Source organism: Vibrio sp. IB15 (assembly GCF_016406055.1).
In the GTDB taxonomy this organism is placed as follows: domain Bacteria; phylum Pseudomonadota; class Gammaproteobacteria; order Enterobacterales; family Vibrionaceae; genus Vibrio; species Vibrio chagasii.
On the sequence record NZ_JAEFCE010000037.1, the window covers coordinates 1 to 50141 of the forward strand.

56 protein-coding genes and 2 pseudogenes are annotated in these 50141 nt (G+C 45.0%); 19 read left to right on the plus strand and 39 right to left on the minus strand.

Annotated features, from left to right (window positions below; translation table 11 throughout):
- The 24 genes and pseudogenes from JC606_RS14250 to JC606_RS14360 form a co-directional block, all read right to left on the minus strand.
- Positions 1-241, minus strand: a pseudogene (locus JC606_RS14250) (hypothetical protein); the annotation flags it as partial.
- A gap of 13 nt (positions 242-254) precedes the next feature.
- Positions 255-791 carry a baseplate complex protein gene (locus JC606_RS14255; RefSeq protein WP_198778800.1) on the minus strand — a complete coding sequence of 179 codons (537 nt, stop codon included), beginning with the start codon at positions 789-791 and terminating at the stop codon, positions 255-257.
- Positions 792-797: 6 nt separating this feature from the next.
- Entirely contained in the window at positions 798-1106 is a 309-nt protein-coding gene (locus JC606_RS14260) for a hypothetical protein (protein WP_198778801.1), read from the minus strand.
- A gap of 10 nt (positions 1107-1116) precedes the next feature.
- Positions 1117-1917 carry a hypothetical protein gene (locus tag JC606_RS14265; RefSeq protein WP_198778802.1) on the minus strand — a complete coding sequence of 267 codons (801 nt, stop codon included), beginning with the start codon at positions 1915-1917 and terminating at the stop codon, positions 1117-1119.
- The gene (locus tag JC606_RS14270) at positions 1910-2716 is read right to left on the minus strand and encodes a phage tail-collar fiber domain-containing protein (RefSeq protein WP_198778803.1); all 807 of its coding nucleotides are present in this window, start codon (positions 2714-2716) and stop codon (positions 1910-1912) included. Before JC606_RS14270 ends, JC606_RS14265 begins: the two co-directional genes overlap by 8 nt.
- A 3-nt stretch (positions 2717-2719) precedes the next feature.
- Positions 2720-3220, minus strand: coding sequence for a phage tail protein (locus JC606_RS14275; protein WP_198778841.1), 501 nt, complete (start codon positions 3218-3220; stop codon positions 2720-2722).
- Between the two features lie 19 nt (positions 3221-3239).
- Positions 3240-4427 (minus strand): baseplate J/gp47 family protein, encoded by a 1188-nt coding sequence (locus JC606_RS14280; RefSeq protein WP_198778804.1) that lies wholly within the window; start codon positions 4425-4427, stop codon positions 3240-3242.
- Positions 4420-4752, minus strand: a complete 333-nt coding sequence (locus JC606_RS14285) for a DUF2590 family protein (protein WP_105023243.1) — start codon at positions 4750-4752, stop codon at positions 4420-4422. The genes JC606_RS14280 and JC606_RS14285 overlap by 8 nt, the downstream gene beginning before the upstream one ends.
- Positions 4752-5168, minus strand: coding sequence for a hypothetical protein (locus tag JC606_RS23680; RefSeq protein ID WP_233090363.1), 417 nt, complete (start codon positions 5166-5168; stop codon positions 4752-4754). Before JC606_RS23680 ends, JC606_RS14285 begins: the two co-directional genes overlap by 1 nt.
- 5 nt (positions 5169-5173) lie before the next feature.
- The gene (locus tag JC606_RS14290; RefSeq protein ID WP_233090365.1) at positions 5174-7093 is read right to left on the minus strand and encodes a phage tail tape measure protein; all 1920 of its coding nucleotides are present in this window, start codon (positions 7091-7093) and stop codon (positions 5174-5176) included.
- Positions 7094-7118: 25 nt separating this feature from the next.
- A complete protein-coding gene (locus JC606_RS14295; RefSeq protein WP_004742495.1) occupies positions 7119-7262 on the minus strand; it encodes a DUF6890 family protein in 144 nt (47 codons plus the stop codon).
- 41 nt (positions 7263-7303) lie between these two features.
- Positions 7304-7567 (minus strand): putative phage tail assembly chaperone, encoded by a 264-nt coding sequence (locus JC606_RS14300; RefSeq protein ID WP_198778805.1) that lies wholly within the window; start codon positions 7565-7567, stop codon positions 7304-7306.
- A complete protein-coding gene (locus JC606_RS14305; protein ID WP_198778806.1) occupies positions 7564-7800 on the minus strand; it encodes a hypothetical protein in 237 nt (78 codons plus the stop codon). The genes JC606_RS14300 and JC606_RS14305 overlap by 4 nt, the downstream gene beginning before the upstream one ends.
- 2 nt (positions 7801-7802) lie before the next feature.
- Positions 7803-8033 (minus strand): hypothetical protein, encoded by a 231-nt coding sequence (locus JC606_RS14310; protein ID WP_102271085.1) that lies wholly within the window; start codon positions 8031-8033, stop codon positions 7803-7805.
- Positions 8030-8542 carry a hypothetical protein gene (locus JC606_RS14315; RefSeq protein ID WP_198778807.1) on the minus strand — a complete coding sequence of 171 codons (513 nt, stop codon included), beginning with the start codon at positions 8540-8542 and terminating at the stop codon, positions 8030-8032. Before JC606_RS14315 ends, JC606_RS14310 begins: the two co-directional genes overlap by 4 nt.
- The gene (locus JC606_RS14320) at positions 8539-8757 is read right to left on the minus strand and encodes a TraR/DksA C4-type zinc finger protein (RefSeq protein ID WP_198778808.1); all 219 of its coding nucleotides are present in this window, start codon (positions 8755-8757) and stop codon (positions 8539-8541) included. The genes JC606_RS14315 and JC606_RS14320 overlap by 4 nt, the downstream gene beginning before the upstream one ends.
- 27 nt (positions 8758-8784) lie before the next feature.
- Positions 8785-9240, minus strand: a complete 456-nt coding sequence (locus tag JC606_RS14325) for a phage protein (protein ID WP_004742489.1) — start codon at positions 9238-9240, stop codon at positions 8785-8787.
- A 3-nt stretch (positions 9241-9243) separates the two neighbouring features.
- Positions 9244-10365 (minus strand): DUF2586 domain-containing protein, encoded by a 1122-nt coding sequence (locus JC606_RS14330; protein WP_198778809.1) that lies wholly within the window; start codon positions 10363-10365, stop codon positions 9244-9246.
- Positions 10366-10380: 15 nt separating this feature from the next.
- On the minus strand, positions 10381-11037 hold the full coding sequence (locus JC606_RS14335) for a virion morphogenesis protein (protein ID WP_198778810.1): 657 nt from the start codon (positions 11035-11037) through the stop codon (positions 10381-10383).
- Complete coding sequence (locus JC606_RS14340) at positions 11021-11512, minus strand: phage tail protein (RefSeq protein ID WP_198778811.1); 492 nt, start codon at positions 11510-11512, stop codon at positions 11021-11023. The genes JC606_RS14335 and JC606_RS14340 overlap by 17 nt, the downstream gene beginning before the upstream one ends.
- Complete coding sequence (locus JC606_RS14345) at positions 11509-11928, minus strand: head completion/stabilization protein (protein WP_198778812.1); 420 nt, start codon at positions 11926-11928, stop codon at positions 11509-11511. Before JC606_RS14345 ends, JC606_RS14340 begins: the two co-directional genes overlap by 4 nt.
- 118 nt (positions 11929-12046) lie before the next feature.
- The gene (gene gpM / locus JC606_RS14350) at positions 12047-12763 is read right to left on the minus strand and encodes a phage terminase small subunit (protein ID WP_198778813.1); all 717 of its coding nucleotides are present in this window, start codon (positions 12761-12763) and stop codon (positions 12047-12049) included.
- Positions 12764-12766: 3 nt separating this feature from the next.
- Positions 12767-13771 (minus strand): phage major capsid protein, P2 family, encoded by a 1005-nt coding sequence (locus JC606_RS14355; RefSeq protein ID WP_198778814.1) that lies wholly within the window; start codon positions 13769-13771, stop codon positions 12767-12769.
- The gene (locus tag JC606_RS14360) at positions 13771-14661 is read right to left on the minus strand and encodes a GPO family capsid scaffolding protein (protein WP_198778815.1); all 891 of its coding nucleotides are present in this window, start codon (positions 14659-14661) and stop codon (positions 13771-13773) included. Before JC606_RS14360 ends, JC606_RS14355 begins: the two co-directional genes overlap by 1 nt.
- A gap of 174 nt (positions 14662-14835) precedes the next feature.
- On the opposite strand from JC606_RS14360, the gene JC606_RS14365 reads away from it, so the two are divergent.
- The gene (locus tag JC606_RS14365) at positions 14836-16614 is read left to right on the plus strand and encodes a terminase large subunit domain-containing protein (RefSeq protein ID WP_198778816.1); all 1779 of its coding nucleotides are present in this window, start codon (positions 14836-14838) and stop codon (positions 16612-16614) included.
- A 4-nt stretch (positions 16615-16618) separates the two neighbouring features.
- Entirely contained in the window at positions 16619-17626 is a 1008-nt protein-coding gene (locus JC606_RS14370; protein WP_198778842.1) for a phage portal protein, read from the plus strand.
- Positions 17627-18231: 605 nt separating this feature from the next.
- Here JC606_RS14370 and JC606_RS14375 read toward each other — a convergent pair.
- Together JC606_RS14375 and JC606_RS14380 are read right to left on the minus strand one after the other, a co-directional pair.
- Positions 18232-18525 carry a hypothetical protein gene (locus JC606_RS14375; protein WP_198778817.1) on the minus strand — a complete coding sequence of 98 codons (294 nt, stop codon included), beginning with the start codon at positions 18523-18525 and terminating at the stop codon, positions 18232-18234.
- Between the two features lies 1 nt (position 18526).
- Entirely contained in the window at positions 18527-18862 is a 336-nt protein-coding gene (locus JC606_RS14380; RefSeq protein WP_198778818.1) for a hypothetical protein, read from the minus strand.
- A 486-nt stretch (positions 18863-19348) separates the two neighbouring features.
- Here JC606_RS14380 and JC606_RS14385 point away from each other — a divergent pair, with 486 nt between their 5' ends.
- On the plus strand, positions 19349-19600 hold the full coding sequence (locus JC606_RS14385; RefSeq protein ID WP_017633068.1) for an ogr/Delta-like zinc finger family protein: 252 nt from the start codon (positions 19349-19351) through the stop codon (positions 19598-19600).
- Here JC606_RS14385 and JC606_RS14390 read toward each other — a convergent pair.
- From JC606_RS14390 to JC606_RS14430, 9 genes are all read right to left on the minus strand, one after another.
- Entirely contained in the window at positions 19595-19813 is a 219-nt protein-coding gene (locus JC606_RS14390; protein WP_063523336.1) for a hypothetical protein, read from the minus strand. The genes JC606_RS14385 and JC606_RS14390 overlap by 6 nt on opposite strands.
- A 183-nt stretch (positions 19814-19996) precedes the next feature.
- Positions 19997-22696: a replication endonuclease gene (locus tag JC606_RS14395; protein ID WP_198778819.1), complete on the minus strand. Its 2700-nt coding sequence runs from the start codon at positions 22694-22696 to the stop codon at positions 19997-19999.
- Entirely contained in the window at positions 22696-22881 is a 186-nt protein-coding gene (locus JC606_RS14400) for a hypothetical protein (RefSeq protein ID WP_198778820.1), read from the minus strand. The genes JC606_RS14395 and JC606_RS14400 overlap by 1 nt, the downstream gene beginning before the upstream one ends.
- Positions 22878-23105, minus strand: a complete 228-nt coding sequence (locus JC606_RS14405) for a hypothetical protein (RefSeq protein ID WP_198778843.1) — start codon at positions 23103-23105, stop codon at positions 22878-22880. Before JC606_RS14405 ends, JC606_RS14400 begins: the two co-directional genes overlap by 4 nt.
- Positions 23105-23344 (minus strand): hypothetical protein, encoded by a 240-nt coding sequence (locus JC606_RS14410; RefSeq protein ID WP_198778821.1) that lies wholly within the window; start codon positions 23342-23344, stop codon positions 23105-23107. The genes JC606_RS14405 and JC606_RS14410 overlap by 1 nt, the downstream gene beginning before the upstream one ends.
- The gene (locus tag JC606_RS14415) at positions 23341-23751 is read right to left on the minus strand and encodes a hypothetical protein (protein ID WP_198778822.1); all 411 of its coding nucleotides are present in this window, start codon (positions 23749-23751) and stop codon (positions 23341-23343) included. The genes JC606_RS14410 and JC606_RS14415 overlap by 4 nt, the downstream gene beginning before the upstream one ends.
- Before the next feature lie 109 nt (positions 23752-23860).
- Positions 23861-24154 carry a hypothetical protein gene (locus tag JC606_RS14420; protein WP_198778823.1) on the minus strand — a complete coding sequence of 98 codons (294 nt, stop codon included), beginning with the start codon at positions 24152-24154 and terminating at the stop codon, positions 23861-23863.
- A gap of 11 nt (positions 24155-24165) precedes the next feature.
- A complete protein-coding gene (locus tag JC606_RS14425) occupies positions 24166-24708 on the minus strand; it encodes a phage regulatory CII family protein (protein WP_198778824.1) in 543 nt (180 codons plus the stop codon).
- Positions 24709-24816: 108 nt separating this feature from the next.
- Positions 24817-25029: a hypothetical protein gene (locus JC606_RS14430; RefSeq protein ID WP_198778825.1), complete on the minus strand. Its 213-nt coding sequence runs from the start codon at positions 25027-25029 to the stop codon at positions 24817-24819.
- Positions 25030-25179: 150 nt separating this feature from the next.
- Between JC606_RS14430 and JC606_RS14435 the strand changes: the two genes are divergently transcribed.
- From JC606_RS14435 to JC606_RS14450, 4 genes are all read left to right on the plus strand, one after another.
- Positions 25180-25842, plus strand: coding sequence for a phage repressor protein CI (locus tag JC606_RS14435; RefSeq protein ID WP_198778826.1), 663 nt, complete (start codon positions 25180-25182; stop codon positions 25840-25842).
- Positions 25843-26578: 736 nt separating this feature from the next.
- Entirely contained in the window at positions 26579-27646 is a 1068-nt protein-coding gene (locus JC606_RS14440) for an ABC-three component system protein (protein WP_198778827.1), read from the plus strand.
- Positions 27643-28089 carry an ABC-three component system middle component 2 gene (locus tag JC606_RS14445; protein ID WP_198778828.1) on the plus strand — a complete coding sequence of 149 codons (447 nt, stop codon included), beginning with the start codon at positions 27643-27645 and terminating at the stop codon, positions 28087-28089. The genes JC606_RS14440 and JC606_RS14445 overlap by 4 nt, the downstream gene beginning before the upstream one ends.
- Positions 28079-29908: an AAA family ATPase gene (locus JC606_RS14450; RefSeq protein ID WP_198778829.1), complete on the plus strand. Its 1830-nt coding sequence runs from the start codon at positions 28079-28081 to the stop codon at positions 29906-29908. Before JC606_RS14445 ends, JC606_RS14450 begins: the two co-directional genes overlap by 11 nt.
- Before the next feature lie 349 nt (positions 29909-30257).
- Here the strand turns inward: JC606_RS14450 and JC606_RS14455 are convergent, their stop codons facing one another.
- Positions 30258-31232, minus strand: coding sequence for a hypothetical protein (locus tag JC606_RS14455; protein WP_198778830.1), 975 nt, complete (start codon positions 31230-31232; stop codon positions 30258-30260).
- A 320-nt stretch (positions 31233-31552) separates the two neighbouring features.
- Here JC606_RS14455 and JC606_RS14460 point away from each other — a divergent pair, with 320 nt between their 5' ends.
- Positions 31553-32581, plus strand: a complete 1029-nt coding sequence (locus JC606_RS14460) for a phage integrase (RefSeq protein ID WP_198778831.1) — start codon at positions 31553-31555, stop codon at positions 32579-32581.
- Positions 32582-32703: 122 nt separating this feature from the next.
- Here JC606_RS14460 and JC606_RS14465 read toward each other — a convergent pair.
- Both JC606_RS14465 and JC606_RS14470 read right to left on the minus strand, forming a co-directional pair.
- Positions 32704-32796: pseudogene (locus JC606_RS14465) on the minus strand (AraC family transcriptional regulator); the annotation flags it as partial.
- A gap of 34 nt (positions 32797-32830) precedes the next feature.
- A complete protein-coding gene (locus JC606_RS14470) occupies positions 32831-33364 on the minus strand; it encodes a YbhB/YbcL family Raf kinase inhibitor-like protein (RefSeq protein ID WP_198778832.1) in 534 nt (177 codons plus the stop codon).
- Positions 33365-33639: 275 nt separating this feature from the next.
- Between JC606_RS14470 and JC606_RS14475 the strand changes: the two genes are divergently transcribed.
- The 4 genes from JC606_RS14475 (at position 33640) to JC606_RS14490 (ending at position 38923) form a co-directional block, all read left to right on the plus strand.
- Positions 33640-35049 carry an ATP-binding protein gene (locus JC606_RS14475; protein WP_198778844.1) on the plus strand — a complete coding sequence of 470 codons (1410 nt, stop codon included), beginning with the start codon at positions 33640-33642 and terminating at the stop codon, positions 35047-35049.
- Positions 35027-35677, plus strand: a complete 651-nt coding sequence (locus tag JC606_RS14480; protein WP_198778833.1) for a response regulator transcription factor — start codon at positions 35027-35029, stop codon at positions 35675-35677. The genes JC606_RS14475 and JC606_RS14480 overlap by 23 nt, the downstream gene beginning before the upstream one ends.
- Positions 35674-36492 (plus strand): DUF2861 family protein, encoded by an 819-nt coding sequence (locus JC606_RS14485; protein WP_137408215.1) that lies wholly within the window; start codon positions 35674-35676, stop codon positions 36490-36492. Before JC606_RS14480 ends, JC606_RS14485 begins: the two co-directional genes overlap by 4 nt.
- A 118-nt stretch (positions 36493-36610) precedes the next feature.
- Positions 36611-38923 carry a glycoside hydrolase gene (locus JC606_RS14490; RefSeq protein WP_198778834.1) on the plus strand — a complete coding sequence of 771 codons (2313 nt, stop codon included), beginning with the start codon at positions 36611-36613 and terminating at the stop codon, positions 38921-38923.
- 84 nt (positions 38924-39007) lie between these two features.
- On the opposite strand, the gene JC606_RS14495 is transcribed toward JC606_RS14490, so the two are convergent.
- Complete coding sequence (locus JC606_RS14495; RefSeq protein ID WP_198778835.1) at positions 39008-39910, minus strand: LysR family transcriptional regulator; 903 nt, start codon at positions 39908-39910, stop codon at positions 39008-39010.
- Positions 39911-40037: 127 nt separating this feature from the next.
- Between JC606_RS14495 and JC606_RS14500 the strand changes: the two genes are divergently transcribed.
- The 7 genes from JC606_RS14500 to JC606_RS14530 all read left to right on the plus strand — a co-directional run bounded on the left by JC606_RS14500 (position 40038) and on the right by JC606_RS14530 (position 50040).
- Positions 40038-41102: an HlyD family secretion protein gene (locus JC606_RS14500; protein WP_198778836.1), complete on the plus strand. Its 1065-nt coding sequence runs from the start codon at positions 40038-40040 to the stop codon at positions 41100-41102.
- Between the two features lie 3 nt (positions 41103-41105).
- Complete coding sequence (locus tag JC606_RS14505) at positions 41106-42656, plus strand: DHA2 family efflux MFS transporter permease subunit (protein ID WP_198778837.1); 1551 nt, start codon at positions 41106-41108, stop codon at positions 42654-42656.
- 268 nt (positions 42657-42924) lie between these two features.
- Positions 42925-44514 (plus strand): response regulator, encoded by a 1590-nt coding sequence (locus tag JC606_RS14510; RefSeq protein ID WP_198778838.1) that lies wholly within the window; start codon positions 42925-42927, stop codon positions 44512-44514.
- Complete coding sequence (locus JC606_RS14515; RefSeq protein ID WP_008216978.1) at positions 44508-44840, plus strand: Hpt domain-containing protein; 333 nt, start codon at positions 44508-44510, stop codon at positions 44838-44840. Before JC606_RS14510 ends, JC606_RS14515 begins: the two co-directional genes overlap by 7 nt.
- A 435-nt stretch (positions 44841-45275) precedes the next feature.
- A complete protein-coding gene (locus JC606_RS14520; RefSeq protein ID WP_198778839.1) occupies positions 45276-48485 on the plus strand; it encodes a response regulator in 3210 nt (1069 codons plus the stop codon).
- A gap of 9 nt (positions 48486-48494) precedes the next feature.
- Positions 48495-48971 carry a hypothetical protein gene (locus JC606_RS14525; RefSeq protein ID WP_198778840.1) on the plus strand — a complete coding sequence of 159 codons (477 nt, stop codon included), beginning with the start codon at positions 48495-48497 and terminating at the stop codon, positions 48969-48971.
- Position 48972: 1 nt separating this feature from the next.
- Positions 48973-50040, plus strand: a complete 1068-nt coding sequence (locus JC606_RS14530; protein WP_137408222.1) for a sulfate ABC transporter permease — start codon at positions 48973-48975, stop codon at positions 50038-50040.
- The last annotated feature ends 101 nt before the right edge of the window (positions 50041-50141 follow it).

Consider the following 50141-nt stretch of genomic DNA (forward strand, 5'->3'; position numbering starts at 1 on the left):
ACACGGTTGACCACCCTTTTTCAGAAGGTTGTACGCGCTCGATGTAACCAAGAAAAACGCGCGTTATGTCATCCCCCCATCCTAAATCAATCGCAATGAGCGTGTTGGGCTCTGGGTTTCCTTCTACCGACAGCTCACATCGCCCCGGCGTGTTGTGATTGAAAACGATGCGGTGACTTTTGACTTTGGTTTTCTCTTTGCCCACATACGCACGGCAAAGAAACTTATTGTTGATGGTCATGGTTAACCCTCGTTTACGCCAGTGCGTTATCCACGCTTTTTAGCACTTTCATCACGCCTGTCAGTTCCACTTGTGTATCGGGCGGCACGTCTTCGGTCTGTCCGGTTTCAACGCGCGTTTTTACCCCCTGCACCTTTTGCTGCGCGGCGGGCTTATCCGGTTGACGCTGCTCGACTCGCTCTGGCACCGAAAGGTGCTCGACCAGCTCGAACGACACGCTCCACTGGCGGTGAGCTTCTTGTTCATCGGCGCGCACGACGCCTTGGAATTTCACCTGGCGAATTTTCAACGCTTCAGCGGTTTGGTTACTAATACGGTAGATTTGGCGCGCATCGTTGTCTTGCGCTTCCGCCATGCTGAACAAGTGAGTTAATAGCTGGCTTTTGGTAAAAGGGATCACCCCTTTTACCGTGAGTATTTTACCCTTGCTGCCCATTTCCGCTTGGTCGGTCGCCGAAGTTTGGCCGGACATGTCTTGTCCAGCCAATTGCTGACGAACGCCAATGCGCAGGTTTTTTAATGGGAGCTGGGCACCATTAAGAATGAGCAACGTTATCTACTCCTCAGACGCATTATCACCGCTCGGTAGAGGGTAGCGCGCTTTTATCTCTTCTACTTTACGTTTCCAAAGCGCTTCAGACTCTGGGGTACCGTCAAATTGCCATTCCATAAACAATGGGTCTGACTCTCTTCGATACGCGGCTTTGCGTTTGCCCATCACCTCTTCAAGCAGTTGTTTCTCTTGCTCGGCAGAGAGACAAGCCATGGCCTCTTCTTCCGTGAGTCCAAGCTCCATTAAAATGAACGGTTCACTTGGCACGTTGATGAGCACTTCACCGGTGGGTAACGTTAATTCTGATATCATGACCTATCCCTTATGATTTGCGTTCAAACAAGTGTTGATTGGTGTGTTGATGCGCATTTCGGATCTCTGCATACCGCTCACCAAGAAAGGGATCATCTAATGCGTATGCCTTCGCCACCCACTTAATTTCCCCGCTTACTCCTGAGTAATGACCTATTTCAGCTTCGCCCACTTCTTTGCTGAAATGGATATCTGTGTTCCAATTCGTCATTACTGTATAAGTCAGACCGCCTCTCAGATAGCAACCACTGAATACGGGACAACCAACAATACCTCCAGATTTCACGCCCATATACATAGGTTTTGAGCCATCAACAGGGCGAGCAATGCAACTCATTCGAAACGCAACTTTTTTCACTGTCTCACGATACGTTTGAGAAATGCGCTTAATTTGAAGGTATTCAGCGTCACCACTCCAACCATAGCTGTTTCCTTCTATCTCGAGTAGGAGACCCGCAAGATGGGTAACCCCTTCTCCAAAGGGGCTCAAATGGCGGTCTCTCGAATACCCTCGGGTAATATCAATCTCCGCACCGCCATGTTCATTGGTTGGCATTACCCACCAAACGGGAAAAAAGTAGTCCGATGAAATGCCGGTCAGATCGATGATGTGTTTATATCGAGCCACCCCTTTCATTTTGTCGGCCGTGGCGGACTCCTTCCACGCGTCCAATTGCTTCACTTTAGCGGCCACCGTGGCGTTGACTTGGTCCATTTTCCCTTTCACATCATCCGACAATTGCTTGCTGGCTGCCGTCTGTTGCAGAGACGCCTCCACCGCTTGCTTTAGTAACACATCCACATTACTCATCCGTGCTCTCCATTTTTGTTAACGATTCTCGTAATTTCATTAGCTGATACTCTTGCTCTAGGGTTTGCTTTTGGGTCTGAATCAAAAACGTCGTCAACGTGACGTCCATTTCGATACGCTGCTGCTCGTAATGCTCATGGCACCTTTGCATTGACCCAAACAAGGTCAGGTGCTTTTCGTTGGTTTGCAAAAGGTCTTCTGAGAGCGTGTCCAATCGTTGATTCAAGAGATGGTTGCTCTCACTGAGCCTCCAATTTTCATGGCTTTGTTCAACCACCTCCTTTTGGGTCTCAATGAGTCCGACGGTGAGCTGAGCAAGTAAGGTGTCCATGTCATCCAGCTTGGCTTCGTAGTTAAACTGCCACGTCTCTGGGGTCACCGTGATTTGGGTGATGGCTTGAGCGCCCGAGAACTTCAGCAAGAAGTTACGCGTGAGGTTGTTCCCTTCTTCGCCCGTCAGTTCGTTATTCTTGCGCTTAGACTGCACCACCATGTGATTGGCCGACACCAACACCCCTTCTTCGCTGACTAGCCCAAGCCAGTTGAAGGCAAAGTTGCCCACGGTGTTGTCTAAAATCAGCGAGTACACCACCTCATTGTCATTCACGCAGGCACTGCGCGTCGGCGCACTTCGATAGACAATCTGACGACTTGATGGCAAAGATTGGTCGCGTCGTGGCGGCGTCTTCGGGTCGAGATTAGGCACATGGGCCAACACAAATTCGCGGATCACCAACGGTTGCTTGGCGTGTTGTTTTCGGGCGATCAGTTGCTCGCCTGCCAGGGTAATGACGGCCATAACTTATCCTATTGATGCACTGTAGGTTTCATGGGTGTGACTGAACTCAGCCACCGAAATATGCGGGTACGCCGCCGTGGTCACGTCAAAACTGTATCGACGGCAGGTTCTGCCATACTGACGAACCAAGGCGTCCATCAAACCAGGGACTTGATTCAAATCGTGGTCTCGCACTTTCACGCTGACCACATCCCAGGGGTAATAACCGAGCCGCTCTTCGATTTCGATATGGGGATAGCCCAACCTATCGAACATGGTTTCCCAGCCCACTTCTGAGCCGCCCCCAGTGGCAAACGCGTACGCAAAGTTCACTCGAATGCGGTAGATGTGCTCAGGCTCTTGGGGCAAACGTTCGATGTCTCGCTGCCAAGCCATCAAGTCCAATAATTCAATCGGGGCGACCATCGGATCTAACTGCCTCAGCGGCCACTCCAAGATGTCTTGAACGTGGGACCAATAACCCAGCAGCGCTTGGCCGAGCTTGTAGAGCTCGCCCTTACCCATCCAATGCTTGAGCGTAAAGTTAGGCCGTTTCAATGCGTATCTCCAACTGCTTCATCCTTGGTACTTCCATGCCATTGCTCAGGTCCGCATTGTCAAACTCAATCGACGCCAAGACAGGAAACTCACCGTGCAGCTCTTGCGCTAACTTCGAAAAACTAAAGCGCGAGGAAGGCTTGGTTTTGGTCGCCTGATAATCGGTGTTTTGCCTAAAGGCCGAGCCAATAAACAGCGCCATGTTCGCTTCCAATTGCGCGTTTTCTTCATCAGACAACAGGCGCGCCACCCAGGCTCGACACGTCACCGTGATGGTATTGCCTGGCATGGCGTACACCTTAAGATCATCGCCATGGCCATGATTGCCCTCTTGGTTGATGTGCGTGTTTAAATCCGCCAGCATTTGCGGTGATGGCTCACCCGAGTCCAACAAGATATAAGCGTTGGCCGAACCTGGACCTCGCGGCGCGTTGTGCTCGAAGTAAATGTTTTCGCTGTTGATGCCGGCACGCAACATCAGCAAGGAGCGATACGCCGCATCGATGTGCCATTTCGCCACGCCACTGAACTGATTTCGAATGCGCCCCCTCAGTTGGTCGTCGGTTTCTTCATCCGCGCCCGCGTTAATCAACCAATCGGCCGAATTCACCACGCGGCTAATACCTGGAACCGCCGACGTTAAGACATGAAAGTAGCCTTCGCCTAAGTTAAAGGCGGCGCCTTGATGCTCGGCCACCACTCTGCCAATGATTGAAGCGGCGTTTTCCGGTAACGTCGTGTCTTGGCTCAGTAGCACTCGATACACCGCGCCGTTAATCGGGTCGGTTTGTATCACTGTGCCCTTAGAAATCACAATCGCTGGCCCTTGCTGCGCGGCTCGGTGAATCACGACCTGTCCAACGGCTTTGGTGGCGGGTTTGCGCTTCACGTTGAACTGCCACGCCCACAGATCGAGCCATTTGTCTTTGGCTGTGGCCACGAACATGTTGGGCAACACGTACCCCACCAAAAAGCGGTTTACTAACCACACAGTCGGCCCAATCACCATGGTTTCAATCAAGCGCCAAAATGGCGAATATTGAGAGTCGTTAGCGATGGTGCTGCCTTGCTTCGCCGCTTCTTCTTTGAGCGTCGCTTTCCACTCTGACGCCTCAAGCGGTAACCCCGCTTTTTTCGCCAGCTCGGTAAAGTTGGGTTTGGGAATATCAGTCAACCTGCACCTCTGTTGTTACGCGGCCAAATTGCACCGTCTCTGCAAAAATATACAATTGCCCATCGCTCACTTCTTCGATGCGCACCGTCCCAGGCACCAAACGAACGTCTTCTTCCACTAACAACTCTAACTGTGTACGCGCATCGGCTTTTTTCGCGGGGCTGCGCTCAGCAATCAAGTGGATGGCTACGTTGCTTTCAATGATCGCGTGTTTGATGTCTTGAGCGATGACCGCTCGGTCTTGGATCAATACAGGGTTTCTACCTGCATCTAGTACCACGTCACCGTTTTCAATTAAGATGTCTTGATATACGTAATCAACCATTAGCCTGCCGCCATTTCTAATTCACTCGCCATGTCTTGTGGGCTGCTCATGTAAGTGGGGTAAATCGCCACACCGCCGTAATTGGTTGAACTCGTTTGATAATGGGCAATGCTCTTGGCCGCGCCACCTGGCTGGACTTGAGTGTGAGGCACTGCGCTTTGCACAGACTTGGATCTCACAGGCGTGGTGTCCTCCTCATCACCCAAACCAGGCAACCAATCAACCAGTCCTTTTAGGCTTTCCCAAATGCCCGCTAATTTATCGGTGAACCAACTGAACACGCTGCCAAAAATATTGCGCATCGCTTCGGCCATTTGGCCAATGAAGGCAAAGCCGCTGGTATCGCTAAAGCCGCTCATTACCCATTGCCATCCCGCCGATAGGAAGTTGAAAAGGGTTTGAAATGGCAATGTCACCAGCTCTACCGCACTAGAAATTTCGGTAAACCACCGTGTATCGCCATTTCCGCTGTAAACACGCGCCAACCCAATACTAGGCTCTCAAACCCGCCTCTCAACCACGACACCATTTGTCCAATGAAGGTAAAGCCACTGGTATCACTAAAGCCACTCATCACCCATTGCCAACTGGCAGCGATGGCTTTAAACACAAAGGTGAACCCATTCATGAGCAAACCCATCGAGCCAATAACACCCGCAATCACCCAGCCCACGCCTGTCGCCACGACGCCAACCACATCCAACACACCAAATAACACCGACCCCATCGCTGAAAAGCCAACTTTCACGGTTTCCCATAACACCTGAAAAACGCGAAGTAGAACGTCGCCTAGCATCTTGCCCAGTCCCATCACGATATTGAGCAAAGGCTTGAACGCATCAAACAACGTCGATACCGCCTGCATGGCCGCATCAGCGCTATACTCAATGGCCTGAAATACCGCGTTATCACCCAACGAGGCTTTCAAATCATCCCAGTAGTAGATCAGAGCACCCACAGCGGTTACTGCAGCTATCACCGCACTCACAATCAAGATGATAGGGTTGGCAGCAATGGCGATGTTCGCGGCGAGCATCGCAGCACGAAAAGCTCCTAAGCCTTGAGTGAGCAAGGCGCTCACTCCCGCGAACAACTTCATAGTAAGCAGGTAAGTGGCCATCACTTGTTTGCCCACTCCCATCATGAGCGTTAACGCGCCGCCTGCTGCCACAGCACCTAAAATTGCTATGGCTGCGAAGCCGATGTATTTAGACAGGTTCGGGAACATCTGCGTCCATTGAACGATTACGTTCGCGCCTTCAGCCATGTCGCCTACCACAGGTAAGATGGCTGGCAGAAGCACAGAGCCAAAAGCCGCACTAATGGCAAACACGCCTTGCTCTAACCGTTCCCATTGGTCGGTCATGGCGCCCGCCATTTGCTCAGCCACATCAAGCCCTTTAACTTTGCCGAGCTCGTTTATCGACGTGGCGAGCCCATCGGTGTTTTGCATCAATAGTTGGATCATCGCCGACGCTTCTTGCGTGCCAAACGCTTTGCTCAGCTCTGCGGCTTCGGCAACCGAGATGGTTTCCCCGTAGCGTCTCTTGATTTGGTTCAAGATATCGACCATCGGCAGCATTTGACCTTGGGCATTGGTGAACTGCATGTTCAAGGCGGCTTGCGCTTTGGCCGCGCCGGCTAAGAACGCGCGGTATTTTGTCCCCGCTTCACTGCCACTCATGGTGGACTGCAACGTACCTAAAATCGCCATCTGTTCGGTCATCCCAACCCCCACCGATGTGGCGGCGGCGCCTATTGAGGTGAACGCCGACGACATACCATCGCCCGTGGTTTTGAACATCTGCACCGCTTTGGCCGTTTGACCACCCAGCATATTGACCCAATCCGCCTTCCCTATTTCGTTGGCGGAATGTTGGAAAATGCCGTACATGGTGCCGACATAGTTGGTGATGGTTGCTGTGTCTGCTTTCGTTGCTGCGGCCAGCACCCCTGACGCGCGTGTAAACTCAGAAAGCTCATTGACACCTAAACCAGAAATCGCCGACTGAATATCATAAGAGGCGGCCACAAAATCGGCGGCCGACTTGCCATAGTCCACCGCAAACTCCAGGGCCGTGTCGCTGAGCTGCTTAAGCTGCTCATCCGCTACCCCGAGAGATTTCACCTCACCTAACGCCCTGTCCATTTCAATGGCGGGCATTAATGCTTGTTGCAGGGCAAAGCCCGCGCCCACCATGCCAGCGGCGCCCGACACCATGGTTTGCGTCCCTTGTTTGTAGGTATTGGTGACATCGGAGAGTTGGCGCTGAATGTGGCCCAGAGGTTTTGAGATCTGGTCAATCAATCCAACTTGAAATCTGAGGGCTTCTGGTAACATCAACAATTCTCTAATGGTTTGGTGGTTAACCGCTAAAGGCTTTGGCTACACCGCTAGCGGTGACGGCTTGCATGTTTTCCCAATGGTTCTTCTCTAGCCAAATCGCATAAGCCAGGTTCTGCTCAGTATCGGGCTCATTGGGTAGCCACTTGCGCCGCCACGCATACATCTTTTGCCTGTCACTGCTCTCAATAACAGCGACAAGCCCATCTATTTTTTTACCGAGATGGACAGCTTAGGGGCGTACTCTTTCAGCACCGCACCGTAAATCTGCGTTGCTGCTCCAGGGTTTTGCTGAGTAATGTCACGCAGCGCGGCTTTTGAGCCTTCGTCCACACAGCTCATCAGGAAGTTGTGAGCTGCGCTACTGGCATCACCTTGTAAGATGGTGTTTTGTGCGTCGTCGTACTCGGCTGGCGTTGGGTTGAACTCAAGGTCGGTCGTGCCAACGGTTAAAACAATGGATTTTGTCATGCTGCTTCTCGCTTCAATGATTCATAAATTCGAGTAAGTCCGGTTTCCAATTGACGCTCAAGGCGTTCAAAACCGTCCTTCACCTCTTCTTTGGTGGCGTAATTCTCCGCCACATGAGTTTTATAGTCGGCAAGCTCTTTCGAGAGGGAAAACAGCTTGCCAATCAATGCTCCGGTTAACATCACCAACAAGGTAGCCAAGGCAACCAGAGCCGATAGCCAAGTTGGATCCATCGCTATTCCTTCTGTGGGATTTCCTTCAAGCGTTTGCCTTGAAGAGAGGCGATTACATCGTCTACGGTCTCTTGAATCACGTCGTTGGTACTCAAGTCACGAAGCGCTTCAAGCCCCCACACCACAAGACGACTCGCAAAGCGTTCAAGAATGATTTTCCAACCGATTTGAAAGAACAGGCCTTTCAAAACTTCCAGTAAGGTTTTGCCGATGATCCCCGTTAAAAAGCTCATGATTGTTCTCCCATCATGGATAAATAAGCGTTAAGGTAATCCGCCTCTGTGGCTTTACCTGCCGACGTGTTCCAGTACTTTTTCGCGTAACGCGCTAAACCTTTAAGGTCATCCGCTTCTGGCAAGGCTTCTGGGAATCGGATCAGGTTCAAACGCGCCGTGGCCACCGCGAACTGAGGGGAAATCACCATATAGTCCGCATCCTGTTTTTCGACGGAATCGGCGGTCAGCGGCGCAAACATCGAAAGCGCGTCCAACAAGTGAGGCCGTGTTTTTCCTAGCCATTCAATCAACCAGGCAAAGGTGGCTGGCTCCATTTGAGTGAACCCTAATGCGGGACCACGCACCTGCTTGGCGTACGTCAATGCACCGGATTCATGGGCGACAATCATCAAAATCAGACGGATGGCGGCTGGCGTGTTCAGCTTGCCGTGCCCGCCAGTAACCATGTCTAAATGATCGAGTACCGGCTTAATCACATGCTCAACAAAGAGCGTTCCTAGTTTCATCGTTTCATCTTCTCCAAATCGCTTTGACAGTGAGTGCAGTACTGACATCCCACGATGTGTTGGCGGCGAGCTTCAGGGATGGGATCGCCGCACTCGCCACATTCCTGCGCGCTCTCCCGGTGGTTTTCTGGCTTAGCCCTTGCCAATTGGTTGGCCAATGCCACTTCTGTGAGTTGGGCTTCAATGTCACAGGCATGGTCGACAACATCAGACATCTCGTCTCCTATCGAATCAGAAAAGCATTACTGGACCAGGTCTGCGGTTTCATCAGGGCGCAGGTATGGCACGCCGTTGATTTTCACAAAGTCTGGGCTGGTCACTTCGAACGGCAGCTTGTGCACGAGCGCACTGCCTCCGTTGGTGTCGGCGTCGAGTAAATCCGAGATCTTGATACGACAGCCAAAGGCTTCGATTTTCAGTTCGTCTTTATCAATCTTGCCGTAGAACAAGGCATCAAAGTCCGGCATGCCACGCCAAGAGCCGGCGCCTCTCGCAGCCTTGCTCAACTGATTAAATTGCTGCGTGGTGAGCTCCATCTCGCCGCTGGCTTCGACATCGCCATCGACGTAACCATCCGGCACCCCTGAGGTTTTATTGACGGCGGAATTGTCGGTAATAGAGAGGCTGACTTTTTGCGCTTTGAGCTTGTAGTCGCCCATTGAAAAATGCATGTTCTTACCAGAAATTCGCATGCTCATGGATTAGGCCTCCGTGTCGGCTGGGTTAGAGAGATCGAGACCGATATTGACCACGATGTGTTTTGGGCAGTTGTGTGGGCGAACCATCAAGCCAATGTTGACTTTGGTTTTGCTCATCCACTGAATCGACACGTCCTCTTCACGCGGTGCCATGATTTCACCAGGGAACGGGATCCCCCCAATCTCGGTGGTCTTCGACATGTCACGCATGTCTTTGCTAAAGTAAGTGCGATTGAGCTCGATACTCGGTGGCGTCGAATTGAGAATGCGATCGGCAATGCGACGAATCGCTTTAATACGTACGCGGCGGTTCAACTTATGAACGGGGCGAACGTACTCTAAGAACTGATAGTCTCCGCCTTTGGTTTCCAGTGTGGTGGCATCGCTCCAGTACACCCCTTCCATATCGGCGTACCATTGCGGTAAGGAGTAACGCGCATTGGCCAAGGCCGAAATGGTGCTCATTTCCAGAGGTTTGCCGGCGCTATCGATAGGCATCTCGCCAAGGCCCAACACGCTGCCCGTGGCCACTCGCATCGGGCTATCAGCCACGGTCACCGCGCGATCACATAAGCGACCACCCAACACACCGATGTTATTGCCATTGAGCATCGGAACCGGTGTCACGAGGTTCGCGGAGACACCATTGATCAATGCCAATAGACTGGTTTCGTATTTAGCCCAGGTTTGCTTGCTCTTATCGATGCCAGGACACGCCGCCAAAAAGAACACCCAACGGCCCAGCTTGCTGGTGAGCTCAGTCGCTTTGCTTTGCATCGCTTGGAAGTCGGCTTTGCTGCTTACCACATCGACAACGCACACGCCTTCGAACGAATCGGTTCGATTGGCAATATCGACGGCCTCCTGCCACGTTTTACCTTCAGCGAGACCAAACACAGCACCTGTCCAATTCTGTTTTCCATTGAGCTGTGCGGCTTTCAGGTTAGCGCCCAGCAAGTCATCCGCGACGACATCATCAAGGTTGGTCATGTTGTTGACGCGGGTGACCTTACCTTGCAGTTCAGTTTTATCGGTGCGACCGATATACAGCAGGTGGCGTTCAATCTCTGGGATCCCGCCTTGTCCTAAATTAAGGTTGTTGACCTCGACCTTTCCGGTTGCCATTGGTTATGTCCTCGCTTATTTTCGCTTTCTGGCCTGCTCAAAAATGGTGATGAGTTGGCGGGTTACTTCGCGTTCTTTACTACCTAATATCTGGCGCTCGACTAAAGGGATATCCCAAGCGGTGACACTCGGCTGATTGCTCAGCTCTCGGATAATTTGCCCAGCTTGGCCATGGCTAACAGTGGCCATCAATAACTTGAGTGAGGGTTTCTTCCTTCCCTTGCCACTCTTTCGCGCGACCGTGTAACCCAGCTCCCTCAGTTTTCGCGCTTGCCCTTTACTGCAAGGCGCACTGTAGTTAGGTGTTCCCCACCGCTTTTGCATTTGGCGCTTGGTCATGGTTTGCTTTTGACCAAGGTGATGCCTGGCGGCAATTCTTGCGGTGAGCTTATTGCCCCAAGTTAAGTCGAGCGTGTCGGCGTTTCGTACATAAGGGGTTAATCCCTTGGCCATACGGCGCATCACTTTTCCGCGCTTATTCCGTTTCTTCGGTGCTAAGGCTTGGCCGTGAATGTCTTTTTGTTGCTGAATGCGTTTGCGTGTATTGGCTTTTTCCCAGCGCCCTAAGGTTTTCAATATCCATACACGCTTTCTGGGGGGAAGCGCTAACATGGCTAACCTTTCTTGCAGGTTGAGCACATCCCTTTTATTCGCACTAATCGTTGGTTTCATTCACCAACTCCGCTTCTTCTGCGGTGTAAATCTCCACGGCTTGAACTCGATATCGCATGCCTCGCCAGGTGATCATGCCGGCTTCATCTGGGACCAACTCAATGGGCTCCATCAACTCCAGTTCAATGCTCACATCGGCCGCTTCACTGCTGATCACATCGACCGAAAGCGTGGGGTCTTCAAGCTCTTGCTCGTTGCGATCTTCTTCATGGTCACTGAGCCAACAAGCAATCAGAGCCAGTAAGCAGCGAGGATCCAGTAATTGGTGAGGAAACTCCTCAACCGAAATCACCGCGTTATATTTCCAGTAACAGGCGATATACCCGCCGTTCCCACGGTCTTCACCGCTTGGCACTATCGAGCCGTTTTCTTGCCACGCGTCCATTTTGTTCTCAAGCACGTTGCTGTTGAGGTGGCTGACGATGTAAGTCGTTAAGTGCTCAAGCTTGGTTTGGTTGTAAACTGCGCTGCTCATATCACGCCAATCCCATTCGCACTGCGGCCAAGCAGTTGAGAGACATCTTTGTTACTTTGCGCGAGAAAACGTGCCGCCTGTTGCGGTTCATCTAATGCCGCGTTGTCTCCTTCTTTGCGCCTGTCTTGCGTGGCGAACTCGGGCAACAATTCCGAGTGCGCTCGACCGTACACCGCACGTTTGTACAAGGCGGTTTTAGCGACGTTCAGTGATGGCGGGACTCCCTCGACCAACAGGCTCACTAACTTCTCTTGAATATTGTTGGCCGCTATCGTGATGGCCACCGCCATAGAGTCGTTATCAAACGTATGCGGAATGCGGCGCAGTTGACGAAACTCATCGTTCGTTAAATCGGGCCAACCTTCACCGGGTATCACTTGGTTACTCGCCTTATCCACTTTTCCGCCAAAGCTCATCCTGTCTCCTTATTGGAATAAGTGCGCCTCTGGCCACTGAGTCGACGGAATAAGCCGGGTGATGAATCACTTGCTCTTCCTCGTCAGTCGAGGCGCGGTGGCGTAGGAGCCTGTTCAGTCAGAGGTTATCGCCACTCTCTAACGCTCGGATACGTTGGTCGATGTTATCGATCATGGTGCTTACCCCAATCGCGCTGTATTGCTCATGCGCGTTTTGAAGATGAGTTCGCGCTGTCTGTAGCGTGTCGATATCGCCCACCGACGCGGCGTGGGGTTTACCTTGCTCATTTCGAAGCAAGTGTAAGCCGGCGAACTTCAGCCATTTCGCCGTCGGCTTCTCGTTGATACGCCAAACTTGGGTGACCTTCTCGAAGACCTGAGAGAAATAAGGTTCGACGGACTGGCACTTGTCTGCCATTCGCTCTGACCAGGCCAAGACTTCATCGGCGCAGAAGGTTGCAAAATCACGCTTGAATCGCTCGGGCGTATCGAGCCCGCGTTCAATGGCGATGTCACACCACTTGATGGCAGTATCGAGATCTTCGATATCAAAGAGCCAAATCACCATTTGCGTAAACAGCGGGTTATCGAACTGCTCGTCACCGGCGAGGTAAGCTTCAATCGCATCGCGATATTTAGGCACCAACACTTCGCGTTTGTGATTCACCTTTTCGTCTTTACGATTGAAGGTTTTTAGTACCTTCAAATCGCTGTCGAGTTCGGCGAGCAGCAAGTGCAAACTGTTTGGGTGAGCAACAAACTGCGTTTCAGCTGTCGATTGCTTTTGTTGTTGTGCCAAGGCCTCTTGGCGCAACTTGGCTAATGGGCTGGCCATACATTACCCCTTCGCAGGTTCAACAACGGTCACATCTTCAATCGCGGCAAACTTGTGGTAGTTGCCGACGGCATAACCTTCCATACGAATATGGTTAGATTCGAAGCGAAGTCGATCCGTGTTGTTCTCTTGCTTACGCCACTGCGTGCCTGTTTGCGTCAAGATTTGCAGATTTTTTAGGTTGCTGACCCAAATTGCGTTCGCAGGGAAAAACGGGGGTGTATAAGCCTTCTTGCCCGCAATCGTCTTAGCAAGAGATTGAGCGGCTTTGTGCTCGGTAGGCGTGTCTGCCGACTCCAACAAACGATGCTGCTCAGCCGCCACCAGGTTAGAGCCAATAATCACGACCAAATCATCATCTTGGCGATGTTGCTCTGCTATGGTGGTGTTAATCAAATCTTGAACCAGTGAATCCAGATTTTTATACGAGCCGTCTGTTTTGCCCGTCGCATCCAGTTTTGCAGCCGGAAGTACTTGTACCGCTTTTTTCTCTTTGACGATGGCCAACCAACCTTTGTTGACGTCTTGGCCTAGAGGGTTATTCACCGGATCGGTCACTGTCGCAATACTCGTACCATTAAAACCGATACGCAGCATATCTAACGCAAAACGTTTAGCGATGGCGCTTTTCATCAAATTAAGCCACTGGCCCTTACTGCCAGAATTAATCCATTGGGTCATCAGCTCCCAAGGGATATGGCAACCTGAATCGGTTTTTACGAGCTCGTAAGTATTGCCTTCTTGATCGACATCCACACTGAAACGGCCGTCAGCACGACCGGTGGCAAGACCATCTAAACCCACATCAATGACCTGACCTTTGATTTGTTCGACCAAACCACTGTGGATCATGCCAAGAAAGGCATGGGAATGTTTCATCGCGTCACGCAGCTTGGTTTCCATCACCGGCGTGATGCTGAACATCTTAGAGCCTGCTGCCGCACCAGCCGCTTGAACCGTCACGTCACAGAACTCTTGAATACATTGAGTAGAAATGGCATTTAACATTAATACATGTCCTTAGCATTGAATTGATTAGCATCATCGCCGCCATGGCCTTCTTCACCAGGCTTTTGCCCTGGGACTTCTTGCTTAAGCTCGGCGAACTGGGTTTCTAGGCTCTTTACTTGCTCGGTGACGGGCGCGAGCTGCTTCTCCAATACACTGGAAAACTGCTCTAAAGAGAACGTTTGAACTTCGCCTTCAGGGACAGCTTCAGGTTCATTAGGCGTTTGCGTTTGCAGGTTAAACTCTTGCTTGAGTTCATCCTTTAACTCACCTTTCATGATGCCGAACTGCTCTTTCAGGGCAGCTTTGAGTTGTTCTTCGGTCACTTCTTCTTCCTCTGGTTCAGGTTCCGGTTGTGGCTCTGGCTGTTCGTCACCAGAATTGAAAAAGGCATTACACAGAGCAAAAAAGCGATCGGTTTTGGAATAGCACTCATCCAAATTGATGGCTTCCAGTTGGCTACAACTGAGCTCTGTGGTTTTACCGTCTTGTCGTGAAAACTGAAGTAATGACACACCAGACGATGCCGGGGAATCGGTCACGGCTAACCCCGTTAGGTAGCACTTTCCTTGCCCTTTATAATCTGGATTGGGTTCAATGGAGGTAAACAGCTTCTGCCCAAGCTTATTGGCTTCAAGTAAGTATTGGTTAGGTTCAAGCTTGGCAAACAAGCGCATTTTGCCATCCACTTCTTCAGCTTTAACTTCAAGCACTCTGCCCCAGTTACTGCCGTAACCGGCAAAGCGTTTATGCTCTGGCCAAATCAACGCGGTGTATTCACTCAGGGCATAGTTCTCGGCAATCTGCGTGAGCCATTCGCGGGTGATCTTACGACCATCTACCGTTGGCCCTTCGGTTGCTACAATTTTCCAATCACTGATTTTTGCCATTTGAGTGCGTACCTAATTTTCATTGGTCAGTTCGTGTTTTGAGTTTTCACAATACGCCTTTGAATCGGTGGTTTCAGCCACTTCGATTCCGACCAATTCGGATAGGAGCGATAACGGAAATCCTCCGAACTTTGCTATGCAATTTAAGGCGTGAACAGGGCTTATGATGGGCTCATGGCATATACATCCGAAACACGACATGCAGCCCGAGCCCTGTATTTAAAGGCTTGGACACCCAAAGAAATCGCTTCCGAATTAGGTTTGAACAGCACCCGAATTCTTTATCACTGGGCTGACAAATACGGATGGCGTGACATGCTGCGCGAGCAAACAATAGATGAGTCCATCGCGCGCAGAATTGAAACCTTACTCGAACTGGAGAACCCTTCTAAAAGCCAACTCGATATGCTTGATAGGCTCATCAAGCACCATGTTCAACTCAAAAAACACCACGCTCAAACTCAGCCCGTGGCTGAGAAACGCGCCACGAATGAAACGCAACCTGCAAAGAACACTCAAGGGAAAAAGGCGCGTTCGACTAAGAACGACGACAAGCAGAAAAAGAAGAGTAAAAAGAAAAACAACATCGCTGAGCTGACCAAAGAGAACTTCGCGACCTGGCATGAATCGCTCTTTGAATATCAGCACACGATGCGTAACAACCTGCACCAGCGTACACGCAACATTCTTAAATCACGCCAGATTGGCGCGACCTACTATTTCAGTGGTGAAGCGTTAGAAGATGCGATTTTGACCGGCGATAACCAGATATTTTTGTCGGCGTCTCGCGCCCAGGCCGAAGTATTCAGAAGTTACATCATCGCGGTTGCTCAAGCGTTCTTAGGCATCGAATTGACCGGCAACCCGATCATTCTCTCTAATGGCGCAGAGCTACGCTTTCTCTCGACCAACTCCAAAACCGCGCAAAGTTATCATGGCCACGTTTATGTGGATGAATACTTTTGGATCCCTAAGTTCGATGAACTCAACAAACTCGCGTCCGCCATGGCGACCCACAAGAACTGGCGCAAAACCTACTTCTCCACCCCTTCGGCTAAAACCCACCAGGCTTACACCTTTTGGACGGGTGACCAATGGCGCCAAGGTCGAGACACCCGCGCCAATATTGAGTTTCCGACCTTTGACGACTATCGAGACGGTGGAAGACTCTGCCCAGACAAGCAATGGCGTTACGTGGTCACGATTGAGGATGCCGCTGCTGGCGGTTGTGAACTATTTGATATCGATGAACTGCGCGACGAATACAGCAAAGACGATTTCGATAATCTGTTTATGTGTATCTTCGTCGATGGCGCCAGCTCGGTCTTTAAGTTCTCAGCACTTGAGAAAGCCATGGTCGACATTAGCCGGTGGCAAGACTTCAAGCCCAATGACAACGATCCCTTCAACCGGCGTGAGGTGTGGTTAGGTTACGATCCAAGCCGAACCCGAGACAACGCCTGTTTAGTTGTGGTGGCCCCGCCTATTGTGGCCATTGAAAAGTTCCGAGTCTTGGAAAAGCACTATTGGCGCGGGTTGAACTTTCAGTACCAGGCTCAGCAAGTCTCAAAAGTGTTTGAGCGTTACAACGTCAGCTATTTGGGCATCGATACCACAGGCATTGGTGCGGGTGTCTATGACTTGCTCAGCAAAAAACACCCGCGAGAAACCGTGGCCATTCAATACAGCAACGAAAGTAAAAACCGATTGGTGATGAAGATGATTGATGTGGTCGAAGCCAATCGCATTCAATTTGATGCTGAGCACAAAGACATTGCTATGGCCTTCATGGCCATTAAGCGAGCGACCACCAACAGCGGTAACAACATGACCTTCAAAGCCGAACGCAGCGAGTTAACTGGCCACGCCGATGCATTTTGGGCTATTTCACACGCTTGCATTAATGAGCCGCTCGACCACTCAGAAAAACGCAAATCAACTTGGCAGATGTAACTCTATGACTGAACAGAAAACAGAAACAATCACAAATGATGAAAGCTTGATGTTTAGCTTTGGTGAGCCTGAGATCATGAATCGTGATTTTACCAACTACGATTACAGCGAGCTGTATTACAACGACGATGGCGACTATTGGGAGCCGCCACTTGATAGAATGGGCTTAAACAAACTCACGCGAGCCAACGCCTATCACGGCTCTATCTTAATGGCTCGCCGTAATATGATTTCAGGTCGTTACATCCAAGGTGGAATGCAGAAGCAACAAATGCAATCGGCCGTGCATGACTTCTTAGAGTTTGGTGACACTGCCCTGCTTAAGCTGCGTAACTATTTAGGAAAAGTCGTAGGCCTTTGGCCAATCCCCACTATGTATTTACGAAAACGTAAGAATGGTAATTTTGCTTTCTTAGAGCGTGGCGACAAACAGAAGAGTTACAAGAAAGAAGACATCATTTTCATCAAGCAATACGACCCCGTCCAGCAGGTTTACGGTGGGCCCGATTATCTGGGGTGTGTCCAATCCGCACTACTTAGCCAGGACTCCACCACCTTTCGCCGCCGGTACTATAAGAACGGTTTGCACATGGGTTTTATCTTCTACGCCACCGACCCAAATCTGAGCAAAGAAGATGAAGACGACCTAAAAGAAAAGATGGCTTCTAGCCGTGGCGTGGGTAACTTCCGCTCGATGTTTATCAATATCCCGAACGGCAATGAGCGAGGCATACAGCTCATACCCGTTGGCGATATCGCCACCAAAGATGAATACGAAAAAATTAAGAACGTCACTGCTCAAGAAGTGATAACAGGTCACCGCTTCCCTGTAGAACTGGCCGCCATCATTCCAAATGGTGGGACCCGTGGTGATCCCATTAAATTCGATTACGTCTACTGCAAGAATGAAGTCATTCCGGCTTGTGAGATGTTCATGGATGCCGTTAATGGTGATCCGGAAGTGCCGGAAAGTCTGCATTTAACCTTTAACCTGGACAACATTGCCACGTAGACACAGTGACATTTTTTGCAATTTTGTTTTTCGTTGCAATTCACGCTCAGCCCTTGTCTCACAAGGGCAGAGGCGATACGAAACTGATCATCGAAAAAACACAAATGATCATCAAAAACTTGACCTAAAATACAGAAATCAATACATTTCAATCACTTAAAAACACAAAACAGATCAACACTGATCGTCAAAATTTCAATTTATTGCAATTTTTTGCACTCTTCGCAATTTTGTTAGGCGCCCTGTAAGCCATTCTCAGCCCTTCAATTATCCCCCATCCCCCGTTATTCCTAAAGGGCTCGCGGCTTATTAGCTTTCTATTACGGTCGCAGAATTTCGCTGAAATAGAATTGCGAAAAAATTAGATCAAAAACGTCGCAGGTGGGGAGGAGGAGTGCATTTTCCGTGGGTTAGGTGAGCTTTAGGTCGAGCTTAGTGACAGGCGTAAAAAAGCCACCGTAATCGGTGGCTATAAGGTACAAAGCACACTCACTAGTTATTTAGCTCAACGATAGAACGTCAAACTAGATCGAAAGTATCTTTTGGAAAACCAGGACAAACTAGATTCGACAGTAGCTTTTCTACCATCCTTTTTTATGTCGTTTTTACTTACAGTAAGTTGACTCAGCTGAAAATTCAACGGTATGGCCGACAATATATCGATTAGCAATATAACTATTCACTTGCCTTGTACACCACTGTACAGCATCACCTCTGCTTTCATAACCGTTACCACCTGCATTCCAACATTGTTTTAGGTCATGATCACGATCACTAGCTAGTAGGGCAGAAGAGCTCGTTATTTTACACGATGAATAAGTAGATTTAGATGAACCATCATCATTACTACCACATGCAGACAAAGAAAAGATAGCCGTTAAAATAAATAGACTTCTCATATTATTCTCCTTGCGTATATTGGTTGTAAAATGATTCAGTGAACACTACACGAGATGAGCAAGGTATCTCAAAGAATTCGTGGTCATTGTTCTTAATTTGAAGCTCAAGGTTGCTGTAACCTAAACACTCAAACTGAACACCAGATACAGGGGGTAAATTGACAGTTTCACCATAAAGGTCAATCTCAATTTTTTCATGCGAAAGATTATGGATTGATAACGTCGATAGCTCGGTTTTATAAACTTCGACATTTTCTACTGGTGAGTGATATTCATTTGCAACTACTGCTGAAGATAACAGCCCTAAAATTAAGACTGATTTACTACTGATTTTCATTATAAGTCCTGTTGAAAGTGAGACTAAAGGTGCAAACCTAGTAGATACTAACTACCCCGCCGTTCGCTATTATATAGTTGGTGTAACCATGAGCCCCAAATTACGGGTGTTAAATTTCTCAACGTTATAGGGGTAGGTCAACTTTGTTAAAGCAAATCAAGTTAGGAAGTAATCAAGGTTAATGGCACACTCTTTCTTGTAAGTGCTAAAAGTTATTTAACAGAAAGCCACCTTCCATTCATAAAGAAAATGATTCTCATTATAATTTTAACGAATGTGAATATATCTTATTTTCATTCCCATTTGTATGTCTGCGGCAAATATGAACACTTACACACTTCACAAAAGTGCACATAACTTATATTCAATAAAAGTCGAAAATTTGGAATAGACACACTTTGCACCCTCAAAAATGGTAGAACTGTATAAATCCTCACCATAATTTAGTACCATGAGCTTATCATTTCGATAGGTTCATGGTGTCATATGAGAGTAATTTGCCAGGAGTGTGGTGAGAAAGCCCGCATACAAAAATCCAACCGAATTTCAGCGAGTTATAGTGATTTGTACTGCAGTTGTAGTGACCCCGAATGCGGCCACACATTTGTAATGAATCTAAGCTTTAGCCGCACTCTTAGTCCGTCTGCTAAGACGACTTCTCAGATAGCTTTTAACCTAGTCAAAGCCCTACCGCCAGAGCAGCGGCAAGAGCTTCAAAATCAGCTTTCAATGCTATAACGAAAACTTCGGTGTCTCTGCCTCTGCGGCCATCCTAATTATCGATTGGATGGCCTTTATTTTATCTGCGTCTAACTCGCCTTTATTGTCGGCGATCAAAAGCCCCATTAAGTACACACCAACTTGCGCACTATCAGCACGGGCTTCACTCATGGAAATACCGTCAATAATGACGTCAAGCGAGCGCTGAAACAGCATTTTCTTGTAAGGCATATCTACTCTCCTAGCAATGACACTCAGAATATTACTGTATATACATACAGTGGTAAACATGTGTTTTTAGTTATTGATTCACGTATTTGATAATTTGGTTTGGTTAGAGCCTTCATAAAGCCGCATTTTTAATGGCTTCCTCACCAATTTTCCTACCCCAATACAACATGATGAATCTAGCGTTCACACTAAAGGCCAATCGTCAGACTCAATGATTTCTAGGTACTCACTCCACGATTTATTTGGACGTTTACTTACAGTGATGTCAGGTAGATTTGGCTGTTGGTATTCGTAGTCTTTGTCTTCTCCAGTCAAAGGTTCTGGCGGTTTAACCTTAACTTCTGTTAGCCAGGACAAATCTGGTTTGGGTTGGTGCTCTTCAACAAGCTGGGCTGGACGCAACGTTCCGCATGGCAAATGCTCCGCAGGGCGGATTCTTATACTCGTTTCATCATCAATTCGAATTGAGCTGCCTTGTTGCAGCGCGATTAAGGCTGAACTATCAATATTTGGCGGTAAACCACCACCTAGAGAGTAAGGTTCTAATAATCGTTTAAGCTGATCGCTGACCTGTACTTTCTGCGATTGCGTACAGTTATTGACAGAACTCCGAGAGGAATCAGAGATTCCAGAAAGAGCAAGATCAAAAGCCCCCGCTTCAGCCTCATCGCTCTTTTCAGTTTTTGTTACTATCTGCCAAGTCTTAAGACGAGTCTTAACCACCTCACCTGCAGCAATAAAACCCTCAATCTTTCGAACGTCTTCGCCATGCGGGGAAGCAAATGGCAGCACCTCATAAGAGTTCGTGATCAATAAATCCTCACGCTTAACGAACGGGCCACCCTGCCCCATGATGTAGCCTTGCCAGTTGCCATGGTCGGCCGCTTTCATTGTTCCTGCGACATTCGCTTGGTCAGTATCAGCCCTCGCCTCATAGTTATCAGCAATCACAGACACTAACTCTGCATTAGTCATGACATGGACCGGTTTAAACGGACCAACTAAACGGTACATAGACATAAGGTAAATAGAAGCCAGGTCTTCACGTTCTTGCTTGAAAACGTATTCCATAAAGGCTTTCTTATTTTGGCTAGCTAGACGGCGCAGTTCACGATAAGTAGTAACCGGCGCCCCACCAAAGAATTGAAATTGACGAATACCCCAACGGCTCTTCCAGGCGTTGACGTTTTTTGCCATAGCTTGCACAGATTGCCCCGTCTCTTTCGAGACCTCTTCACCCATAGCATAGCCATCAATATTTTTAGAAATATACTTAGCGATGTAGCCTGTTGCTGTGCCTTTTTCTGGGTCGATGTACCCAAAGTCACAACGAGGCTGATAATTGAATGGGCCTTGAATAGATTGCTTATTCACTGCTCGCTTTTCGTTGCGATCGAAGAACGGGTAAAGCTCTTCTTTGTCTTCATCAACCGCATAGCGGATAAAGACGTCACGCACCTTGGACACATGCTCAGGCTTAACCCAGATGAGCAAATGCCAGTGCGGAGTACCATCATGATGTGGCTCAGCAACGCGAATACCAAACCAACGAATCTCATCACGGCCTAATTTGGCACGAATGCGCTGCCAAACCTTATTCAAATAGGTTTGTGCTTCACGTGGGCTCGCTCCGTTCCAATGTGGAATGAAGCCGCCTTTCTTATAGCTATTATGATATTTCGATGGTGTTGTCAGCGTTAAGAACAAACCTTGTAGGCCAAGTTCGTTGCCAATATCTTCACAGCCACGACAACGAACCATTAACTCATGACGACGAATAGCAGGGTTCGACATACTCTTTAAGACCATGTCCTCCATTTCAACTTCTTCGCCTGTCGTTTCTTCTTGAAGTAAGTGACCTTGAATAAAATCCCAGCTCTTCTTTTGCTGAACTTGATGCTCTTGAATGCAGTCCCATGAAGCATAAGGTGATGCTTTTGCCGACACTTGCCCCATCGCGATGGCTAAGTGCTCACGCATAATCTTACGAATGCGCTTTAAACGTCTAAACCACCACTTTTCACAGCTCAACTTAGAGATAAACGACATGATGTTTTCAGGCGTAATCTTCTTGTCTTCGCTTGGTGTTTTGAACCCAAAGCTTCGCACCAAAGAAACGCACTGCTTGTAAACCATTAATGCGGCGATGTTCTCACCGTTCTCGGTTTCACATTCAATTGATTGAGTTATTATCGTTTGGTATCGAATCAAAATAGACACAATTCTAAATGCCATATCTCGTAGTTCATCTTCAACCAGCTCAGCAATGATTTTGGATCGTACAGGCTTACAGCTTTTTTCGAGTTGCTCGAAGTCGAAAGTGGCTTGCTGATTCGAATCTTCAAAGTTCTTTTGCTTAGGGCAGCTCTCATCGTCGACAGCATCACTCAACAAAGCAACCTTAGAAGTAGTAGGAAGTTGTTTGTATTGTTCTAACACCAACAGAACGCGTTTATGTGCGGGTACCATTTTTTCACGAATAAAAGTGTTCGCGGCAAAGCGCCCTTGCTTCTTAAATATCGAAACATAGCGATTTGCGAAATACTTAGTGAGGTAATGTGGAAGGTCAGAAAAGTGTTCAGATAGCCATTCTCCATCGGCAGGGTTTACTTCATATAGCTTACGTTCAACAACTGAAAGGTTTTCAGGCTCACGCTCGAGTGCAGGACGAGTAGACAAAACCATATCACTCGCGATTGGCGTCACCGCTTGATCACCGCCTACCCACTCAAGGAAGGCTTCACGAGAGCGCTCTTGTTGTTGCTCATTAAACTCAATGCTGCTTGTATCTACATCCTGATACCATGCAATTAAGCGCTCGCCAGAAGTTTGAACCTTCTTTGGTGAGCGCTTATTTTTCTTAGAGGCATAGGATGATGCCATCAGCCTTCATCCAAAAAGTCTGCGGGGTTACGAGTGATCTTCAACTGAACTTGAATTGACTCATCAACACAAAGCAAAGTGCCTAGCAGTACTTCATTATCTGGATGCTCACCTTCGAGCATTTCGACTAATAAAGTCTCTATGTAATCAGGGGCTTCGGCCGCGATTTTTTGTGCTTCGCTCATATCGCTGTTAGCTCCTGGTTAGTCACCACCAAAAACCCACTCTTACCCTCTCCTTTCGAGATCACCCCTTTGTGTAAGTGTGAACATTCAAGTGTTAGGCAGGCTTGGCTGACCGCGTCATCCATCGAATCAAAATCGCCAACCTGAACATTGGCGACTTCTTGTGTGTCTTCGTGACGGACAACGCCACCACTTGGGCATAAGAGAACGGCTGAATACTCCATCATTCATCCCCTTTCATTGCTTTTAAGTAGTTCTTTGCTTCATTAGAGAAAAAACGAGAATCTTGAATTTGTCTTTCTAAATCAGCCGTTGTTAAACCTGCAGCACGAGTGCTTTCAATACCCGCTTCCATACAATCTGCCGCCTCAACCAAACGGTCCATTAGGTGCTCAAGAAGAATGAGGGCTTCTTTTGGCACTGGTGCAATGTAATGACTATCTTTTCTGTCTACTGAACTCATGCTCTTTCCCCCACGGCTTCTAAACAAAACTGCTCAAACTGATACAACCCCTCATCATCAAAATGACCGAGGTCGCGTAAGCTCAACATTTCGAGGAAAAGGTGGCGGTTACTCATATCTAAGTTCGCCCAGTGATGCAGCTGTGAAACTTGCTCGATCGAGCCATTGCGATACCAGCTAGGAAATGAATACCCAAAGAACACACGAGCACGGTCGCCTTTCATCGCTTGTTTAATGTCAGCCAATACCTCTTCTTGTGGGCGATGAATCGCAATTGGCTCTTGCTTCTTTGCGATAGCGTCAAGTTGGATCAGAACTCGGTGTTGTTGCTCTTCATTGCTCGAGTTCATGCGCTCAATGATTTGCTCAAGTGACTGGTTAAATAAATGTGTTTCAATACTACCCATCATCAATTCCTCAAATTTTGGATGTAAAAAACCCTCCCCCTTTAAATCAAAGAGGGATAAGGGCTGCAGGCAAAATGCCTAGTGGCTAGGTTGGTTTGGGATTACTGCGTTATGACCAGCGTGAGAGTACATGCTGCGCGCTGGCATCAATGCGGTTGATTTCACGTGAAAGGCGCATTTGTTCAGCGCGACAATCAGTCTTTGAATACAGAGCTTGTAACTCTGCACGCTTTGAGCGAAGCGGCTTTAACTGGCGTTCGCCAAGTTCTTGTCTAGTACGCTGTAAAAAAGTTAGGCCACGTTCCTTCTGCTCTTTATTCAAAGACCAACAAGGTAAATCAGGGCATGGGTTTTCTAATGGTGGTACATCTACGATTGAAGGTTCTACTGTTGCAACTGACATACAAAATTCCTCTAACTTAAGCCGGGGATTGGTGCACCGTTAGCGATAAAGTCGACACCCATACTTAAAAATGGGGTTACGCCCGTAGTGCGGTTTTCAAGGTCGGTGATTAAATGGACAAGGTTTGAAATACTGTTTTGTGCCGTTTTAATCAGCTTCTGCTTATGAGTTCGGGTGAGTCGTCTTGTGCCGCCGAGGTCTATTGCCTGTTGGGCCAAGTCACCTGAGTAAACAGAATTAGCGAGCGCTCTTGCCGCTAATGTTTGCTCTTCATTTCCTTCCTTATTGAACCCTACTGTCACAACGCCAAGGTCAAGTAAAAGACTGTTAATCAAAGTGTGGTTACCACTTACTTTGGTGATCAACAAAAGCTCTACTGGGCTAAGTACGTGAGGTTGCTCTGGATTTAATTTATTGCGCAACATGGTTGGACTCATACCCACTTCGTTGGCAATGATCGTCATATTCTCAGAAGCTCTAAACGCATGACACACTTCATCAAATGCCTTTTGTTTGCGCTCACGTAATACGCACATAGCGACATGTTCATCCATAATTAACAATCTCTGTAAGAAAGGGATAGACAAATGACAACGTCATCAATACATAAAACGTCAGAAGGTGAAGTATTTGAGCCGTTGTCCAGAAGGAAGAACACAGGTTTAGCCAAGCAACTCTTTAGCTTCACGAGCTGCTAGCTCATGCATGGCAACCATATTTACAAACGCTCTTCCCTTAGATCGATCTTTTTTCTTAACAACGATTTTTCCTTGTGCAACATAGTCTTTGATGGTGCCAACGGGTAAACCAGAGACACGAGAGTATTCTTCGTAAGTCACGAATGGGGCGAGTATGACTGGGCTGAATGTCGACATAATGCTATCCTTCTCGTTAGTTCAAACACATACAGGTTCATTTTGCTTTGGTCGGCGGGTGAACCTGAGTACGAGATAATAATAGATCGCCACGTGAGCACTTGTAAATGCCCACTTGACGATTTTTAGGATAAATAGGGTATTTATTTGATGTCACGCGATACCATCCCACCATTCGACTACCTGAAAGGTTCTGATTTTACACATAATCTCAAGGACTTAACTGGCTGCAAAGACTTCATGGAATTATCTAAGCTCGTGGGCGTTCCTAAGTCAACTTTCAGCACTTGGAATACTCATGAACGGACTTCACATGAGCTAATGGTTCGTTTGAGCATTTCTCTTGGTATACCCCTAGAAAATTTAGCCCTTAAAGAATCAGATCGTCAAACGAATAGTTTCAGAGTGAGGAATGAAATTAACGTATCAGAAACTTCTCCTCTATTAACATCAGATACTTCGAACCCGCAACATGGTACTGTGATTTTAAAAAGCGCCTGTTTGTCTGATGGAAGGTTAATTGATACTGGTGAAGTCCCTTACGCTTTACGACGCATGAACAAATACGGTTTAGATAACTCTTCAGTTGTTGAAATAGAAACAAACGAGGCTCTGTACCTCGTAAATCAAGATATCAAGAGCGCTGTCTCTGGAAAGTATTTAGTAGATATCGACGGGCATTTGTCTATCAATCACGTCCAGCGGTTACCAGGTAAAAAACTAGCTGTCGCATTCGGTGACACTACGATGGAAGTGGCGGAAGAGGATATCAAAATTGTCGGACGAGTCGCAGTAGTACTAGAAACAATATAAAGTTAATGCTTTGTATGAGACATCACTCGAATCAAGGCATGCAGTGGATTTCATTCGTGCGGATCATGCATGTGGAGAAAGGTGCGAGTAAAACTTTTGATGGCTAATTGAGGAGAAGTGAGCCTCTCGACTTACTTCCTCTCATAAAACCGAAGCGTCAGTCCAACACGACAAATGGAAGTAGAATAACTTACGTTGGCTTCAATCAACTATTTGATATCAAAGCTAATGTGGCCTGCCTCTCTTCGCTAGTAACAGATCCGTTTCCAACTTTACTGTCATTACTAACGTATTTATTGAGGTTCTTTCTTTAATTGAAAGTCCATCCACCCCAAGAATCTGTTTACTATATAACGAAAACCTTGGTTCATGCCTTAGTTAAATTGTAAATTCTGTGCCTTCTGCTGACCTCTTACCAATCTATGGCTAGCGTCACTTCTAGCCAAATCTCGCTGACAATTAATCAGGCCTCCTAATTTAAGATGTCACCCTTTCCCAAAGCTATACCTGTGTAAGGTCGTATGAAACCCTCTATTCATAACACTTGTCGTGCAAACCACCGCAAAGTGACCAAGACGTGCATTTACGTTAGTGAATCCATTGGGTTGGTATGGTAGTAACAGAGGTACTAAGTTTTATCTCCTTTAATTAGTATATGCAACCGTATACTATGTGATAGTATACTAAAAAATAAGTTACTAATTAAACTGATAAATTTTTAAAATGAGGTTTGGTTGTGGAAGTCCACGAAGTTGAAATAAAGGATGTTGATTTAAGCGATCTCCAGTTGACCGCAGTAAACTTTCAAACCGGCACCCCTGTCTCACCACTCGATCGCATGAGAATTATGGATGACGGAACTTGGGAAGATTTCACTTTAGAATTAGTGAGTCACTGGAAAACAGAATATGACAAGGTTCTTCGTTGTGGTGGCGGAGGAGATTTAGGTCGTGACGTAATAGCTTATAGCGGTGATGAATGGGAAAACTTCCAGTGTAAGCACTATGGAAGAAAACTAAGCGTTGCAGACGCAATACTAGAAATCGGTAAAGTTCTTTTTTATAGCCATCGAGGTGACTATTCGTGGCCAAAGAAATTCTATTTTGTTTCTCCAGAAGGTAACAGCAATGACTTAATGAAAATGTTGCGATCTCCGGAAAATATTAAGAAAGAATTACTGGAAAGATGGGATAAAACCTGTAGTAAAAAGATCACAAAAACACAAGAAGTGCCATTAGAGGGTGATTTTAGGGACTATGTAATTAAAGCAAATTTTAAAATCTTTGATGACATTCCCCCTATGCTTTTGTTGCAGTTGCACTCCAAGACACGATTTTATGATTTTAGGTTTGGGCACACAACTAGAGAGAGACCTAGAGCTCCTAGAGCTCCGGCGACTGTTGAAGCCCATGAAAGACTTTACTTAGACGAATTACTTAACGCGTTTTCTGATGTATCTGGTAAACAAGTTAACCTATCAAATGTGGCAGATGATTTTGAGCATAGTTCAGAGTTAAGGAGCGCCAGAAATAACTATTTTTCGGCTGATGCTTTAGACAAGTTTTCGCGAGATTGGTTACCAGATGGATTTGAAGATCTTAAAGAAGAGTGTTACGAAGCTATATCGCCAACATTTAGGCAGACTCATAATAATGGCTACGAAAAATACTTAAAGACGTCAGAGGCTGCCGTTAATATTAGCTATACGTCTCATCCATTAGTTCACTATATAAAAACTCAAGATAAAAAAGGATTGTGTCATCACTTGGTAAACGAACAAATGATTCGATGGGTAAAAAGATGAAAAGTGCCACAATGATATATAACACGCCGATTGAAGTAGGCACTAGAATAGCAATGATATTAAATTGTCTGGAAGGAAATAGTTTAGACCTAGATAGTTTGGCGTTTCTGGACTTTGTGCTTATATATTCGGAAGAATTTGAAGGTCCGAATAACTTACATCCAACTGTTCCGAATTACTTGGCTGAACTTCCACATAAAAGAGCAACGCTACACAAATCACTAGACTTATTTACTAGTCGAGGACTAATCGATAAAGTATACAACAACAATGGCATAACATATCAAGCTAACAAACTAACTCATGAGTTTGTTTCTTGTTTAAAATCAGACTATTACAGATTGGCTTGGTCGAACTTAATTTGGATAGAAGATAATTTTGTTGAATTGAAGCTTAAGTATAACAGAAACATTAACCTCGTTAGGGGCAGCGATGAATATTAATAAAATTGAACTATTGGGCGTAGATAAACCAACTGCATTCTTAGATTTTTCGAAAGGTCTTAACGTAATCGTAGGACCCTCCAATACAGGTAAGTCATATGTAATCCAGTGTTTAAAGTATGCTTTAGGTGCAAAGAATAAACCTAAAAATATAAAACAATCCAAGGGATATACAGATGTAAAGCTAACACTCGAAAATCAAGGTCATTTAACTATAATAACTCGTAATCTAACAGATGGAAAAAAAGTTATTATTGAAGAAATTGACAAAGAAGGAATAAGCACAACAGAAGAATTAAAAATTCAACATGCAAAGGGTTTTAGCAATCTATCCAACTATATGTTAAAAAAGTTTGAGCTTAACGACAAGTTGTTACTCAAAGGTAAAGAAAAATTAACGAAATCATCTATGAGCTTGCGAGTTTTAGAGCAAGTTTTAATCATGGATGAAGCAAGGATAGTTGGTGAGCATTCTCCCCTTGGTAGTGGGGACAAAGGTGATAATACACTTGAAGCTTCTTTTTTGAGAACGTTACTGACAAACTTAGATGATAAAGAAATAGAAACACTGATTCCAAAAATTAAAGAGTTCAAAGAAAACAGTGCGAAAATTAATGAATTACAAGGGATAGTAGATTCTGTTTACTCGTATGAAACGGATGTTTTGATAAGCCAAAAAGATGAGTTATCACAAGGACTCGTGAGCTTAGAAAAAAAGTACTCCCTAATAAATGACATGGTTACAAGTCATTTTACTTCGAGCAAAACACTAATTGAATTAAGAGAAAAAGTTTTAAAGGATATTGACCTCGTATCAAGCCAGATTAGGGAAGATAAGGTCCTTAAATCTCGTTTTGAACTCTTAGCTAAAAAATATTCATCTGATAAAGATAGGTTGATTGCAATTAGTGAATCTACAGCGCAATTTCAAAACTATAGTTACATATCATGTCCGACATGTGAGCAAAGTATATCTGAAGACAAAGAGATTGACACAGAGAAAATGCTGTCAGTGTTAGATAGTACATTCGCTGAGATTAATAAAATCGACTCTAAAATAGAAGAGCTAAAAAGTGCAGTTTTAGATCTCGAAGATAATATAATAAGTAACGAAGAAAACCTAAAAGAGTTGAATATTGAAATAGAGAGTATCGACAGTAAAACAAAAAATTGCATTTCAAAATTTGATATTTCCGATTTCAATAAAACACATTTAGAAATTATCGAAAATCAAAGGGAGCTATATAGTGTTGAACATAAGATTAACGAGAAATCTAGAATTACTGATCAGATACAATCGCTAACACTCAAAAATAAAGATTTAGATGTTAAGTACTCTCAGCCTGAGTATTCCGATGACCAAATCGCATTCTCAAAAATAGTCGAGACCATCCTCAACCGTTGGGGTTTTCCTGACTACAAACCTACTACATACGATAAAGCTACACGAGACTTGGTTATTGGTGGCAGCCCAAGAATGGATTTTGGTAAAGGTTACCGTGCGTTAAGCTGTTCTGCTTATATCATTGGGTTGATGGAAATCATGGCGGAACGTCATCCGCAATTTGTAGTATTGGACTCTCCGATAACAACATTTAAAGAAGCTGACAGGGAAGCAGGCGATGAAATAAGCCCTGAAGATGAGGTATCTGAAGATGTCATTTTCTCGTTTTATAGTGACCTATGTGATTCATATTTAGATAAGCAAATAATTGTCTTTGAGAATAAAGAACCAGATACCTCATTGATCAAAAATATGAAATATACAAAATTTACAAGAAATAAGAATTATGGGCGTTATGGTTTTTTTCAAGTTTGATTATCAAGAGAAACCAAGAGTTAATTGCTAAATGCTAAAACTCCGTTGAACTTCCCTTCCCCCGAGGTAGACAGTTGAAATCAATACAAGGCACCAACATTAGTTAATACTTCAAGAGTCTAAAAGTTCTTTAAGAGTGCTACTTTGGAACATGCCTTGGGTTACATACGTGCTAGCGGTGAACATGCTGGCACGCCTTCTTGAAATGATTAACCTCAGCTCCCTCATCAGAATCAGTTCCGTATGCTCTTCCACTCTCTATAGTCAAGTACATAATGCACATATAAAGATATAAAGCCTTCTTCAAAACTCTTTCTTTAGCAATGACTGCTCACACATTATCTTACTGTTATAAGTACTTTATTTCACGAAATCCTGAGTAAACATACCTTTGAGAGAAATACACACTACTTCGATTAAATCCACGAAGTGCATCAAAGTCGTCAAAATCATGGTGAAAACGCTTATATTCTTTAAACTCAGTTAGCAGATCTTTGTCATTTATTTGTAGATTTTTAAATTTAGTTAAAATATCAAAAATAGTTATAAATTTTAGAATAAAAAATGAATTTGAACTTAAATTGAAAGAAATTAATGTGTAATTACCCATGGAATTGTCAATATATCCCCTATCTGAGAGTAATACACAAGGTTCAGAATAATTCTTTATATCAAATGTCACTAAAAGATCATCTGAATTTAATAAGCGATCAATAAATGACTCTAAATAATTTTTTGAATACTTATATGGCATACTTACACAGAAAAAGATTTTAGCTAGCCAAGACTTGTATTCATCAGGTGTCACTCCATAAATTTTCGAAAGATGCTTTATTGAACCGATATCACAAGATAATATCTTCTCATAAAAATAATTATGACGAGAAGCACGTGGACAAGAGTTATCCAAAGAAGAGAAAAACTTGTTTATGAATCTAATATTGTATGGGTTGCGTATAATATTTACAAATTTACAAACCGTCAACTCTTTGATATCAAGTTCAACATTACTTCTTACATTATAGATCTGCGTGACACATTTTGTTAGTAATTCGACTTTTAATTCGTATTTTTCAAAAAACTCTTCAAAGTTATACCTATTCTTCCCTTCGATATAAAAGGTAAACGTATCTAACTCGGCCAATGTTTTTTCACAGGAAATACCACGTTCGTTGGTCGAGAATGTCTGCAATTCTTTTTTATTTAGAATTTCATGTCGATAAATCTTCCTTTTTTTTCTACCTGATTCTGGGTTTTTTGAGTTTAATTTCTGCTCTACAACAGAGTAATAATGTTGATTCTTTTTATTGTTAAGCTTAAACAATCCTGAAATCCTTGTATTTACAACGCAATTAAATATTTTCTCCGATTATATAACAAATAATAACGTTAATTAGATTTCCTCTCAACGAAAAGCTCACATTACTTAGCAATGCGAATACTCACTTAATGTTTTTCGAAGGTTTCCTTATACAGTAGAACCTAAGTAATACGGAGTTCAACGTATTCATGTGACTGTAGTCTTATCAATTAACAAAGACTTTGACGACGAAAACAAGTGTTTCCTAACGTCAAATTTAAACATTGCTATTCACTCTAGTGTCCATTAGCCTGTATATAAACACAGTTTAATAAGGCTTGATTATGTCTGTTAGAAATCTGAAAGACGGCTCGAAGAAACCATGGATATGCGAATGCTATCCCAGCGGGCGAGATGGAAAGCGTATAAGAAAGCGTTTTGCCACCAAAGGAGAAGCGACAGCATTTGAACACTTCACGATGAGTGAGGTGAACGACAAGCCGTGGTTAGCTAATAAGGTCGACAACCGCAGGTTGAAAGACTTACTTGATACCTGGTGGGAGGTTCACGGCCATACGGTGAAAACAGGTCAGAACTCATATAATCTTATGGCTAAAACGATCGCCATGCTCAATAACCCAGTAGCACATCTATTCACAAAAAAAGACTATTTGGCCTATCGCGCCAATCGTGTGAGCTACCATCGTAACCACCCAAATGTAGCTATCTCATCATCTACTCAAAACATCGAACTAAAAACCTTACGTTCAATGTTTAATCGACTGATCAAGTATGATTTATGGAAATTACCGAACCCTTTAGCGGATATTGAACTCGTCAAAATTGCAGAGAGAGAACTTAGCTACTTAACAAAAGAGCAAATACATAACGTTCTTAGTGCTTTAGCTGCTGATGACAGCCTTCCAGCAAAACAGATTCATGTTGTCGCTAAAATCTGTTTGGCTACTGGATGCCGTATAGGAGAGGCTCTTTCACTCAAACATTCTCAAATAACAAAATACAAGCTGACCTTCACTGAAACGAAAGGTAAAAAGAATCGATCCGTCCCTATTTCCCCTACTCTGTATGAAGAGATCTTAAGGAACTCAGTAAGTAGTCACGCCATATTCAATGTCAATTACAAAAAGGCTTGGATGTGTGTTAAACGAGCATTACCAAACCATGTACCCGCAGGACAAGCCACTCATGTTTTTCGACATACCTTTGCTAGCCACTTTATGATGAATGGTGGCGATATTTTGGTGTTACAGCGTATTTTGGGTCACCAGAAGATAGAGCAAACTATGACTTATTCGCACTTCGCACCAGAGCACTTAATACAAGCCGTTGAACTAAATCCACTAGAAAATTAGTGGCGACAAAGTGGCGGCAAATCTCGGTTATAGTCTGATTTAGTCGGCTTTTCTCGTCTTTTCATGCTTCCCAAAAAACAGGCAAAACCAACAAAATCAGACACTTATAAAAATTTAACATCAATATCGATAAAACTAGGGGATAGAATCCTCACATTACGCAGCTTTTGTAACTGCTCAGCTCGAAACACTGTCACTTGATATTGATGATTCATCTCATCCCCTTATTTGTTTTTTGTCTATAGCAAATTAACGAGTGTAAGTTGCTGTTAACCTTGCTTTGTCTAGCGCCATGCTATTCAGCGTAAAGCCCACGACTGCTGACGGTGTATTCTCATCGAGGTTTAACTTATCAGTTGATAGCGCCCAAACCGTAAATTGATAACGATGCATGCCGTCTTTCTCAGGAGGGCAAGCGCCACCAAAACCAACCGTTCCGTAATCGATGCGCCCTTCCTTACCACCCAACTTCGTAATGTCCGCTGCGCGAGGTAATTCATTCACGGTTGCTGGAATATCAAATGCAACCCAATGCCAAAAACCACTTTCGGTTGGTGCGTCTGGGTCATAAACCGTGATTGCAAAACTTTTGGTGCCTGCCGGTGCGTCTTTCCACATTAGTTGAGGTGATAAGTTCTCACCATCACACCCCCAACTAGAGTATTCAAACGTCTTAGCCATTGGGTGACCTTCTTGAATATCGTTACTGGTTAATTCAAATGCGTGAACTGAGCTTGCAGCCAAGATGCTCGATGCCAATACTGATTTGATCATTGTTCTCATGATGATTCCTCTTGTTAGGTTTAAATCCAGTATATTCAGTTCCACCCTTTAATAAGTAACAGTAAGTACACAATTATCTAATCAAATTCAAATAAATGATACTTTCTGCACTTTAGAATCATTATTTGAAGAAATCATCGATTGATGATGTATCGCTAATTTCGCGACTCGAGGTCACAAATTGATAAAGTGGGGACACTTGTTGACATTCAGGTTACAAATCTCGAGCAAAATTCTTTAGACTCGCGCTAATGACTTTTAATGAGAATAACTGGATGCGCAGGCTGACATTAGCCCTTTGTTTGATCTTTTGGCTCCCTACGCTAGCCAACGCCCAAAGCTTGCAAGATAAATGGCAGTCCCTGTACCAATTGAGTTGGCAGGCGTCTCCGATCTTTGTTTCTCAGCAAGAGTTATCTCATTACCCAAAGGCTCTGCTTCAAGACAACAGCCGTTACCCAAATTTCAAAAAATTCACATGGCAAGATATTGCTTTATTGGCTGAGATTCAGCAGACCTGCCAAGCAATTGAGCCTTCTAACCTGGCTTTAAATGATGCCATAGAGTTCGAGCTTGCTTTGTGTCGACAGCAAACGTTGGACTCTATCTGGTTTGCCGCACACTCAAAACGACATCCCGCTGGTGGCAGCTTTGCTGACCGTTATGTGGCGCATTACCCAGAGACAAGCGAACAGATTCACCCGTTTTTAACGATTACCAACCCACTGCACCCGCTGTACACCAAACTACAACCCTTAACAGCAGAAGGAAGGGAAGCGCTGCTTGATGGATACCGAGCCTGGCAACAAGGTGATGTACTTTGGTTAAGTGGTGAGCAAGGTTGGAAAGTGGTCCCGCATGATGTTTGGAAGCCAATTGCGAAGGAACAAGGCATAACCTTCTCTGAAGAAAGCTGTTCGTTTCGATACAGTAATCTCTGCCTGAGTGAAACGAACAACGACACTTTTTTCATGAAAGTGATGATCTTCTCTTTGCTAGTTGTTCTATTTTCAATATTAGCAAGGTCACTATTTCTAAGAACAAAACAGCGTAAAGAGAGACAGTTTGTGTTGCAGCTCCTGACTCATGAACTTCGCACACCAATTACCAGCCTTGGGTTAACCGTCGAAATGTTCAGAAATCGTTACGACGAGTTCCCTGATGCCACTCAAGATGCAGTTTGGCGTTTGATATCTGACTATCAGAGGCTATCTCAACTTACTGAAAACAGTAAGGTTTACTTGAGTACAGAAAACGCTGAACCTTTATTGAAGCAAAACGCTTCTCTCGAAGAGTGGCTTGAACATGTATGCGAAAAGCACAACATCGACTATCAATGTGATTCCGGCGAAGTAGAGCTTAACCTGCCCTATTACTGGCTGACCATTTGCTTAGATAACTTGATCAAGAACGCTAAGCAACACGGCAAAGGTAATGTGTTAGTGACCGTTACCCTTGCTGACAAGTTAAGAATTGAGGTCCAAGATCAAGGACATTTCCCTTCATTCTTAGAACGAACCTTGTCCCGAGTCACTCCAAATGATGCGTATAGACACGATAACATGGGTATTGGACTCACCATTGTTGAACACTTGATGAAACAGGCGAATGGACGCCTCATTATTCTCCGTAATCCAACCCGATGTATTTTGGAAATAGCTTATGAACACCCTACTGCTGATTGAAGATGACCCACTACTTGGACAAGGCCTAGTCAGCTTCTTTGAGTCCAATGGTTATCAATGCCTTTGGGCACAAGAAGCTACGCATGCCAATAAGCTTTGGTTACGAGCCGACCTCGTGGTGCTTGATAGGCAACTTGAGGACGGCGACAGCTTACAACACCTGCCAAACTGGTTACTTCTTAAAGCACTACCCGTGATCGTATTAACCGCGAAAGTAGAAGTTCAACAGCGTGTAGAAGGCTTAATGGCTGGCGCCAAAGATTATGTGACCAAGCCTTTTTCAAATGAAGAATTACTGGCGCGGGTCATCACTCAGTTGCGTCCACTGGGTGTCAGTCATCTAAATTACGCCAATATCAAAATCAACTTATCGGAAAGAACCGCCTATCTCGATCAAGCCCCAGTAGCACTTAAACCGAAAGAGTTTCAGCTATTGGTCCTGTTTGTCCAGAGCCAAGGGCGAGTGTTCCACCGAGACGAGCTGCTTAACAAAGTTTGGGGATACCAAGCCTTTCCGAGTACTCGAACTGTAGATAACCACATACTGCGTTTGCGCCAAAAGTTGCCAACACTCCAACTAGAGACACATCGTGGCGTTGGCTACCGTTTAGTTGGGGATTCGAAATGAAAGTAACATCGTTAACCGCTTTGCTGTGTGCGTTACCGTTTGCGAGTCATGCGACTTGGTTTACAGAGACACCTTTACAACGATCTTATCAATCGCTACTTAATGAGCAACCGCAGCTTGCATGGCAAGAGCTACAGATCGCACTCAATCAAGAATCGCTTGATAGTCAGCTTTGGCTGCCCGTAAAACAAGAAATACTCACTAGAACTCAATGTGGAAGAACACTTAAACAAAGCGACGGACCTGCCCACCACATCCAAGTGAGTTTTATTAAACGTTACGGTCTTTCGTCACAAGGCTATCAGATTAAGATCTCAGCCGAGCCACGCAGCAGTGACCTAAATAAAAAAGCACAGCCAGTCACACTCATCGCTCCTGATGGTCTTACGATGATTGAAGGACAGCTCAACTCGGGCGTCGACTATCAAGAAATCGAAACCAATGAGATGTTCATCAAACCAGAATCTGGTGTTTATCAATTAACCGTTGGGACGAACAACTACCCACTTGTAGTCGCTTTAGATGACAGCAATCGCTGGTTAGCACTGGAGAATAAGCTTGAGAACGCACACGTTGTGGTCACGCCGCCAGAGGTTATCGATAACTGCCCTAGCACCCATGTAAGTTGGCAATGGTTTGATGAAAACTACAACATGTTAGGTTTCAAAGTTCCGATCAAAGCAAAACACGTCGCTGTTCCTACAGAAAGCCCATCAGTAGGTAAAGCTAGCCACTTGAGTGCCTCTGTAGAAAAGTTTGAATACCAAGGCGCGATTGAAATCCAATATGTTCAGCGTGTTGCGGTGCCCTTCTGAAGGCCAACCACAACAAGATACTGATGGTTGTTTGAATTAGAAATAGAGACATATAGGTGACAAAACACTAACGCATCTCAGATGTAATAACCGTACTTACTCTTTACGGAATATCGATATGCTTAGTATCCACCACAAATTTAATGCTACATCTTGTGCCATTTTGGCCGTATTCGCCGCTTGTGCTTTTTCAACACATGCTCAAGAGAACGATTTAATACTTGCCGACCACACCGCCAACGACACCGTTTCGATATCACCAGAAACGCTCATGATAGATTGGAATGACCTAAGCATTAACAGTGCTTCGCTAACCGTTAACCGTATCCCTCAAACAGTGGCCGAGATAACCAAGGATTCAACCAGTGCCGCTTGGACGTTAATGCCAAGCCGTATCGCAGTAACCGCAGAGTTAAATCAAGGTGAACTTGACCTCCAATTCACTCTACCTTCCGATATCAAGGTAAAGCGCAATCAACCAATAGAACTAGCGTGGTTCAACCTTGCGGAACAAGAAACACAAACACTGCTTCTGCCCTTTAGTGAAGGTATGCGCGTGCCTACCAACAATAAGCGATGGGCGAATTATCTCGCCAATAACCACTCTGGAAGCAACACCACTCAAGACCTAAAGATGCCGTTTTGGACCACACAACAGAATGGTCAATTCATCAGCTACCAATTGATCAACCCAACCAATAACCAACTGTTTTTTAATGATGTAACGTCTGAATCGGACTGTAAAAACAAGTCCCTTATCGATATGAGCGCATCGCATCAGTTCACCGCGCTAAATCAGTCACAACCTTTTGCTGTACGTATCACGCTTGGCGATTCAATGCTCGATGGTGCCAAGCAATACCGCGACTGGCGCATCGCCAATGGGTTGTCAGAATCACTAGCCTCAAAGCAAGCGCGTAATCCAGACATTAGCAAGCTGGTTGGTGCAAGTCATGTCTACCTGTTTGGTAAAGATCCTTTGAGTATCCAAGATGTAACAGACTGGTGGGGACTAAAAGAGTGGTACTTTGAACGCTCTAAGCTCAACATATCTAATCAAGCTAAGCGTGAGCTATCCACTTTGTCTAAGGGTAAGGACTGGTTGAGCCAATACCACAAACAGTTGCTGTTGGATTCTATTAGCCAATCTCTACAAAGCTTTTATGCCATCGCATCCCCGACACTCACTGATAACACGATTGAGGCGCAATACATCGCGGCGCAAAGTCGAAAAAACTGGTTGTCTGAACACACGTCGTCATTTCTTAACTCACCAGATACTTGGGGGCAAGCCTTATCATCCGGCATGGTCGATAATCTAAACAACGCAGGATTAAACAAGCTTTGGTTGGGCTTTGATAACTGGATGCCTGCTTTTTATCAACCAAACGCAGTCGAGTTAGCAAAGCAATCTGGTTATCTGGTGGGGACTTACGACTCCTATAACACTGCAATACCGGCTCAGTTAAATGACAGCTGGTTAACCGCTCAGCTGCCAGATCCAATAAGAAAAACATGCGCGATTGAGCTAGCCGATGGGAGTTTAAAAAAAGGATTTCGTGGTAACGGCTTCTACTTAAATCCCAATTGCCATTTGGACTATGTAAAACAGCGCGCCAAAGACATCATGAACTTTGGTCACTTCAATAGTTTGTTCTTAGATGTCGATGCAACGGCAATGGCCCGTGAGGACTACAGTGACAATACCAGTGAGTCGGAAATGCTTTCTGCCTTTAATAACCGAATGCAGGGGCTGAGCGAACAACCGTCTCCGGTGTTGGGCTCTGAAGACGGCAACAGCTTGACCACCAAGGGCATTGCGTTTGCACACGGCTTGGAAACGGTAGGGTTTGGTTGGACAGATAAAGATATGAAAGAAAACCGCCAGTCTCCCTACTTCCTAGGTCGCTGGTACCCAGATCATAAGCCGGACTTTTTCTTCAAACCAGCAAAGGTTAAAGAGCCCTATAAGTCGCTACTGTTTTCGCCGCAATATCGTGTACCGTTATACCAAACTGTATTCCATGATGAAGTGATTAATACGCACCATTGGCACTCAGACAGTCTCAAGTTTACCAATGTGAAAGCCAGCCGTGACTTAACAGCCATGCTATATAACACGCCCGCGATGGTTCACTTAACCAGAGACGAAGCTCTCAAAAGTACAAGCCCGAGGCTCAAAGCCTTAAAACACTACCAAGATGGGTTTGAGCCGATACACGAACAGTTGTGGGATAAAGCGTTGATTGATTTCTCATGGTTAAATAACCACGGTACCGTCCAACAAACCACGTTCAGTGATGGCAGTAAGATCATCGCCAACTTCTCAGACCAAGTGTTTGATAAAGGCGACATCGATGTGGCTTCGGCTTCCATCAATGCGATATTAAGCAATGGAGAAGTCATAAAGTGGAAAGCCGAACTTAACTAAAGTGATTAATTTAGTCCCTTAGCTGTTAGCAGAAAACCAAGGGGTATAGCTTACCTTAATAAAGCTAAGATTAAGCTAACCAAGCTACTTGCGCTTCTCACTCTGAAACGCTGTGAGTAGATAATCGATAAACACCTTCTTGCGTTTCGGCATTAATTGTCTGTCGGCATACACCAAGCTTACCGAAACTTGTGGCATGTCGTATTCCGGCAGCAGCTTCACCAGTCGACCCGTCTTGAAATGCTCCCGACAGATGAACTCAGGTAACACTGCTAGCCCTAGGCCATCGACACAGGCCGTTAAACACGCGGTAATCGTGTTTACCCTGAGTTGGCTTGGTAGCTGAATCAATTCAGACTCCCCATCACCTAATTGCAATTCCCACTTAGGTAAACGTGCGGCTTTGTTTACCACCTCTATCATGCGAAAAGGAATCTTAAGGTCCTTTGGCGTGTGTATTGGGCCAACTTGTTCTAGATATTTAGGGCTCGCCACTAACACACGTTTAGAGGTTGTTAGGTATCGAGAAACTAAACTTGAATCAACCAGCTCACCAATCTGCGCGTAAAGGTCGATCCCTTCGCCGATGATGTCAACTTCTCGGTTGGTTAGCTCCAAGTTCATCGTCACATTCGGGTATTCAAGCAGAAAGCTATGGATGTATTTAGCAAGCACTTGATGACCCAACTCTACTGGTAGTACTACATTCAATGGACCGCGAATCAGGTCTTGGTTTGCAGTGACTTCTAACTCCGCTTGATTCATGATCTCTTGCATTTGAAGGCTCGAATGATAAAAACGCTCTCCTTCAGGCGTGAGTATCAAACTGCGAGTCGAACGAGTGATCAGTCTCACACCTAAATGCTGTTCTAGCTCCGCTAATTTTCGACTCACTGTTGATTTCGTCATATTCAACACCTCAGCAGCGTACGTAAAACTCCCACAATCAACGACTTGTGTGAAAACAGTCACAGCATTTAAGTCCATAAGACCTCCGAGAACTACAATTAGTAAGGTTTTTGCAACAGTGTTTCCCTTTTTTCCTATCTTATCAATCAATCAGATTCATTTACAATTCGTTACATCCAAATAAAAACAAAATGAGAAAAGAGAAATGGCAGAGAACAACAACGCTTCGCAACCAGTAAGCACAAAAAAACGTAAAAAAGCCCCGCTTATTGCCACTGCGATCATGCTGTCATTGGGTTTAGCTGGTGCTGGATATTGGTACAGTTACGGTCAGTACTTTGAGTCGACCGATAATGCCTACCTACAGGGAGACATTACCAATATCAGCCCTAAGGTATCTGGCTATATCGTTAAGTCCTATGTGACGGACAACCAATCAATTAAGGAAGGCGATCTATTGGTTCAAATCGATGATCGTGACTACCAAGCTGCGCTTGCTCAGACTAACGCTCACCTAGCCGTCGTCCAGTCTGATGTGAAGAACCTCATCGCCCAACAGGCGTTACAACGTAGCAAAATTAGCCAAGCAGAAAGTGGCGTTGACTCGGCCAAAGCAGAGTACGAACGTGCGATTCAACAAGTGCAGCGCTCTCGTACTCTATTAAAACGAAATTATGCTTCGCAAGATGAAGTCGATAGCATGGTCGCTCAACAAAAAGTAGCCCTTGCTGACTTAGAAGAAGCCAAAGCAAACCTGATTGCAAGTCACGACCAATTATCGGTTGTTGCCAGCGAAATAGAACAAGCCAAAGCATCGGTCACTGAAGCCCAAGCACAACAAGAACAGGCACAGCTAAACCTTGAATACACCAAAGTTTATGCGCCAACAGATGGCGTAATTGGTAAGCGAAGTGTTCGTGAAGGCTTATTGATTCAAGCTGGCTCACCGCTCATGAGTTTAGTGCCCAACAATCAAGTATGGATTGAGGCTAACTTCAAAGAAACGCAACTCAGTGGTATTCACAAAGGGCAAACAGTTGAAGTTGAATTGGATGCTTTCCCTGGGCAACCACTTGTAGGCGTTGTCGACAGCTTCTCACCTGCAACTGGCGCGAAGTTCGCACTACTTCCGCCAGAAAACGCAACAGGTAACTTCACCAAGATCGTGCAACGTGTACCAGTAAAAATTACGATTCCAGACCAGAAAGAGCTAAAAGGTCGTCTGCTTCCTGGTTTGTCTGTGGTTGCGACCATCGATAAACGAGGCTAGACCATGAGCAACGATGGCGCTATCACCCCTAAGAATGATGAGAATGAGATATCAACTCGCCATTGGATCGCCCTATTCGGTGGCTTGATTGGTGCGTTTATGGCGATCTTGGATATCCAGATCACCAACTCATCTCTTAAAGACATCCAAGGAGCGCTATCTGCAACCTTGGATGAAAGTTCATGGATATCTACGTCATACCTAGTCGCTGAAATGATCGCGATTCCACTCAGTGGTTGGCTCTCAAAAGCGCTAGGCAAACGTCGCTATCTAACATGGACTACAGCGATCTTCACCGTGTCGTCGTTACTGTGTTCATTCTCTTGGAACATGACCTCGATGATCGTATTCCGTGCGATGCAAGGTTTTAGTGGTGGTGCTTTGATACCACTCGCCTTCTCACTCGTTATTCAACTACTGCCTATCAACAAGCGTGCTATCGGCATGGCTTTGTTTGGTGTTACTGCAACATTTGCTCCATCTATCGGCCCCACGTTTGGTGGCTGGTTAACCGAGAACTTCTCATGGCACTACATTTTCTATATCAACATCCCACCGGCTCTGCTATTAATCACCATGATCCGATATGGCTTGGATGATGAGAAGCTCGACCTCGGCACGCTTAAACAAGCCGATTGGTTTGGCATCGCTACCATGGCTATGGGGCTTGGTTGTTTGGAAGTGGTACTTGAAGAAGGTAACCGTGAAGAGTGGTTCAACTCAAGTTTTATCATTACGTTGAGCATTATTTCTGCGGTGAGTTTGGTTTACTTCGTGATTAACGAGCTCCAACACAAAAAACCATTGGTTAATTTACGGCTCTTGCGTGATGGGCAGTTTGCGATGTCTTGTTTGGCGTACCTGATATTGGGTATGGCACTACTCGGATCTATCTACGTATTGCCGCTGTACCTTACTCAGATTCAGCAATACAACGCGATGGAAATCGGTAAAGTGCTTATGTGGATGGGTTTCCCTCAACTATTAATATTTCCAATCGTGCCTAAGCTAACTCAAGTCATTAAGCCCAAATACTTAGTGACCTTTGGCTTCGCGATGTTTGGTTTCAGTTGTTACGTAAATACCCACATGACCATAGACTTTGGTGGCCAACAGTTGATTTTATCAATGGTACTACGTGCGATTGGTAGCCCGTTCATCATGGTTCCACTTTCTTTAGTGGCAATGAAGAACATCAATAAAATGGATACGCCGGACGCTTCTACGCTAACTAACGTTATGCGTAACTTAGGCGGGGCTTTCAGTATCGCGATTATCGCTACTCTGTTGGACAACAAAACGCGTGAACATCTAGGTCATATTAAAGAGTCATTGCCTTCAGTGAACCAGTTGGGTTGGCAAACACTGAAGGAGCAACAGGCGTTCTTTATTCAATCAGGAAGTGACGCTGCAACAGCGATGTATCAAGCCCAAGCAAGTTTGCTAGGAACCATGCAACGTGACGCGGCAATTATGGCCTACAATGATGTATTTCTTATGATGACCGCATTCTTGGCATTGGCTGCTGTTTTAATTCTTAGTATGCGTGATTAAGGTTGAAGGCTTAAAACGCCGCTTGAATCGTAGATAAATACGATTCTAATTCAACAAAAAAGCAAGACTAATCACTTGCCTCTTGTGAGCAAAAGAGTGTTAACCTTAGAAAGTTAAGGCTGAATCAGTCGCCGCAAAGAAATACTCTCGATTATTTATAAATATTCTTTAATTACCAATAGCTTACTAACCGCATAGATGTGAACTGAGCACCTTGACAATGTGCAACATGATACCTAAATTAAGAATATCATTAGTATAGAGGAAAATGGGTTTGACCTTACCAGGAGACCTAAGGGTGTTAATCGTCGACGACTCTAAGAGTGCGACGATTCTGATCAAACAACAGCTTGCTAGTTTAGGCATTGCTCACGAGTGTATTTTCATTGCGACAGATTATCGACAAGCCATTAGGGCTGTCGAGACGCATGCGTTTCATGTTTTGCTCATTGATTATCACTTAGAGCAGTCATTTACCGGCTTTGAGCTACTAAGTATTCTGTATCGTAATCGTCTTATCGACCACACGGTTGCAACAATTTTAGTCTCCGGGGATATGCGCCAAGAAACAGTACTTACCGCCCTATCAGGAGAGGCTCACCATTTTATTTCTAAGCCAATTAACACTCAGGTATTAGGCAAAAAAATCAAAAGTGCTGTATTCGAGTCAAGACAAATTGACCAACTCAACAGCCTATACCCTATTACGACACGGGAATTGCTTAAACAGGCATTAGAAATAACCAGCGAAAAATCTAATGTTCAATTCGAAGCAACACTGATTGAGCACTTGATCGCAGGGAAGAAGTGGCAACTGCTCTCTAGTCTAATCACTCACTCTAAAACTAATATGCACCCAACCAAATTGGTCGCAGAAGCGTTAATTCTAGATAGCTTAGGAAAACCGAACTTGGCGATAGAGAAACTGCACAACTATCTTATCGTTCAACCATTATCCCTGAACGTGATTGATTGCCTCAGCTGTATTTATGAAAAACACAAGATGCTACTGCCCGCTTTAAAATTGGCTATTCGTGCATTTGAGATGACACCAAGTATTAGTCATCGAGCAATCAGAGCTATCGATTTGGCCGAAAACGCTGATAATACACACATGCTCATTAAGCTTGGGGAGATGTACGCAAGCCATATTTCACCCGCCGATATCGACGTAATTCATTCAATTGGAACCCATTTCAATTCCATAAGAGCAACGTACCAAAGAGAAACTCAAGTACAAAATAAACGTCTTTTGCTTGAGCACGCCTCCCAATTTACCGAATTGGTCAATTTGAAGCTACCAGCCAAACTTCAACAACAAGTATTAGCAAGCCTAGCACTATTCCAAAGCAATATATTGTTGATTGAAGGCAGCCCGTTAGTTGCGCACAAAAAAGTGATACGAGCGACTAAATTGTTAGCTAATCAGTTTTACAATCAACCGACTTCACTGCTATCGCAATTTTTACCTTTGCTATGCCACTTTGGTGAATATTCATTGTATCACATCGTCGAGGAATGTTTGAAATTACGCGGTGAGGCAATAAACGATAAACTTGACTCTCGAAAAGACGATCCTTCGAATTGTATCAACATCGGAAGCTCAGGATCGATCCAAGAACTACGCGACTTTATTACCAATTATCCCTATTCAGTCGCCGCTAAGCTAGACTACCTTTACGCTGTCAATAACGCATGCGTTGAAACAGACCTTAGCGACGAATACGTGGAAGATCTTATTCAGTTAGACCTTCCTCCTAGATGGAATCAATGGATTAGTGACTCATCAAAATATGGTTATTCCACTAAGCCGCCCAGCCCATTTTCAACATGCAGCCGACAGGAGTCTATATGCTAGATTTTGATGCTTTAAATGCCTACCTAGACAATGACAGAGATGTCATTTTTGCCGTGTTATCAACCTACCAAGAAGACCATGGTAATTCATTACAAGAGATCGAAGAACTGGTGCAACAGCAAGATTGGGGCAAGCTTCATTTCACGGTGCATACCTTAAAAGGCATATTAGCCAGCTTCGGGGAAGAGACAGCAACCGTTGCCCTCGAAAGAGTTGAACAAAACACGTTTAACAAAGTTGCTCCTGAAGCTGATGACCTTTCACTCATCTACAGTGAGATGAAAATTATTAATCAACAAATCGATGAAGTGCTCAGCACCTATTAATCTGGATGTCGTCCCTATTAATCAAGGAAGTCGTCCCGCTGACTCCATGTTGTCCCACCACCAAATAACGATCAGTGCTGAGGTTTTGTAGAATCACAGAACCTCTACACTTGTCATTTTCGTGAATAATTTATTCCTTTCGTATTACCTATGAGTTCAAATCGTTTGGATGTATTTAAGTAGCGAAGCTACTCTATACGTTTAAATTTTATGAAAATGAAAACTGTATACCCATCACCATGTATTAGAAAGAGAGTTTAAAGACCTATACAAATGTGATTAGAAGTAAGAACTATTCATTCAATCAAAATAAGCATCGGATTCATAAGAAGTTATACTCCTCCCACACTTCAAAAAAATTAACCCGCACAAAGTTTCAATATCGCTATTTTTACTCTACTGTTTTTAGATAAAAACAGTTGGATGGATCCTTATATGGCTAATACGGTCTGGAATAACCTTTCAGTCAAACATAAACTCTTTGGCTTAGTTCTACTTCCCATTTCACTTTTGCTCTTCCTCGCTGGCAGACAAGCCTATATCTTGACGACACAGTTAACTGATTTTGAGCGAACCAATCAGTTATCTGTCTACCTTCAAGATATTTCTATCTTATACAGAAGCACCTTAGCGTCGAGTCCTGAAGAGTTTACCGCTCAAAGTGAACAAGTTAAGTTAGAACTCAAAACCTTATCTCCTATTATCTTCCTCGGGGCTTCTGATGACATGGATCAGTTAGTCGCGGATTTTAGCGAAGCTACCCTATCGACTATGGAAGCAACGGACACTTACGATAAATTGGATGCCCAGGAGTGGCAGAGTGATTTATACAAACAGTTGTTGCTAGAGATAGAAAAAGTACCGTTCGAGAATACCAAGCGAGAAATCCAACAGCACCTGACCGCCTTACAACAACTCGAATGGTTAATGTTCTGGTCGAACGAAGAATTTAAATTGGGTACCTCACTTATTGAGATATTCCAAAGTAGCCAAGAATACGATCCCGAACTCGCAGAACAGATTAAAACCCTGAGTGAAAGGCAACAACTGTTTTTGGAACGCTTCGTGTCATTGAATGCCAATGAACACCAGGTTTCACTAATGGTTGAAGTGTTCAGAAATGATGTGTTTGCTCAAAGCCAAGAAATAAGAAACGCTCTACTAGATCTCAACGCTCTCAGTGGGTTAACACCTCAAGAGATATCTGTAGGCTTGGAAGCAATGAGCGCGCGACTGAACCTATTACAGAGTTTAGGGAACGTCATCAAACAAGAGTTCCAAGTTGAAGTTGAACAAGCAATCTCAGCGGCTCAAGTACAAAGAACATTATTCATCTCTTTAGTCGCCCTACTCGCAACGATTGTTATGGGCTTAACGCTGAGCTTAGCAAGACAGGTAACCAATAATCTTGGTTTGGTTCTGAAGTTCTTAAAGAGTGAGGATAATGAAACTCGCCCTTCTCTGGAAAAGCTCATTCAAGGTAAAGATGAACTGAGTCTATTCGCTCAACAAGTCGAACGTTTAACTATCGAGAGAGAACACGCCAAAGAAAAACTCACGCAAGCAAAAGAAGACGCAGAGCGAGCGAAAGATCACGCAATACAAGCGAGTAAGGCAAAAAGCAGCTTCTTAGCCAACATGTCACACGAGATTCGTACTCCGTTAAATGGCGTTATCGGTATCTCAGAGATCCTTTCTGATACTCCATTAACCCCGACACAGCGTGATTATGTAGACACCATAGAAACCTCTTCTCAACTCTTGCTCAGCTTAATCAATGACATTTTAGACTTCTCGAAAATCGAATCGGGTATGTTACTTATCAGCCCACATTCTGCGTCTATCCGCGAATCAATTTATGATATTGCGTCGATTGTTGCGCCAAAAGCCAAAGAACAAAAAATATCAATCAACGTTGATATCAGCCCGGATACTCCAGCTCGAGTGATGATCGACGATCACCGTCTAAGACAAGTCCTGATGAACTTCATGTCGAATGCTGTCAAGTTCACAGCTGAAGGTGGCGTTACCCTCTCAATCAACACACTCCAACAAGCTGATGACAAGGTTAAGGTTCGCTTTGCAGTGCGAGATACGGGGATTGGTATCGATAAGCAACAGCAAAAACAGATATTCGAACCTTTTGCGCAAGAAGATGACTCGACGACTCGTCAGTTTGGGGGCACTGGTCTTGGACTTGCCATCAGTACTCAGCTCGTAGAACTAATGGGCGGACAAATACAATTAGACTCAGTGAAAGGCGAAGGTAGCTGTTTCTATTTCGACTTAGAATTAGCGGTTGATCTAAGGCTACCTAAACCAAGCACGGCTTCTTCCGACATCTATATTCTTGGGCATGCCAACGTGCTTTCAGAGCGTATCGATAATGAACTAAAACTGTATGGACTTGATGTCGCTCAAACCACCGATAATACGAGCGTGATTATTGACCGCATAGCTAACCAGGCACACACAAAACCGATTACCGTCATCTTTGCCGAAGATGATAAGCTCCAAGCCAGTGACTACGCTGATAGCTTAGACACACTTCATAAAAATGGCGCTACCATTTGTTTGATTCGATCCTTCCTCAGCGACCCTGCGGATATCGGTCAATGTATCACGGCTCAAGTATCACAACCCCTACTGGGTCTACGCCTAATCAAAGCCGTCGAGCTGTGTGATACGCAGGGTTTGGCTGAACTGTCCAATTCGAAACAATCGGAACTTCAAGTTCAGCAAAAGATTTTGATAGTCGAAGATAACAGGATTAATCAGAAAATCGCAGGGCTGCACGTCGGCAAAAGCGGCTTTGAATTTGAATTCGCCAATAACGGGCAAGAAGCCGTGGATATGTTTACTGCCAACCCTCATTACGCCGCCATTCTCATGGACTGTATGATGCCCGTAATGGATGGCTTTGAGGCAACGGGTCACATTCGTCGTATTGAGAAACAGACAAAGTCGACCCGCCGCATTCCTATTATTGCGTTGACTGCCAGTGTCATCGATGACGACATTCAAAAGTGTTTCGATGTGGGTATGGACGATTACGTGCCTAAGCCGTTCAAATTCGAGATGTTAAAAGAGAAAGTGCTAACGGCAGTAGAAGCAATACCACTGCCGGCAACACACAATACACTGCCAAAGTTCAATTCGACAGTCCCCCCTATCCACAGTGCCGCATCAGTGACGCAGGCACCTAAATTAGCCAGCGCAACCCAAACCATATTGCCTGAAGAACCAAAGGAAGAATTGATACCAAGTAAGTCTGAAAAGATCCTCTTGGTAGAAGACAACCGCGTAAACCAGAAAGTAGCCTCGGTTATGCTTAAAAAAGCAGGTTATGCCTTTGAAATCGCGGACAACGGACAGATTGCCGTTGTTATGTACCAGAGCGACAGCAGTTTCGACGTCATTTTGATGGACTGCATGATGCCTGTGATGGATGGCTTCACCGCAACCAAGGAGATTAGAGAACACGAGAAAAACCTAGGCTTAACAAAGACTCCTATCATCGCCTTAACCGCCAGCGTTATCGACGATGATATTCAAAAGTGCTTTGATTCGGGAATGGATGGTTACGTTGCGAAGCCCGTAAGAAAAGAGAAACTATTCCACCAAATTGAAAGCGCGACTTGCTAGGAGAAACCAATGGATTGGAAGAAAACAATAAAAACATTCCAGTGCAGAGCTGCGTTCATCGCCGTACTAGGGCTATTAGGAAGTCTACTTATTGTTAGCCCAGCTCATGCAGCGGAAGACTACGCCATATTCTCTTTAGACACAGAGTTTGAAGCGATTTCTATTAACAAAGCAAGAAAGCTATATCGAGGAAAAACCAAACGTCTTAACGGCAAACGTGTAGAACTGTCAGATTGGCCTGAAAACAGTGCTGAAAGAGAGGAATTTTACCAACTATTACTTGGAAAGAACGCCGCTCAAATGAATGCTCATTGGGCCGGTTTATCTTTTTCAGGAAAAGCTCGTTATCCAAGAGAAATCAAAACGGCGTCAACAGACAGCTTAGTGGACTGGCTCGGTGACAAACCAAACCGTATTGGTTACTCCCCACTCTCTTCGGTACCTCAAAATGCCAACGTTCTCTACGTTATAAGTTCGGAGAAATAACATGAAAAGAATAATTACGTCAGTACTATGTGCTTCAATTGCTTCTCCGGCTTTCGCCATTATCGAACTCACCGATAACTTATCCTTGAGTGGCTTTGGCTCCACCTCTTGGGCAACATCTGACAACGATAATCCATTGATTATTAATCGCGGATTTACCGATGAAAGTTGTTACGATTGCGATACGAGTTTCGGTGTCCAACTCGACTATTTCTACAACTCATTTAAAGCGTCGGTACAAGTTGTTAAAGCTCCTCAGTACGACTGGAGTGACCCGCAATTAGAATGGGCTTACCTTGGTTATGAATTCAATGATTTTGATGTCAGTATCGGGCGATTGAGACTGCCTCTCTTCCTTGCATCTGAGTACTACTATGTTGGGCAAGCCTACATGACAGCAAGGCCACCTACAGAAGTGTATAACGCCGTATTAGGTATAACCGCATTTAACGGGATTAAAGTCAGCTGGACTCATGATGTGAGTGATGAGGCAACGCTGTTACTCTCCCCTTTCTTTGGCGTAAAAGACAAAAACGAAGTTGATTTTAATTCGAGTACAGAACTGGAATTTGAAACCAATCGCATGTTTGGTGCCAACCTTCAGTTAAGTGGAGAGAACTATCGTTGGAATTTGTCCTTCCTCGACTCCAACTTTGATCAGACCGTTAAGATTAAAAACGTTGGTGCGTTACCCACTGCAGACAATCAACACATCCAGCTTTGGTCTTTGGGTGCTGAGTATGAATTTGGTCAAGCGGTGCTATCAAGTGAAGGACAAATCAGTGACTTCTCTTCATCGATGTATGCAAGTCTAGGCTACAGATTGAATTCGTTTACGCCTTATGTCGTTTATGGTGCTGAATTTGACTCAAACGAACACCTCACAGGCAACAGCTATTTGATTGGTATCGATTACGACGTATTGCCGAACGTTTCCCTCAATGGTGAGGTACAATACTTTGAAGCTCGTAAGACAAACGGCGCCTTTGTTGAAGACTTCTACCCGCTGGGTACTTTTGATGATAAAGATGCAGTGCTCTATACCATTATGCTGAGTTTCGTCTTCTAACCTCTACTGAGAAAACACAAAACCAGTAAAGCGAAAAACCCAAGACTGAAGTGACCCCGTAAAGTTGGACATTTCTGTTAAGCGGCTTTCAAGGCCTGAGT

Bases quoted from the DNA above. Each gene is read 5' to 3' on its own strand.
- JC606_RS14330 (WP_198778809.1), bottom strand. From the start codon at position 10,365: ATGGCAACCGGAAAGGTCGAGGTCAACAACCTTAATTTAGGACAAGGC.
- JC606_RS14290 (WP_233090365.1), bottom strand. From the start codon at position 7,093: ATGTTACCAGAAGCCCTCAGATTTCAAGTTGGATTGATTGACCAGATC.
- JC606_RS14285 (WP_105023243.1), bottom strand. From the start codon at position 4,752: ATGGTTGATTACGTATATCAAGACATCTTAATTGAAAACGGTGACGTG.
- JC606_RS14475 (WP_198778844.1), top strand. From the start codon at position 33,640: ATGCGCAGGCTGACATTAGCCCTTTGTTTGATCTTTTGGCTCCCTACG.
- JC606_RS14520 (WP_198778839.1), top strand. From the start codon at position 45,276: ATGGCTAATACGGTCTGGAATAACCTTTCAGTCAAACATAAACTCTTT.
- JC606_RS14410 (WP_198778821.1), bottom strand. From the start codon at position 23,344: ATGAGTTCAGTAGACAGAAAAGATAGTCATTACATTGCACCAGTGCCA.
- JC606_RS14300 (WP_198778805.1), bottom strand. From the start codon at position 7,567: ATGACAAAATCCATTGTTTTAACCGTTGGCACGACCGACCTTGAGTTC.
- JC606_RS14460 (WP_198778831.1), top strand. From the start codon at position 31,553: ATGTCTGTTAGAAATCTGAAAGACGGCTCGAAGAAACCATGGATATGC.
- JC606_RS14295 (WP_004742495.1), bottom strand. From the start codon at position 7,262: ATGTATGCGTGGCGGCGCAAGTGGCTACCCAATGAGCCCGATACTGAG.
- JC606_RS14415 (WP_198778822.1), bottom strand. From the start codon at position 23,751: ATGGGTAGTATTGAAACACATTTATTTAACCAGTCACTTGAGCAAATC.
- JC606_RS14510 (WP_198778838.1), top strand. From the start codon at position 42,925: ATGGGTTTGACCTTACCAGGAGACCTAAGGGTGTTAATCGTCGACGAC.
- JC606_RS14385 (WP_017633068.1), top strand. From the start codon at position 19,349: ATGAGAGTAATTTGCCAGGAGTGTGGTGAGAAAGCCCGCATACAAAAA.
- JC606_RS14375 (WP_198778817.1), bottom strand. From the start codon at position 18,525: ATGAGAAGTCTATTTATTTTAACGGCTATCTTTTCTTTGTCTGCATGT.
- gpM (WP_198778813.1), bottom strand. From the start codon at position 12,763: ATGGCCAGCCCATTAGCCAAGTTGCGCCAAGAGGCCTTGGCACAACAA.
- JC606_RS14445 (WP_198778828.1), top strand. From the start codon at position 27,643: ATGAAAAGTGCCACAATGATATATAACACGCCGATTGAAGTAGGCACT.
- JC606_RS14420 (WP_198778823.1), bottom strand. From the start codon at position 24,154: ATGTCAGTTGCAACAGTAGAACCTTCAATCGTAGATGTACCACCATTA.
- JC606_RS14530 (WP_137408222.1), top strand. From the start codon at position 48,973: ATGAAAAGAATAATTACGTCAGTACTATGTGCTTCAATTGCTTCTCCG.
- JC606_RS14490 (WP_198778834.1), top strand. From the start codon at position 36,611: ATGCTTAGTATCCACCACAAATTTAATGCTACATCTTGTGCCATTTTG.
- JC606_RS14315 (WP_198778807.1), bottom strand. From the start codon at position 8,542: ATGAAACTAGGAACGCTCTTTGTTGAGCATGTGATTAAGCCGGTACTC.
- JC606_RS14515 (WP_008216978.1), top strand. From the start codon at position 44,508: ATGCTAGATTTTGATGCTTTAAATGCCTACCTAGACAATGACAGAGAT.
- JC606_RS14500 (WP_198778836.1), top strand. From the start codon at position 40,038: ATGGCAGAGAACAACAACGCTTCGCAACCAGTAAGCACAAAAAAACGT.
- JC606_RS14525 (WP_198778840.1), top strand. From the start codon at position 48,495: ATGGATTGGAAGAAAACAATAAAAACATTCCAGTGCAGAGCTGCGTTC.
- JC606_RS14450 (WP_198778829.1), top strand. From the start codon at position 28,079: ATGAATATTAATAAAATTGAACTATTGGGCGTAGATAAACCAACTGCA.
- JC606_RS14470 (WP_198778832.1), bottom strand. From the start codon at position 33,364: ATGAGAACAATGATCAAATCAGTATTGGCATCGAGCATCTTGGCTGCA.
- JC606_RS14355 (WP_198778814.1), bottom strand. From the start codon at position 13,771: ATGTTAAATGCCATTTCTACTCAATGTATTCAAGAGTTCTGTGACGTG.
- JC606_RS14365 (WP_198778816.1), top strand. From the start codon at position 14,836: ATGGCATATACATCCGAAACACGACATGCAGCCCGAGCCCTGTATTTA.
- JC606_RS14360 (WP_198778815.1), bottom strand. From the start codon at position 14,661: ATGGCAAAAATCAGTGATTGGAAAATTGTAGCAACCGAAGGGCCAACG.
- JC606_RS14325 (WP_004742489.1), bottom strand. From the start codon at position 9,240: ATGAGCATGCGAATTTCTGGTAAGAACATGCATTTTTCAATGGGCGAC.
- JC606_RS14425 (WP_198778824.1), bottom strand. From the start codon at position 24,708: ATGGATGAACATGTCGCTATGTGCGTATTACGTGAGCGCAAACAAAAG.
- JC606_RS14270 (WP_198778803.1), bottom strand. From the start codon at position 2,716: ATGGCCGTCATTACCCTGGCAGGCGAGCAACTGATCGCCCGAAAACAA.
- JC606_RS14305 (WP_198778806.1), bottom strand. From the start codon at position 7,800: ATGGATCCAACTTGGCTATCGGCTCTGGTTGCCTTGGCTACCTTGTTG.
- JC606_RS14310 (WP_102271085.1), bottom strand. From the start codon at position 8,033: ATGAGCTTTTTAACGGGGATCATCGGCAAAACCTTACTGGAAGTTTTG.
- JC606_RS14400 (WP_198778820.1), bottom strand. From the start codon at position 22,881: ATGAGCGAAGCACAAAAAATCGCGGCCGAAGCCCCTGATTACATAGAG.
- JC606_RS14435 (WP_198778826.1), top strand. From the start codon at position 25,180: ATGTCACGCGATACCATCCCACCATTCGACTACCTGAAAGGTTCTGAT.
- JC606_RS14390 (WP_063523336.1), bottom strand. From the start codon at position 19,813: ATGCCTTACAAGAAAATGCTGTTTCAGCGCTCGCTTGACGTCATTATT.
- JC606_RS14405 (WP_198778843.1), bottom strand. From the start codon at position 23,105: ATGGAGTATTCAGCCGTTCTCTTATGCCCAAGTGGTGGCGTTGTCCGT.
- JC606_RS14395 (WP_198778819.1), bottom strand. From the start codon at position 22,696: ATGGCATCATCCTATGCCTCTAAGAAAAATAAGCGCTCACCAAAGAAG.
- JC606_RS14480 (WP_198778833.1), top strand. From the start codon at position 35,027: ATGAACACCCTACTGCTGATTGAAGATGACCCACTACTTGGACAAGGC.
- JC606_RS14275 (WP_198778841.1), bottom strand. From the start codon at position 3,220: ATGGGTAAGGGCGAGCTCTACAAGCTCGGCCAAGCGCTGCTGGGTTAT.
- JC606_RS14485 (WP_137408215.1), top strand. From the start codon at position 35,674: ATGAAAGTAACATCGTTAACCGCTTTGCTGTGTGCGTTACCGTTTGCG.
- JC606_RS14505 (WP_198778837.1), top strand. From the start codon at position 41,106: ATGAGCAACGATGGCGCTATCACCCCTAAGAATGATGAGAATGAGATA.
- JC606_RS14320 (WP_198778808.1), bottom strand. From the start codon at position 8,757: ATGTCTGATGTTGTCGACCATGCCTGTGACATTGAAGCCCAACTCACA.
- JC606_RS14380 (WP_198778818.1), bottom strand. From the start codon at position 18,862: ATGAAAATCAGTAGTAAATCAGTCTTAATTTTAGGGCTGTTATCTTCA.
- JC606_RS14265 (WP_198778802.1), bottom strand. From the start codon at position 1,917: ATGAGTAATGTGGATGTGTTACTAAAGCAAGCGGTGGAGGCGTCTCTG.
- JC606_RS14340 (WP_198778811.1), bottom strand. From the start codon at position 11,512: ATGAGCAGCGCAGTTTACAACCAAACCAAGCTTGAGCACTTAACGACT.
- JC606_RS14370 (WP_198778842.1), top strand. From the start codon at position 16,619: ATGACTGAACAGAAAACAGAAACAATCACAAATGATGAAAGCTTGATG.
- JC606_RS14430 (WP_198778825.1), bottom strand. From the start codon at position 25,029: ATGTCGACATTCAGCCCAGTCATACTCGCCCCATTCGTGACTTACGAA.
- JC606_RS14260 (WP_198778801.1), bottom strand. From the start codon at position 1,106: ATGATATCAGAATTAACGTTACCCACCGGTGAAGTGCTCATCAACGTG.
- JC606_RS14495 (WP_198778835.1), bottom strand. From the start codon at position 39,910: ATGGACTTAAATGCTGTGACTGTTTTCACACAAGTCGTTGATTGTGGG.
- JC606_RS14335 (WP_198778810.1), bottom strand. From the start codon at position 11,037: ATGAAACCAACGATTAGTGCGAATAAAAGGGATGTGCTCAACCTGCAA.
- JC606_RS14345 (WP_198778812.1), bottom strand. From the start codon at position 11,928: ATGAGCTTTGGCGGAAAAGTGGATAAGGCGAGTAACCAAGTGATACCC.